This window comes from Loigolactobacillus binensis (genome assembly GCF_005405165.1).
Lineage (GTDB): Bacteria > Bacillota > Bacilli > Lactobacillales > Lactobacillaceae > Loigolactobacillus > Loigolactobacillus binensis.
The window spans coordinates 56,094-96,621 of record NZ_BJDN01000008.1 but is presented as its reverse complement, the minus strand read 5'-3'; the positions used below and the strand labels follow the sequence as shown (position 1 = coordinate 96,621).

Below are 40,528 nucleotides of genomic sequence, written 5' to 3'. Positions count from 1 at the left end.
GTTAGGAGATAATCTCAAGACCCTTACTGTTGACCATGGGAAAGAATTCGCCAACTACAATTTGATTGAAGAACAGGCCGGTGTTCCGCTGTACTTTGCGCACGCTTATTCGCCACATGAACGAGGCAGTAATGAAAATCGCAACCGAGTACTACGCCGCTTCATTCCCAAAGGTCAACCGATTGATGAGATTACCGATGATGAATTGATTCAAATTAACTGGTATTTGAATTCCCGACCACTCAAATGTTTAAATTGGCGAACACCGATTGAGATCTTTTTGCGTAATCTGCGTTACTAAATTTGTTCAAGTTATTTCTTGCAATCTGCCAAAGTAAAAAAAGGTTGCATCCCTAGTTTGTAACCGGTAAAATTGGTTTTCGTAAATTAAGAGAGAATTGAGGGAAATTTCGTGAGTATTTTAATTGCGCTGATCCCAGCCGTTTGTTGGGGCAGTATCGGTTTAGTAAGTGGTAAGCTTGGTGGTACTGCACATCAACAGACACTAGGGATGACCATCGGGGCGTTAGTTTTTGCGTTGGGAGCCTACTTTGCTTACCATCCTGTATTAAATGTAAAGGTATTCCTTGTCGGGATCGCTTCTGGTTTATTGTGGAGCGTTGGTCAAGGTCAACAATTCCAGTCTATGCAAGTAATGGGGGTTTCCCGAACGGTACCGATGTCCACTGGGATGCAACTTGTTGGTAATACGTTAGCGGGCGCATTGCTATTTCACGAGTGGCAAACTGGTCGGGAGGTCAGTCTTGGTGTTTTAGCACTAATTATTTTGATCGTTGGGGCAACTTTGACGTCCCGTAATGATCCGGCTAGTCGGGTGGTTAAGGAAGAGAGTTCAGAATTAAGTCGTGGCTTACGGATCCTATTGATTTCGACCATCGGTTATGTTGGTTATACGATCGTTGTTGATTGGGGTCAAGTTAACGCAATTGCGGTGATCTTACCACAAGCTATTGGGATGTTGATCGGTGCGATCATTATGGCAATGGGTAAAGATGTTCGCAATGTTGCAACAATTAAAAATATCATTACTGGCTTACTTTGGGGTGCTGGAAATATTTTTATGTTCCTTTCGATTCCCAAAGTCGGCTTAGCGGTTTCTTATTCATTGTCACAAACAGGGATTATTATCTCTACACTAGGTAGTATTTTCTTGCTTGGAGAAAAGAAAACCAAGCGTGAAATGATCTATGTAGTGGTTGGCTGCCTGTTCGTTATTGGTGGCGGGATCTTACTTGGTTATATGAAAGCTTAATAAAGCATAGAAAAACTGTTGGCAAAAACGCTAGCAGTTTTTTTATTGTCCACTTTTTAAAGCCCTTTCAGCCCATAAACTTGCTTGCAATTTATTGGCAAAGCGGCTAAAGTTATTTCTGGTAGTTACTATATTAAGGGAGGCTATTTTTAATGGCACATATTACATTCGATGATTCCGCCGTTAGTCAGTTTGTCCATGATAACGAATTAAACGAAATTCAACCAATGGTCACTGCAGCACATAAACAATTGGTTGAGGGCACTGGTGTGGGATCAGAAATGCTCGACTGGGTAAGCTTACCACATGATTACGATAAGGCTGAATTTGCTCGGATCAAAGCCGCAGCTAAAAAAATTCAAAACGATTCTGAAGTATTTGTCGCTATCGGTATTGGCGGCTCATATTTAGGTGCACGTGCGGCGATTGATTTCTTGAGCAGCACATTTTACAATATGGCACCAGATCGCAAAGCCCCACAAGTATTCTTTGCTGGCAACTCGATCAGTTCCACTTACCTCCATGATTTGTTGGCCTTGATCGGTGACCGTGATTTCTCGATCAACGTTATTTCTAAGTCCGGTACAACAACGGAACCTTCAATTGCTTTTCGGGTCTTTAAAGAAAAGTTGGTTGCTAAATATGGTGAGGCTGGTGCTAAAGGTCGGATCTATGCCACAACTGATAAAGCTAACGGCGCTTTGAAGCAAGAGGCCGACGCCGAAGGGTATGAAAGCTTCATTATCCCTGATGGTACCGGTGGCCGTTTCACTGTTTTGACACCAGTTGGTTTATTGCCAATCGCGGTTGCCGGCGGCAATATTGACCAAATGCTGCAAGGTGCTGCTGCAGCTGAAGATGCTTATGGCGATGCTGATGTCACTAAAAATGATGCTTACAAGTATGCTGCTTTACGTAATATTTTGTACCGTAAAGGTTACACAACTGAATTATTAGAAAACTACGAACCAACCTTGCAATATTTCTCCGAATGGTGGAAGCAATTGATGGGTGAATCTGAAGGTAAGGATCAAAAGGGAATCTACCCATCTTCAGCTAATTTCACGACTGATTTGCATTCATTGGGTCAGTATATTCAAGAAGGTCGGCGTAACTTGATGGAAACAGTTGTCAAAGTTGACAAACCAAACCACGACTTAACTGTTCCCGTCGAAGATGGTGATCTAGATGGTTTAGCTTATTTACAAGGCAAGTCCATTGATTTTGTTAACACTAAAGCTTACCAAGGGGTTGTTTTAGCGCATAATGATGGCGGTGTACCGGTAATGAGTGTCCACATTCCAGAACAAGATGCCTTTACTTTAGGCTACTTGATCTACTTCTTCGAACGTGCGGTTGCTATCTCTGGTTATTTGAATGGTATTAATCCATTTAACCAACCTGGGGTTGAAGCTTACAAGAAGAACATGTTCGCATTATTAGGCAAACCCGGCTTTGAAAAGTTAGGCAAAGAATTAAACGAACGCCTGTAATATAGGGTTTGTAGCACTTTTTATAATAAATTAAAAAGCTCCTGAAATCGTAATGATTAGCTCGTGACTTAGACGAGCCTTGAATTTACGATTTCAGGGGCTTTTGTTTACTTTTCAATCCAATTATTATACTGATCAATACAGTACTTTTTGTCTGTCGGCATTCACGTTAGTCTTAATAAATTCTGTGGCGAGCGTTGGATTTAGCTTAATATACCCGATTTTTATAGCCCTTTTAAAGTGAAATGGTTCTTTAGCCTTATTCGGTGAAGCTTATTTTATTGATGCGATTTTTTAATAATGTGTCGCAATAGTTCGGCGTAAATTCAGGTTAAATTAAGCCTGATTTAAGTTCAACGCCATAAGCTAATACCAATTACCATCGCATTCATCAACATATGGCTAAGGATCGAAGTCTGAATTCGGCCCGTTTTTTGATAAAGGTAACAGAAAACTAAACCGATAGCAGTATAAACTAATAAATGACCGTCACTGTGAGCCATGGCAAACATAACACTGGCAATCAGTGCCGCGCCAACTTGACCGGTAAAAGGAACTAGTGAACCAAAAATTGTCCGCCGAAAGACAAGCTCTTCCATGATCGGGGCCGCGATCACTGTTGCCAAAATATAGAAGGGATAACTTTTGATGATCGTTAAAATTGTGGTGGTGTTAGCCGAACTAGGAATTGAATGAAATAAAAATAGATCAATTAAATTGGCCACAAATTGGGCGATTAAAGCAGCAACAACACCTAATAGGCCTAAGCCGATGATTTGGCGACTGGCAACTTTTTTTTGCTCCAAAGCGGGCCGTTCGCGGGTACGCCAATAAAAATAAGTCAGTACTAGTGCACCAATAATATAATCAACGGTTTGAATCCAATAGATTTGGCTGCCAAGATGAAAAAACAAATTTAATAACGCCGGAAATAAAAAAATAATCAGGTAGGTGCTTAAGGTGGCAACAACGTTTTTTTTCAGAGACATAATGTACTCCTTTGCATAAAGTATCTTGTTATTAGATTAGCGTTTTTCGGAATAAAAGAAAAGGTAAGTGTATTTTTTTGGACATAAAACTTGCATTCCGAAACGAACATGGTATTATGAATATTGTGATTAGCACTTAGATGCTAAGAGTGCTAAAAATTGATTATTGTAAAACGGAGGGATTACACGTGTTAAAACCATTAGGCGATCGTGTCATTGTTGCAGTTGCAGATGAAGAAGAAAAAACCGTTGGTGGTATTGTTTTAGCTTCTAACGCTAAAGAAAAACCAACAACCGGTAAAGTTGTTGCCGCAGGCCCAGGTCTAGCTAATCATCACGGCGATGTTCAACCATTAACCGTTAAAGTTGATGATACAGTTATGTTTGATAAATATGCGGGAACCAACGTTAGCTATGAAGGCAACGATTATCTTGTTTTACATGAAAAAGATTTAATTGCTATTGTCGATTAATTTAGAGCTATTGTTCTAGATTAGCGTAAACGTGTTAAAAAAGACAGATTATTGCGTATAGCTACGCTTAGCAACGATCCACTGCGTGTATCTTATGACTAAGCTAGGCTATACTCCATAATCTGAACGTCTTTTTTAACACTCTTCCTAAAAAAATCAATTATGAGGTGAAATAATAAAATGGCTAAAGAATTAAAATTCTCTGAAGACGCACGTTCAGCAATGCTTCGTGGTGTAGACAAGTTGGCAGATACGGTTAAAACGACTTTAGGCCCTAAAGGTCGGAACGTTGTTTTGGAAAAATCATATGGTTCACCAACGATCACTAACGACGGGGTCACAATTGCAAAAGATATCGAATTAGAAGACCATTTCGAAAATATGGGGGCTAAATTAGTTTCTGAAGTAGCTTCAAAAACTAACGATAATGCTGGTGATGGGACGACCACTGCCACTGTTTTGACCCAAGCAATTGTGCGCGAAGGTATGAAGAACGTGACTGCCGGTGCTAACCCAGTTGGTATCCGTGATGGGATCGAAAAGGCAACTACGGCCGCGGTTGACGAATTACACAAGATCTCCCATAAAGTTGACGGCAAAAATGATATTGCTCAAATCGCCGCTGTTTCTTCATCTAACCAAGAAGTTGGCAAGTTGATTGCTGACGCTATGGAAAAGGTTGGTAATGATGGTGTTATTACCATTGAAGAATCAAAAGGGATCGATACTTCTTTAGATGTTGTTGAAGGGATGCAATTCGATCGCGGTTATTTGTCACAATATATGGTTACTGACAATGACAAAATGGAAGCTGACTTGGACAACCCTTATATTTTAGTAACGGATAAAAAGATCTCTAACATTCAAGAAATCTTGCCATTACTACAAAAGATCGTTGAACAAGGTAAGGCTTTGTTGATCATTGCTGATGATGTTGATGGTGAAGCTTTGCCAACTCTTGTTTTGAACAAGATCCGGGGCACATTCAACGTCGTTGCTGTTAAGGCACCTGGTTTTGGTGATCGGCGTAAGGCACAATTGGAAGATATTGCTGCTTTAACTGGTGCAACCGTGATCACTTCTGATCTTGGCTTAGAATTGAAAGATACAGATATCGAACAATTAGGCCAAGCAGGTAAGGTTACCATTACTAAGGATAATACAACTTTAGTTGAAGGTGCTGGTAACAAAGACACAATTGCCCAACGAGTTGCAGAAATCAAAGCCCAAATTGCGGACACAACTTCTGATTTTGATCGTGAAAAATTACAAGAACGCTTGGCTAAATTAGCTGGTGGCGTTGCGGTTGTCCGGGTTGGTGCTGCTACTGAAACCGAACTAAAAGAACAGAAGTATCGGATTGAAGACGCCTTGAACGCAACCCGTGCTGCGGTTGAAGAAGGTTATGTCGCTGGTGGTGGGACTGCTTTAGTTAACGTTATCAAAGCAGTTGCTAAGCTTGAAGAAGAAGGCGACGTTCAGACTGGGATCAACATCGTTTTACGTGCATTAGAAGAACCTGTTCGTCAGATTGCTGAAAATGCTGGTGTTGAAGGTTCTGTTATTGTTGAACACTTGAAGTCATTAGACCCAGAAATCGGTTATAATGCTGCTACTGGTAAGTGGGAAAACATGATCGACGCTGGGATCATTGATCCAACTAAGGTCACACGCTCAGCATTACAAAATGCGGCGTCTGTTTCTTCCTTGTTATTAACAACTGAAGCAGTTGTTGCTGACAAACCAGAACCAAAGGGTAGTGATGCTGGTGCCGGTGCAGCTGGTGCTGGTGGTATGGCCCCTGGTATGGGCGGTATGATGTAGGCTAACTGAATCAACTTTAAAGAACGCTCATTAAGTTGAGCGTTTTTTTTACATATTTTATCCTTTAAAAAATAAAACGATTTTTTTGACATATTTTAGAATTAGGTAGAATCATCTACGGAAATGGCGTAGAATGACTTCTGTCGTAATTAAAAAAGAAATAAAATGATTTGGAGTCGTGAACGCTGAATTGTGGGTCAATTCGGCGTAAACGTGTTGAAAAAGCTTGCCCTAGGCATCGTTTACCTTTTTACACGTTCACGAAAAGGAGTATTTTATCATGCAACATTTAAAACGTTTCTTTATTGGAAAACCACTTAAATCCTCTGATGAAGGTGGTCAACAATTAGGTAAACTAAAGGCGTTAGCGTTATTATCTTCGGATGCGCTGTCATCTGTCGCTTATGGACCAGAACAGATCATCACCGCATTGGTCGCTTTTTCTGCGGTGGCCATGTGGTACTCATTGCCAATTGCGGCCTTTGTTTTGATCCTACTCTTATCGCTGATTTTGTCTTATCGACAGATCATTCACGCCTATCCACAAGGCGGTGGTGCTTACGTTGTCTCCAGCGAAAACTTGGGCATGTATCCAGGGCTCATTGCCGGGGGATCACTATTAGTCGATTATATGTTAACTGTGGCCGTTTCTGTATCATCTGGGACTGAGGCCATTACTTCAGCAATTCCGGCACTTTATGGTCATCAGGTTGGAATCGCAATTTTGATCGTCGTTTTGATCACAGCCGTTAATTTGCGGGGAATGCGGGATTCGGCATCATTTTTAATGGTACCAGTTTATCTTTTCGTGATCATACTTACGATCATGATCATTACCGGTTTTGTAGAAATTGCTATGGGCGCACGCGCCTTTCATGCGACTTCCTTGGTGGGTGCAGCAGTACCTGGTGTGACGATCGGTTTAATTTTACGTGCCTTTTCTTCCGGCTCTTCTTCATTGACTGGGGTTGAGGCCATCAGTAATGCCGTTCCGTTTTTTAAAAAGCCTAAAGCTAAAAACGCTGCGGAAACTTTGGCAATTGTAGGTTTACTTTTAGGCTTCTTCTTTGCCGGAATAACGTTTTTAAGTTGGTATTTTGGCATATTACCACACCAAAAAGTTACGATTTTGGCCCAATTAGGACAACATATTTTTGGTAAAGGGACAGTTTATTATATCCTTCAATTCTCGACGGCCTTGATTTTGGCTTTAGCTGCTAATACAGGATTTTCGGCGTTTCCGATCTTGGCCTATAATTTGGCTAAAGATAAGTTTATGCCACATATGTATATGGACCGTGGCGACCGTTTAGGCTATTCTAACGGGATCTTGACCCTTGCCTTAGGCTCGATTGTTTTGATTTTTATATTTAATGGGAGTACGGAACGTTTGATTCCGTTGTACGCAACAGGTGTTTTTGTACCGTTTACGTTGTCACAAAGTGGGATGATCCGTAAATGGTGGCACGAACGTTCCAAAGGCTGGATCGGCCGTAGTATTGCCAATTTTACCGGTGCTTTGATTTCATTTGCAATTTTTATATTCCTGTTAATGTATCATATGGGCGGCGTTTGGCCATACTTTATTATCATGCCGATCATGATCTTTGTGTTCTACAAGATTCATGATCACTATAAAAAAGTGGCGGCGCAATTACGTTTGATCGAACAAGTTAATTTTCATGATTATGATGGTAGCACTGTGATCGTCTTGGTCAGTAACGTTACTCAGGTTACTGCCGGTGCGTTGAACTATGCACGCTCGATTGGGGATTATGTGATTGCAATGCACGTTTCTATGGATGAAAATCCCGGTAAAGAACGCGAAACAGAATCAGAATTCAAGGCTGATTTTCCAGATATTCGTTTCGTTGATATTCATTCATCTTATCGTTCAATTGCGCGGCCAGTTTTGCGCTTTGCGGATATTATTGCTAAAAACGCCAAGGAACGTAATTACACAACTACGATTTTGGTGCCGCAATTTGTACCTAAGAAGCCGTGGCAAAATATTTTGCATAATCAGACTAGTTTCCGTTTACGGGCTGCTTTGGCTAGTCGTGAAAATATTATTTTGGCAACATACAGTTATCATCTGAAGAAATAACCAGTGAGGTTGGTGTGGCTTAGTCACAACAACCTTTTTTTGGTCGATCAAGCGAAAAATGGTACAATATAGCTAACTTTCTGGAAAAGAGGAGACACATGCGGATTTTATTTGTTGGGGACGTTATGGGTTCACGCGGTCGCGATATGCTGGCAACTTATTTACCCCAGTTAAAGGGGCGTTATCGGCCACAAGTGACTATTGTTAATGGCGAAAATGCGGCTGGTGGTCGGGGTATTACTGGTAAGATCTATAAGGAGTTCTTACAAGCTGGTGCTGATGTGATCACGATGGGCAATCATGTTTGGGATAATCGCGATATTTATGATTTTATTGATACTGCTAAAAAATTGGTGCGGCCGGCTAATTTTCCGGTTAAAACGACGCCAGGTCATGGTTATGTTTATGTTCAGGTCAACCAGTTGAAGCTAGCGGTGATCAATTTACAGGGAAATGCGCTAATGGCACAGTCGTTGGATAATCCTTTTTATAAAGCAGATGAATTATTAGCCGAAATTCATCGCCAAACCGATTTAGTCTTTATCGATTTTCACGCCGAAACTACTGCGGAAAAAGAAGCTTTGGCCTGGTATTTAGACGGCCAGGTTTCTGCAGTTGTTGGGACCCATACCCACGTGCAAACCAATGATGCTCGGGTTCTACCACAGGGGACGGCCTATTTGACTGATGCGGGGATGACCGGGGCCTATGACGCGATTTTAGGAGTCAAGCCAGAAAAAAGTATTGAACGCTTTTTAACCCAATTACCAACCCGTTATGAAGTTAAAGAAGATGGACGTGGTGTGCTTGGTGGCTGTTTTGTTGACCTAGATGAAACAACTGGTCGGGCACGCAAAATTGAGCCCGTTAAAATCAACGCAGACAACCCCTTTGATTTTGATGCTTGAGGTGAGTAGATGGCAACAAAAGCTAAGTTAGATGCAAACAGTCAAGCGGCATTGGCTAAGCTATGTCAATTACTGCAAAATGATGAAACGGTGCAACACTACCAAGTCATTGCGCGACAAGTGAAGCATAATCAATCGTTAAAGCAATTACAACAGAATCTGGAACAGGCGCAAAAGTCGATCGTCAATGATCAACATTACCATAAGCCTAAAGCTACAGTACAAGCTGAGCAACAGGCGGATCGGTTAAAAGCGACTTTAGATCAACAGCCGTTAACGGTTGCCTATCGCGATGCTTTATTTGACGCTAATGCTACCTTGGAAATGGTCACTGGTGAACTTCAACGACAGATTGATCAGTTGGTGCCAAAACGGTAGACCGATGTTTGTGAAGTAGAAAGGAAGAAGTTAACGTGCCACAAAAGACTAAAGAAACACCGATGATGGCCCAATATAACGCAATCAAGAAGAATTATCCTGATGCGTTTTTATTTTACCGGATCGGTGATTTTTATGAGTTGTTTTATGACGATGCAATCAAAGGCGCACAATTATTAGAATTAACTTTGACGGCACGCAATAAAAGTGCCACGGATCCGATTCCAATGTGCGGCGTACCCCATCATGCGGCCCAAAACTATATTGATATTTTAGTTGATAAAGGCTATAAAGTCGCAATTTGTGAGCAAGTTGAAGATCCCCGAACAGCAGTCGGTATGGTCAAGCGTGAAGTGATCCAGTTGGTGACACCAGGGACGATCATGGAGCAAAAAGCGGCAACGGCTAAAAGCAATAATTACTTGACTGCTTTGGTAGAAGTTAAAAAGGGACAATACGGGTTTGCCTACACCGATTTATCGACTGGTGAATTAAAGGTCAGTCGCTTGACCGGTACCGATGCGGTGATCAATGAAGTGATGAGCCTACGGACTAAAGAATTAGTTGCTAATCATGATGTTGCACCACAAATTTTAACTAATTTGACTAAATTAGGCGTGTTGATTTCGTATCAGGATCAGGTTGATGCACGAGCGGAGTTATCTTTTGTTACGCAAGGATTAGCTGATTTGACTGAAGTTAAAGTGGTTGAACAGTTATTAATGTATTTAACAGTGACGCAGAAGCGTAGTTTAGCTCATTTACAAGTTGCGGAAGAGTATGAGCCTTCTGAATTTCTAAAAATGGATCATTACGCAAAAAATAACTTGGAATTAACCACTTCGATCCGTACTGGCCAACGTAGTGGTACTTTATTATGGCTGTTGGATTCGACTAAAACAGCTATGGGTGGGCGTTTGTTGAAACAATGGCTAGATCGACCGTTGATCAATGGCGCACAGATCAAGCAACGGCAAGACAAAGTAGCCAGCCTAATGGATCATTTCTTTGAGCGTTCCAGTTTGCAAGATGAATTGACTAAAGTGTATGATCTGGAACGTTTAGCCGGGCGGGTTGCTTTTGGCAATGTCAATGGTCGTGATTTGATCCAGTTGAAGACTTCATTGTTACAGATTCCGAAATTAAAGGCGATCTTAACTGACATTAATGACGGCACATTTGATGATGTGATCGATCATCTTGATCCGGTGAGCGATGTAGCTGATTTGATCACTCAGGCGGTCAATGACGAGCCACCTTTATCGATCAAAGATGGGAATGTGATCAAACCGCATTATAATCAGCAACTAGACGATTATCGGGATGCAATGACAAACGGTAAGCAATGGATCGCGGAGTTACAGGCCAAGGAGCGTACGGCCACTGGTATCCATACCTTAAAAATTGGCTTTAATCGCGTATTTGGTTATTACATTGAAGTCACTAAAGCTAATTTAGCCGCTTTACCTGAAGATCGTTACGAGCGCAAGCAAACTTTAACCAATGCTGAGCGGTTCAGTACGCCGGAATTAAAGGAAAAAGAAACCTTGATCTTGGAAGCACAGGAGAAATCAACGGCCTTGGAATACGATTTATTTACCGCTGTGCGTGAGCAAGTGAAGCAACAGATCCATCGGTTGCAACGGCTCGCCAAAGGTGTTGCTGCACTAGATGTGCTTCAAAGCTTTGCTGTAGTTAGCGAAACTTATCATTATGTGCGGCCGACTTTGACTAAAAATCATGATTTGGAAATTGTTGCAGGCCGTCATCCAGTTGTTGAAAAAGTGTTAGGCGAGCAGAAGTATATTCCCAATGATGTGCAGATGAACAAGGACAATACCATTTTATTGATCACTGGACCGAATATGTCCGGGAAAAGTACTTATATGCGGCAATTGGCCTTAACCGTGATCATGGCACAGATCGGCTGTTTTATTCCTGCGACTAAAGCCACCTTGCCGATTTTTGATCAAATTTTTACTCGAATCGGCGCGGCGGATGATTTGATTTCCGGTCAAAGTACGTTTATGGTCGAAATGATGGAATCTAACACCGCCTTAGCGCACGCAACGGAGAATAGCTTGATTCTATTTGATGAGATTGGTCGCGGAACAGCAACCTATGACGGCATGGCTTTAGCCCAAGCAATCATCGAGTATCTTCATGATCATGTTCACGCTAAAACATTGTTCTCGACCCATTATCATGAGTTAACCGCTTTAGACACCGATTTACCGCATTTACGTAATGTGCATGTCGGGGCAGTGGAAGAAAACGGGACGTTAGTTTTTTTGCATAAAATGATGACCGGTGCCGCCGACAAGTCTTACGGAATTCATGTGGCAAAACTAGCAGGATTGCCGGATAGTTTGCTTTCACGAGCAACGACGATTTTAGCTGGTCTTGAGACCCAAAGTAAGGCAGCAACAGTTGCAGCACCAACTACTGCTGAAGTAACGGCTGCAAGTACGGCAGCACCCGTAGAACAAGTTGCCGAAACACCAGTACCTAGTGAAACGGATGAGCAATTGGCCTTATTTGATTACCAAGAAAGCAATGTTTCTAAGTCTGAACTGAAAGTGTTAGATGAACTTAAAGAATTGAATTTGATGAGCATGACGCCGATGGAGGTCATGAATACACTGTACAAGTGGCAAAAGCGGTTATAAACGACCTTAACTGTGAAGTAGAAAGGAGTTAACTCGATGGCGAAGATCCATGAATTAGCTGAAGTATTGGCCAATCAGATCGCTGCTGGTGAAGTGATTGAGCGGCCGGCTTCAGTCGTTAAAGAATTAGTTGAAAACGCATTAGATGCGCACAGTACCCAAATTGATATTATGGTTGCGGAAGCCGGTTTAAAAGAAATTCAAGTGATTGATAATGGGGACGGCATCGCTGCTGAGGATGTGTTGAATGCCTTTAAGCGCCACGCGACAAGTAAGATCCATGACCGTGCGGACTTATTCAAAGTGCGCTCACTTGGTTTTCGTGGTGAAGCCTTACCTAGTATTGCGTCTGTTGCCGATATGATCCTAGAAACTTCTACCGGCAATGAGGTTGGGCGGCGGGTTCACTTTCGCGGTGGTAAGTTGGTTGAAGAAAAAGCCAGCGCTGTTCGTCAAGGAACGACGGTCACTGTCAGTGATCTGTTTTTTAATACACCAGCACGACTGAAATATATTAAATCACCGAACACAGAACTGGCGAATATTGGGGATATCGTCAATCGGCTGGCCCTAAGTCATCCCGAAGTGGCCTTCTCTTTAAGTCATAGTGGTAATATGCTAGTGCGCACCGCTGGCAACGGCCAATTGCAGCAAACGATCGCCGGCATTTATGGTGTTAATAATGCTAAAAAAATGTTGGCGCTCACTGCCGAAGACCTTGATTTTCGCTTACATGGCTTTATTTCTTTACCGGAATTGACCCGTTCATCACGGCGTTACATTACGGTGCTGATCAATGGCCGCTACATCAAAAATTTCCAGTTAAATAAGGCAATCATTGCCGGCTATGGTTCTAAGTTAATGGTTGGCCGTTTTCCGTTGATCGTTTTAGCCATTGAGATGGATCCGTTACTAGTTGATGTCAACGTTCATCCGGCCAAGCAAGAGGTGCGCTTAAGTAAGGAAGATGAGCTTGGCGAGTTGATTCGCAAAACAATTTACGCGCGGATCGCCAGTGAAAATTTGATTCCCGATGCCAACGAGAATTTAAATTCACGATCAACACCTAAAGCAGATCAACTGCAAATAGCGTTAAATGCGGCAAGCACCAAATGGCCGCAAACATACTCGGCGACAACTGAGGCCAGTACAGCAGCTGAACCAGAATCAACAGCCCAAATTGCTGAACAGTTAGCCAGTGAGCCAGCAATTGCCACCACCGAAACAGTCACTAATTTTGCTGATTCGGCTGATTTAGCAGCGTGGGATACGAAGTACCAAAACGAACAGGTCGGTCCGGCGCTAGGAACAACGGCAGCGGTGACGCCGTTGGAACAGCCAGCGCCACCAGTTCAACGTTTTCCTCATTTAGACTATATTGGGCAAATGCACGGCACTTATTTGCTAGCTCAGGGTGAAGATGGGTTTTATATTGTTGATCAGCACGCGGCTCAGGAGCGGGTCAATTATGAATATTATCGCAAAGAGATCGGCAAGGTCAGCACAGATCAACAAAGCCTGTTAGTGCCACTGGTACTGGATTACCCCGCTAGTGACGCCATTCGATTGCGCGATCACGCGGAATTACTGCAACAACTGGGTTTGAATTTAGAAGCCTTTGGGCAAAATAGTTTCGTGGTGCGCAGCCATCCAACTTGGTTTAAAGCTGGTCAGGAAGAAGATACGATTCGTGAAATGATCGATTATATTTTAAACGATCAAAAAATCACCGTCGCTAAATTCCGCGAGCAGACGGCGATTATGATGAGCTGTAAACGGGCGATCAAAGCAAATCATCATTTGGATGATCAGCAGGCTAAGGCTTTATTGCAGCGTTTGCCGGAATGCGAGAATCCATTTAACTGCCCCCATGGTCGGCCGGTGCTGGTTCATTTCAGTGGTAAAGACTTGGAGAAAATGTTCCGGCGGATTCAGGAAAGTCATACAAGTTTACGGGGGGAAATGGCATGAGTTTGATCCTTGCATCTAGTTCACCGCGGCGACAGGAATTATTGCAGCAAATCACCACTGATTTTGTGAGTATTCCGGCACAAGTTTCCGAGCACATCACTGAACCGTTAACGCCGGCACAACACGTTCAAACATTAGCGGCACGTAAAGGGAATGCAGTCTTTGCGCAGCAGCCTACAGCAACGGTTTTAAGTGCAGATACGGTGGTCAGTTTTCGTGAGCAGATTTTTGGTAAACCTAAGTCACTGGCAGCGGCGCGGACAACCCTAAATTTACTGCAGGATCAGACCCATCAAGTTTATACGGCTGTCTGGTTGAAACGGCCCCAGCAACCTGTTTTGCAGCAAGTCGTGCGTACCGATGTGACTTTTTTACCACTGACACCGCATCAAATTGAGCGCTACTTATCGACCGGTGAGTACCGCGATAAAGCCGGTGCCTATGGTATTCAAGGCTATGGCGGCTTGTTGATCAAAGCGATTGCCGGTGATTATTATAATGTGATGGGCTTACCGCTTAGTGTTGTTAGTCAGTTCTTAGCTGGCGATGAGCTATTTTTGAATTGATCTTTATTTAACTGATCAAGTAAGTTTGAACTGGTTGTTATCGGTTTGAGCTTATTTTTCTGCGCGTAGATTCTTGGGAGTGGTATAATCTATTTTTGTTGAGCTGGTTGTGCGCAGTATTTTTTCTGCAACTGGTGCTGGCCAAGTATGGTACAATACGAACAGATGTACTCATTTGAAATGATTTGGAGTCGTGAAAGAGATGTATGAATACTTAGTCGGTCTGGTGACCTACGTTAGTCCGTTTTATATTGTGCTAGAAGTGGCTGGAGTTGGCTACAAATTGCAACTAGCTAATCCGTTTCGTTTACAGGTGTCCACGACGAAGCCACAGAAGGTCTATGTTTTTCAAGCGATTCGGGATAACGATATGACTTTGTTTGGTTTTACTAGCCTAGCTGAAAAGCAACTATTCGAAAAATTATTAAAGGTTTCCGGAATCGGACCGAAGTCTGCATTGGCGATTTTAGCAAATAACGACCACGCTGGGTTGATCAACGCTATTCAAGGCGATGATATCGGCTATTTAACTAAGTTTCCTGGTGTCGGTAAGAAAACGGCCCAGCAAATTGCGTTGGATCTCAAGGGTAAGCTCGGTGATCTCGCAACGACGGGGACGTTGGCTGGTCAACAACAAATCGAATTACCAGCTGATGAAGGCAATGATTATTTGACTGAAAGCTTGGCCGCTTTGCAAGCTTTAGGCTATAAAGCAACTGAGATCAAGCGGATCAGACCGGCATTAAAAGAATTCACTGCGGATAGTACGGATGCTTATTTAAGTGAAGCGTTACGTTTATTAATGAAACGTTAGCAGTTATATCTAAATTTAGCGAAATTTGATTGAGAAATCTTATGGATGGGAGGCGTATCAATGGCAGATGATCGTGTAATTTCACCCGAAACGGCAGATGCAGGTGAAGCCGGAATGGAAAAATCATTGCGACCACAGTATCTGCGTCAATATATCGGTCAAGATAAAGTTAAAAGCGAGTTACAAGTTTATATTACTGCTGCACAAAAGCGTGAAGAATCCTTGGATCACGTGTTACTTTACGGACCACCTGGCTTAGGTAAGACCACGTTAGCGATGGTGATCGCCAATGAATTACAAGTTAATATTCGGACAACTAGTGGCCCTGCAATTGAACGTCCCGGTGATTTGGTGGCGATTTTAAACGAATTGCAGCCGGGCGATGTCTTGTTCATCGATGAAATTCATCGTTTACCTAAAATCGTTGAAGAAATGCTTTACTCAGCAATGGAGGACTTTTTTGTCGATATTGTGATCGGGCAAGGACCAACGGCACATCCTGTACATTTTCCGTTGCCACCGTTTACCTTGATTGGGGCGACAACGCGGGCAGGCTTATTGTCGGCACCATTACGTGATCGTTTTGGTATTGTGGCGCACATGGCCTATTACAATGAACAGGATCTAACCGATATCGTTGAGCGCTCGGCCGCAATTTTTGATACCACCATCGTCACTGAAGGGGCGCACGAAATTGCCCGACGTTCCCGGGGGACGCCACGAGTGGCCAACCGGTTATTGAAACGGATCCGTGATTTTGCCCAAGTCGCTGAACAATCGGCCATCGATTTACCGATCGTTGAAAAGGCGTTGCGTTTATTGCAAGTGGACGGCCGGGGCTTAGATTATGTCGATCAAAAGTTGCTGCGGGCAATGATCGATTATTATAACGGTGGCCCAGTTGGTTTAAGCACGATCGCCGCCAATGTCGGTGAAGAAACCGATACGATCGAAGAAATGTACGAACCTTACTTATTACAAATTGGTTTTCTTAAGCGCACTCCACGCGGCCGTGTCGTAACGCCGCAAGCATATGCGCATTTAGGGATACCATTTGCTAAAAAATAAAAAATCAATTGGTGTGTTTAGCTAATTGGGTCTACCTTAATAGTGAAGTAGAACCATGTTTCTTGCGGTATGGTTTTTGCCACAAGAATGGTTATCGTCCGTAACATCAAAGACCAATTAGCGCACTAGGCTAATTAGTCCACCTTAATTGTGAAGTAGAAAGGAACCTGACCAAAAATGGGATTGTCTTTATCAGATTTTGACTATGATTTACCACATGAATTAATTGCACAAACACCGCTAAAAGAGCGGGATGCTTCGCGAATGTTAGTTTTGGATCATAAAACTGGCGCATTGCAAGATAAGCATTTCTACGATATTTTAGATGAATTACACGCCGGTGATGCGGTCGTTATGAATAATACGCGTGTGATGCCAGCGCGTTTATATGGGGTTAAGCCTGACACTGGTGGCCATGAAGAAGTTTTACTATTAAATAATACCGAAGGCGACAAATGGGAGACCTTGATGAAGCCGGCACGGCGGGCCAAAGTTGGGACTGAGGTTGTTTTTGGTGATGGTCAATTAAAGGCGACTGTTACTGAAGAATTAGAACATGGCGGTCGGATGATCGAATTCCATTATGATGGTATCTTTATGGAGATCTTGGAGCAGTTAGGCGAGACCCCGTTACCACCTTACATCAAAGAAAAATTAGACGATCCAGAAATGTACCAAACGGTTTACGCTAAGGAAAATGGTTCGGCGGCGGCACCAACGGCCGGTTTGCACTGGACCAAGGAGTTATTGGCTAAGGCTGAAGCCAAGGGTGTAAAATTAATTTATTTGACTTTACACGTTGGTTTGGGTACTTTCCGGCCAGTCGACGAAGATGATATTGATGATCATAAGATGCATAGTGAATTTTATCGGCTGACACCAGAAGCGGCTGAGGAGTTGAATGAAGTTCGTAAAAACGGTGGGCGAATCATTGCTACTGGAACAACTTCAATTCGGACATTGGAAACAATTGGCACTAAATTTAATGGTGAGATCAAGCCTGACAGTGGTTGGACGGATATTTTCATTAAGCCGGGTTATAAGTGGCAAGTCGTTGATGCTTTCATCACGAATTTCCATTTACCTAAGTCAACCTTAGTGATGTTAGTCGCTGCCTTTACTGGGCGGGACAATATTTTAAATGCCTATCAACATGCAATTGATGAGCGTTATCGCTTCTTTAGTTTCGGCGATGCGATGTTTATTAAATAAGACCAAAAAAGCGATGAGTAGCTGCTCGTCGCTTTTTTAGTGTTGTGTGGACTCACGTAAAATTTTTGTTAAACGTAATTAAATGACGCAGGGTGTCACAAATAGTGTTAAGCAAGTTACTACTTAAATCTATTGAACATCAAGTAAGCGAAAATATCACAAACTAATGAAGAAATACTTGAACAATCATTTATTTGCAAGTAGCGAATAGCTTTTATAAGCATTAACGTTGAACTTATATGAGTTGCACGCCACACTAGTATTCTGCCGAAATAATAATTGCTCATAAAAAATGGTGAATAATGGCGGAGAAGCTAATTATAGTGCTGGTGATCACTATAATTTAGAAGTTTATTTACTTGCCGATTAGAATGGGGTAAAAATACAGCCGGCTTATGAAGCAAATTTCGAGACGACCAGAACTATCGGTTAGTCAGTTAAATTGAAATTTGTATGCGCTTAAATTTCAATTATTGGCAATAGAATCACTTGAAAATGAATTTTACTTTAAAAAAAGTCAAAAAATATAAAAAAAATAGTGGAAAGTTAGTTAAAATTTAATCTGTTTTTAAGTTAGAATAGATAATAGGATTAAATAAAAATAAACACTGCAGATTTGAATGGTAAATTATTAGCAAAAATGCTAATAATCGTGATGTTATGGTCACTACAACTTGAGCCTGACACTTTATGATTTAATGCCAGTAATAAAATTTGTGATGGCGAGTGATCAATGAATTAATGATGGGGGCAGGTGGCGTTTCAATGAGAAAACGTAGCTTAGTAAATGCAACAAGTGAGACTAAACAGCACTATAAAATGTATAAGGCAGGAAAAAATTGGCTATTCGCCGGTATTACGTTGGCAACGTTCAGTGCAGTTTTGTTAAGTAGTAATGTAACCGCTAATGCGGCAACGGATACGACCGCAACAGTTAGTGCTGATAGTGATACCGCCAGTGTTACTTCCAGTACTAGCCAACTGACTGATCAGGCGGTCACATTAAAGGCCAACAGCACAAGTACGGCCGCCAGTGCTTCGTCGGCCAGTACAAGCGTAGCGGCTAGTACGGCCAGTACGAGTACTGGCACTGCTACTAATGCTAGCCAAGCAAGTAGTACTGCCGCGGTCGGTGCAAGTACGGCTAATAGTGGTACCAACGCCAATAGCACGACTGCAGCTAGTTCAACTGCGACGACCAGTGTGGCCACTAATACAAGCGCGCCAGCCAGTGCAATTAATAGTAGTACAAGTTCTGCTACAAACGTTACCGCTGCTACGACTACTAGTAGTTTAGCTGCGGCGACTAGTGCCACCACTACCACTAATACGAGTGCGCCAGCCAGTACGGCTAATAGTAGTACAAGTTCTGTTACGAACATGGCCGCTGGTACGACTGTTAGTAGTTCAACTGCAGCAACTAGTGCAGCCACTAATGCTGTTAATGATACAACCGCGGCTGATAATAGTAACACGACCAATGTCAATGCAGCAGCAACTAGTGGCAAGCTTACTACTGAACTAAATACATCACCAACGGTCACTGCGACGGCTACTGATCCTGCCGTAACGTCTGCGGCTACTAATAACGCAACTACAGTACGACCACAGATGCGTGCAACGGCCGATGCAACAATGGCGGCGGCCACTGCCTCGACAGTCACACTGACTTCTTCAACGCCAACAGTTGGTTACGGTATAACTGGCAATGAAATGACGATTACTGCTAACATGACTGCCAACGCTGGCGATGTAATCAAAATCACGGTACCAACTGATGCGTCTTCCTTAATTTTGAAAAATGTTCCATTATTACCAAATGAGCTTGGGACAACCACGAAAACTCAGAATGCAGATGGTTCATATACTATTACCGATACGATGAATAATAGTGGTATCTATACACAAGTGATCACATTAGGTCTGGTTCAAAATTCGCAAACTCCGGTAATTCAAGCGGATGAGCTTAATTCAAAGATATTGACTATCAGTGCGACCATCAATGGAGTGGTTGCAACAACAGCGACGATTACGCAGAATATTTCACCAGCAGTGAATATGACTGCCGTGACGCGAACCAATCCAGTGGGAACTGCGGTTAATGGTTCCGTACCCGTTGCTGATGTCGTTCCAGATACAAATTATGTTTACACCTTTAAAGTTAACAATTCGGTTGGCCTGCAAAACGATGCAGCAACGCCAAGAGTTAATTCGGCCTTAAATGCTGGGGGTACAACGATCACGATTCCTGTTCCTGCCGGATTTACCTTGGACAGTGCAGCTACGAATCAAATGAGTAATCTGGCTGCTGGAACCACGATCACACAGGCTGGAGCTGGGGCAGATATTGTAATCACGGTCGCTGCCGGTACCGGGCAAATTGACACGACCAAGGTAGATGGCTATTATTTGGTCGGTAGTTATGCTGTGACCCAAACGGCTGCAACACAGACCTTGACTGCCGCCGGTCCAGCTACTTTTGTGCAAAACTTGGCAAATGGTACGCAGTTAACTGGTACGGGCGGCACTTGGAGTGAAGTGTTACTGGGGACTGGTGATGATATTCCAGCAGCTGAATCACTCTATACTAGTAGTAATGGTAACAGTACTGCTATTGACGCTACGAAAAAGGTATTATTACTGGATTCGGATCCGACCAATGATCCACAATACATCAATAACTATCGCTTTGATAATCAGTCAGCGTTGGCGGTGACTGATGCTCAAATCAGCTTAGATATTCCCGATGGTATTGACGCAACTGGTTTAGTGTTGCCTCCGGAAAGTGAAACAACTGCGTCCTACTTACCAGGTACGACCAGTTATGGTTATGTACTGACCTTGGCCGACGGAACGACTGAAACCGGAACGGCTGCTGCTGGAACAACAATAACTGCTACTAGTGCAGCAGCAATTCGCAAAATTGTCTTAACTCCTAATTATTTAGCTGCTGGGGCGGATACGATTAGCTATGCTATGCACCTAATCGGAACATTGTCAGCAACTTATGATGATGGTAGTGCCGTTACTGTCGGTGATCAACTGGAATTTGGGACGAAGATTTCATTTCCTAGCAGTAGCAGTGACACAGATTACGGATCAGCGTTCACCGAAACCGTTGTTGCGCCAACAGGAATGGCAATCGCATATGCATACCAGGGGTCCCAGGATCCAGGAAAAGATTCTGGGTATATCGCACTTCAAATGAATGGTAACTCTGGACAGACGACAGACAGGCTTTATAACGCTACTTTGTATTTTGTTTTGCCCAAAGCAGTGTCGATCGAAGCAATTAATATTCCAGCAAGTGATTTAGCCGCAGGTGCTAAAGTGACAACTTATACGACTGCTGATGGCCGTACTGGGGTCAAAATAGATTATAGCGGGACCGGACTGTACATTGATACTTCAGAAGGAACTAATACTTGGGGAATTAATGTGATTAATAAGGCTGATGCGTTGCCAGGTAATTATGACTATGAGTTCTATATCACATCGCCGGATGTCGTTATTAAGAACACGACTAAGGTTACTGATGCTTCGTTGACCGATGGGGACACTAATGCAGTTTTGATGTCTGAAGGTATCAAAACGTGGAAAATTACCACGGCTGCCGGTACCTACGCAACGGCAGCGGCCAAAGGCAATCAAGATGTAGACATAGTTCCAACGGGTACCGCCGATAAAAATGGTGATTCCGAATTAGATTTTTATACTTCATTGGTCAATACGGCTGGCGCTGCTGTGACAGACACGGCGATTGCCGTCAATTTACCAGAAGTTGGCGATGATCAAGGCTCAACCTACACCTATCAGTTGACTGGACCGATCACGGTGCCAAGCAACTTCACCACTGCGACTGGCACAGGCGATCCGTTAAACGCTACTGTGCTATATAGCACCAGTGTGTATACACCGACAACTGGTGAGACTGCACCTAATACTACAGGCTATGTGACCGCGGATCAGGTAACTGATTGGTCAACAATCCGTTCAGTGATCATTGAGGTTGGCGATATTGCGTCAGTTAATACTACTGGAGCAATCAAGCTAAGCGGTACTGTAGCGAACTTTATTGCTCAAGGTAATCGGATTGGTTATTTACAGACTTATTATTTTGCTGATAGTTCAACAGCCAGCATAAATACAAAAGCTACTTCAATTGCAATTACCGGTACATCAACGGTAGGCGCGCAATATCATTATGTAGACGCTAACGGTGATGATCAAGTGATCAATTTAGCAGATTTAACTCAAACGTTGACCGATAATCAGTCAACGTTAACGACAAAGGCCACACCAAAATATAATGCAACTACTGGATTAGCGGATAGTTTACCGACCACGTTGGCTGGGCTAAGCACAACTGACAAAGCATTGATCCCAGACGGGTACCATTTAGTCACTGATGCTGATGGTAATTTGAAGATGACGGTGATTAATTCTACTGCTAATTACGATAGCGATGATCCTAATTTGCCGGCGGAGTTAAATAAAGTATCGCAGTACTACTTTGATGGTGATACTGTGCAGTATGAATTAATCAAGGATACACCGGTAGATGCCTCGGTTACCTACGTCGATGATACCACCGGTGTGACGGTTAAAACGGACAAAGTTGCAGCTGGTTTAGTTGGTGAGACGGGAACCTATATTGCAGATTTGACTGGCGTGCCAGCAGGTTACATTTACGCTAATGGTCAGTCGACCAATTTGGCCTATACGTTAACTGCAGATGACAGCGACGATTTAGTTGTCCATTTAACTCACCAAATCGTTTATGGGACTATCACCAGTACACGAACAATTAATTATGTGGTTAACGGTGGCACTGCCATCGCGCCAACTCAACAGGTACAGACTGCTTATTGGAAGACGGTAACTGATAAAGTGACTGGTGCTAGCTATGCGACAGCGCAGAGCATGTATGGTGAAGTGGTAACGCCGATTTTAGATGATTATCATGCCGATCAAGCAATAATCAGTGCTCAAGTTCTGGGTAGCGTACCGACCGCACAGGTGGCAGACTATGATGAAAATCTAACGGTCATTTATGAGACTGGTGAAGTACCAGATAATGCAAAGGCCGGGACATTGACTGTGAAGTACGTTGATGAAAACGGCAATGTGTTGAAACCAGCGCAAACGTTAGACGGTTATGTGGGTAATAGTTATAGTGTGACGGCAGCTGATTTAACGGCCAAGGGCTATACGCTAGATACGACGAAGTCCCAGAATAACTACACTGGCAGTCTGACAACTGACCCACAGACGATCACTTTTGTTTATCAAGGTGGTCAAACACCAGCAGATAACACATCAGCCGGTAAGCTGACTGTGAACTACGTCGATGAGAACGGCAATGTGCTGAAACCGGCGCAAACGTTAAGTGGTGTTGTGGGCAATGGGTATAACGTGACAGCAGCCGATTTAACGGCCCAAGGTTACACGTTGGATACAACAAAGTCCCAGAATAACTACACTGGCAGTCTGACAACTGACCCGCAGACGATTACCTTTGTCTATCAAGGTGGCCAAACACCAGCTGACAATGAAAAAGCAGGCGCCTTGACCGTAAACTATGTCGATGAAAACGGCAATGTGTTGAAACCAGCGCAAACGTTAAGTGGTGTTGTAGGTAATGGGTATAACGTGACGGCAGCCGATTTAACGGCGCAAGGTTACACGTTGGATACAACAAAGTCCCAGAATAACTACACTGGCAGTCTAACAACTGACCCACAGACGATCACTTTTGTTTATCAAGGTGGCCAAACACCAGCTGACAATGAAAAAGCAGGCGCCTTGACCGTAAACTATGTCGATGAAAACGGCAATGTGTTGAAACCAGCGCAAACGTTAAGTGGTGTTGTAGGTAATGGGTATAACGTGACGGCAGCTGATTTAACGGCCAAAGGCTATACGCTGGATACAACAAAGTCCCAGAATAACTACACTGGCAGTTTGACGGCTGCTCCGCAAACGATCACCTTTGTTTACCATGGCGGCCAAACACCATCGGATAATCAACAAGGTAGTGTGATCGTCCGGTATGTTGACGAGAACGGACAAACAATTATTAATAATTTAGTCAAAATTGGCCATATCGGCAATGGCTATCAAATTACGCCACAAACTATCAAGGGCTATACCTATGTTGGTTTGGCAGCGGATTCTGCAGCCTTGACTGGTCGGATTAACACTACTGCGACGATCATCACATTGGTTTACCGCGCTAATGTAGTTACAACACCCGGTAATGGTGGGGAAACAACGAATGTGCCAAATGGTAATAGCGACCAAACAACAACGAATGTGCCAACTGGCAATGGCGACCAGACAACGCTAAATGTGGCGACTGGTAATAGTGATCGTACGGTACCCGTTGCACCGGAACAATTGAGTAATAACGTGACACGTACAGCTGATCAACCGATGCAGGTGACACAAGCGGTAGCAAAGCCAACAGTATCCAACAAACGGTCTGCCGGCAAGGTTAATAATGCGCTGAAAGTAGGCGCAGTGAAATTACCGCAAACTGGCGCGGCTAGTGGTACCACAACTTCAACTATCGGTCTAGCTTTATTAACTTTGCTAACACCATTGATGGCATGGAAAAAGAAACACGAAGATTAGTTTGACTCTCTATCAAATCCTGTTGATAGTTTATAAAGTGGTAACTATTAACGAGAAAAAATATAGAACCATTAGTTTTTGATCAAGCAGATTACCCGTATTGGGTAGCTGCTTGTTTTTTTACGTTTTTAAGAGTGTCAGCGTTCTGAAAAGTTTGCGACATTAAGCAGTGTCAGAATTATCTATTTGGTGGCAGCTACTATAAGGTCAATGTTGGCGCTAAAATCTACAGCGTAAGTATTCTGCCAACTGGTCATTAAAAGTAGAAAAACTTCCAAATAGCGACAGCCTTTGAAACTAAGATCGATTAATCTATAAGATCGAAACCGAAAACGTCGAATTGAAGTAAAACAACATTATTTATAACAAATATCAAGCAAATATTGAGGTTAATGAAAAAAGCATAATAAATGGACTGTTTGCTTGGTATCGGTGGGGTAAGTTATTGAATTTTTCAGTAATTTTATGGTTGACTTGCGCTTTTTACCGAGCGTGTTAAAATATGACAGTTATCTTCTGAATCACGAACAAAACATAAATACAATGTAAGGAGTACTTTATGGAACCTGCAATTAAGTACCATCTGATCAAAAAAGAAAAGCACACAGGTGCACGTTTAGGCGAGATCATTACGCCGCACGGAACGTTTCCCACACCAATGTTTATGCCAGTAGGGACTAACGCCAGCGTCAAAACCATGGCCCCAGAAGAGTTAGATAAAATGGGTGCCAATATAATTCTTGCTAATACCTATCATATGTGGTTGCGCCCTGGTGAAGAAATCGTAAAAGAAGCTGGCGGTCTGCACAAGTTTATGAACTGGAATAAGGGAGTTTTGACTGATTCTGGTGGATTCCAAGTCTTTTCACTAGCCAAAATGCGCGATATCACTGAAGAAGGTGTCCATTTTAAGAATCATTTAAATGGGGCTAAAATGTTTTTATCACCGGAAAAAGCGATGCAGATCGAAAACGATCTAGGCCCAGATATTATGATGAGCTTGGACGAATGTCCGCCGTTTTTCGAAAGTTATGATTATGTGAAAAAATCAGTGGCCCGTACTAGTCGTTGGGCAGAACGTGGCTTAAAGGCGCATCGCAATCCTGCTACACAAGGCCTATTTGGTATTGTTCAAGGTGCCGGCTTTAAAGATTTACGCGAACAAAGCGCGCGGGATTTAGTTGGTTTAGATTTTCCAGGCTATTCGATCGGTGGTTTATCTGTAGGTGAGTCGAAGGCAGAAATGAATCATGTGCTCGATTTTACCACACCATTATTGCCGGAAAATAAGCCTCGTTACTTGATGGGTGTCGGTTCCGCTGATGCTTTGATCGATGGAGCAATCCGGGGAATTGACATGTTCGATTGTGTCTTACCTACCCGGATTGCGCGTAATGGTACTGTGATGACTAGTCATGGCCGTTTAGTGGTCAAAAATGCTAAATACGCTCATGATTTTGGCCCGTTAGACGATAATTGTGACTGTTATGCTTGTCGCAATTACAGTCGGGCTTATATTCGACATTTGATCAAGGCCAATGAAATTTTTGGGATTCACTTGACTAGTTATCATAACCTATATTTCTTGCTACATTTGATGCAACAAGTACGCCAAGCTATTATGGATGATAACTTATTAGAATTTCGGGAAGCCTTTTTTGAAAGTTATGGTTTTAATCAAAAAAATGCCCGTAATTTCTAGTTTTTGCTGGAAGTCTGTAGATAAGTCTGGTACGCTTGTAAGGTAGTTTATAATAATGATTGAGGTGTCTATATTAATGAGTGATTTAGTACTTGCTGCTGCAAGCGGTAGTGGTTTAACTTCGATTTTAATGATTGTTGTTTTGTTTGGTCTCATGTACTTCATGATGATTCGGCCCCAACGTAAAGCACAAGAAAAGAAAAAAGAAATGATGGGCGGCATGCAGCCTGGTGATACGATCGTAACTATTGGTGGTTTGCACGGTGTGATCAATCGAATCGATCAGCAGGCCCAAACCGTTGAACTAGATATTGAAGGCGTTTATCTAACTTTTGATTTGCGTGCCATTGGTCGTGTTGTTAAAAAAGGCGCGACTGCACCCACAACGACACAAGATGATGCAGGTACTGATAGTAGTTCAGGTGTTGAATCTGCGGAAGAGGCTAATCATATCACGGATAGTGAGGCCGCAGATAGCGCCAATGACGATAAAACAGGAAAATAAGCAATTAGGAAATACTACCGAGTTGGTTTTGGTAGTATTTTTTTTGTATGCTTTTATAAGTCAGAAATTTAATCTTTTGTTCGGCTTAAAATGTTAGCGCTTTCATGATATGCTTACGGTGTAGTTCGAAATGCGCATTTCAAAATTTTTTTAAGCTTTGTCGATTGATTATTAAAAAGTTCACAAAAAAGTTTTTTGGAAAAGCTTTATATTTTCAAGAAAAGTCATATTGGCAGTATATGAAAGCGGTTAAAATAAAATTTTTTATTTGTGAAAAAAGTACTTTACAAATTTTTAATTTAGCGTTACTATATGTTTGTGAAATAAATAACAATAAATTAAACCTTGGAAATGGAGAAATGCGATATGCTTAAACAGACAAAAACCGATGACAATGCCGCTGACAAAAGCGTCTCTGTTGAAACTGTAATTGATGGACTGGTTAAGAAGTCTCAAAAATCTTTAGCTACTATGTCCACTCTTACACAAGAGCAAGTTGATAAAATTTGTGAAGCAATGGCGATCGCCGCATTGGATCATCATATGGAATTAGCTAAAATGGCCGTTGCGGAAACTCACCGTGGCGTCGTTGAAGATAAAGCAATTAAAAATATTTATGCTAGTGAGTATGTTTGGAATAGTATTCGTCATGACAAAACAGTTGGGATCATCGATGATGATGACGAAGAACAACTGATTAAAATTGCAGAACCATTAGGGGTTATTTGCGGGGTTACACCAGTTACTAACCCAACTTCAACGGTTGTTTTCAAATCATTGATTTCATTAAAGGGTCGGAACACGATTATCTTTGGTTTTCATCCCCAAGCTCAAAAAGCCTGTGTTCGGACTGCCCAAATCTTATTAGAGGCGGCAGTTAAGGCTGGAGCACCTGCTGATTGTATTCAATGGATTGCTGATCCAAGTATTGAAGCAACTGGTGCGTTGATGAAACATCCTAATATTGCAACTATCTTAGCTACTGGTGGTCCAGGCATGGTTAAGGCCGCTTATTCAAGTGGTAACCCGGCTTTAGGGGTTGGCCCTGGTAATGGCCCAACTTATATTGAAAAGACAGCTAACATTAAACAGGCAGTTAATGACATTGTTTTGTCAAAAACTTTTGATAATGGGATGATTTGTGCCGCTGAAAATAGTGGCATTGTCGATGAAGATGTTTATGCTGAAGTTAAGGCTGAATTTAAATATTGGAATTGTTACTTTGTTAAGAAAAATGAATTGAATGCTTTAGGCGATGCCATGTTTGATGCTAAACGCGGTGGGGTCAAAGGTCCAATTGCTGGTAAATCAGCTTATGAAATCGCTAAATTAGCTGGTATTGATGTACCTAAAGACACTAAATTATTGATTGCTGAAATTGATGGTGTTGGGCCTAAATACCCATTATCACGTGAAAAATTATCACCAGTTTTGTCACTGTACAAATCTAAAGGCCATGAAGATGCTTTTGCTCGGGCTAAGGAATTACTTGAATTTGGTGGCTTAGGACATACTGCAGCCATCCATACCCGTGATGATGAATTAGTTAAAAAATTTGGTATGGAAATGTTAGCTTGCCGGATTTTAGTTAATTCACCAACTGCGTTAGGTGGTTTAGGTAACATCTACAACAACTTACGGCCATCATTGACGTTAGGTACTGGTTCTTATGGTAAGAACTCAATTTCACACAACGTTTCTGATATGGATCTGATCAACATTAAAACTGTTGCGAAGCGCCGTAATACGATGCAATGGGTAAAATTGCCCCCAAAAGTTTACTTCGAACGCAACTCCGTACGCTACTTGGAAACTATGCAAGGGATTAAACGTGTCTTCTTAGTATGTGATCCAGGTATGGTTGAGTTCGGCTACTCAGATCGCGTACTTGATGTTCTGCGTAAACGGACTAATGAAGTTGAAGTTGAAGTCTTCTCTGAAGTTGAACCTAACCCTTCAATCGACACAGTTAACAAAGGTGTTGCGCGGATGGATGCCTTTAAACCAGATACCATCATTGCTTTAGGTGGTGGTTCTGCAATGGATGCTGGTAAATTTATGTGGTTGATGTTTGAACATCCTGAAACTTCATTCTTTGGTGCTAAACAGAAATTCTTGGATATTCGTAAGCGGACGTACAAAGTACCAGTACCAAACAAAGCTAAATATATTGCAATTCCAACTACTTCAGGGACTGGTTCCGAAGTAACACCTTATGCGGTTATCACCGATAATAAAACGCATATTAAGTATCCAATCACGGACTACGCAATGCAACCAGATATTGCCATTGTCGATTCACAATTCGTTGAAACCGTACCAAAGCGGACTACAGCTTGGACTGGCTTAGACGTTATTACCCATGCCACCGAAGCATACGTTTCCGTTATGGCTTCTGAATATACCCGTGGCTGGGCATTGCAAGCCTTGAAGATTGCTTTTAGTAATTTGAAAGCTTCTTATGAAGGGGATCGCGAAGCACGGCAAAAGATGCATAATGCGGCGACGATGGCTGGTATGTCCTTTGCCAGTGCCTATCTTGGGATCAACCACTCTATTGCTCATAAGACAGGTGGGGAATTCAATCTCCCTCACGGTTTAGCTATTGCTATCACTTATCCTCAGGTGGTTCGTTACAATGCAACGGTTCCGACTAAGATTGCTATGTGGCCACGGTATACTCACTTTACAGCCTTAGAAGACTATGCTGATATCGCACGTTATATCGGGTTGAAAGGCAATACTGACGAAGAGCTTAAAGAAGCTTTGGTTAAGGCCTTTATTGATTTAGCACATTCAGTCGATGTTACTTTGAGCTTAAAGGCAAACAAGGTTGAAAAAGATCATTTTGATCGTACTGTCGATGAATTAGCTGAATTATCTTATGAGGATCAATGTACACCAGCCAATCCAAAGGAACCATTAATTAGTGAATTAAAAGAAATTTTAATTCGTGAATGGGATGGCAAAGGTGTTGAAACTGAATAGTTAATTGAAAAAGTAGTCTTCGCGACTACTTTTTTTATACAAATTTTTCGGCTACTTGGCTTGCTGTTAATCCAGTGAATAGGTACAATTAGAAAGAGTTAAAAAATAACGGAAGTGGTGTCAGGCATGCAGAACGAAAAAGTAGCTTTATTTATTATCTTTGGCGGCTCCGGCGATTTAGCTCGGCGTAAATTATATCCGTCGTTATTTAGGCTTTATCAGAAGGGCTATTTAGACCAACATTTTGCGGTGATTGGCACTGCTCGACGGCCGTGGACAGATGATTATTATCATCAGGTCATCAGCGATTCTCTAAGCAGTATTCAAGCACCAACGGATCAAATTGCTGCTTTTACTGATCATTTTTATTATCAAGCCCATGATGTCACTAACTCTGAACATTATGTTGTCTTGGAGAACTTAGCCGAAAAGTTAGATCAAAAATATGATTTGCAAAATAACCGTATTTTTTATATGGCTATGTCCCCGAATTTCTTTGGTACCATTGCTAAACATTTGAAAACAGAAAACATACTAACCACTGCTGGTTTTAACCGTTTGATTATCGAGAAACCATTTGGTCACGACTACAACAGCGCAGAAGAACTAAATGAACAAATTCGGTCTTCTTTCACTGAAAATCAAATTTACCGTATTGATCATTACTTAGGCAAGGAAATGGTTCAGAATATTTCGGCAATTCGGTTTGGCAATAATATTATTGAATCCTTGTGGAATAATCGTTATATTGACAACATCCAGATAACTTTAAGCGAAGCCCTAGGTGTGGAAGAGCGGGCTGGGTATTATGAATCTGCTGGGGCGATGCGCGATATGGTGCAGAATCATATTTCCCAGATTGCGACCTTATTAGCGATGGAGCCGCCAGTGTCTTTTTCTGCAGCGGATATTCGGCGGGAAAAAATCAAAGTTCTGCGTAGTCTGCACATTGATACACCGGAGGAAGCACGGCGTAATTTTGTTCGTGGTCAATATGCTGCTGCGACAGTTGACGGTACGCGCTTGGAAAGTTATCGTGAGGCTACACAGGTCAACAGTGAATCTAATGTAGAAACTTTTGTTGCTGGTAAAATGGAATTTGAAAATTATCGTTGGGCCGGTGTGCCATTTTATGTGCGGACAGGTAAACGATTAGCTAAAAAGGAAACAAGAGTTGATGTTGTTTTTAAACAGTTACCAATGAATATTTTTGAAACGATCAGCGACGAAGATAAACTAAGCGATAATGTGTTGACCATCTATGTTGAACCAACGGAAGGTTTTGGTTTACGAGTCAATGCCAAACGCCTGGGGCAAGGTTTTGAAACGCGCCCAGTTGACCTTGATTTTCGGCACAGTGCAGCAGCCGCTGGGAATAACCCAGAAGCGTATGAACGTTTACTGTTGGACGCCCTAAATGGCGATTCAACTAATTTTACGCACTGGGATGAATTATCACAGACTTGGAAATTTGCTGATGTCGTAGAGAAAGTTTGGGCGGAGACTAAACCAACTGATTTTCCTAATTATCCAAGTGGTTCGATGGGGCCGGTGGCAGCGGATAAATTATTACAACGTGATGGCCGTTATTGGATCTATAATCCAATGCAAGCCACACCAGATAAATAGTGTTAGCAGATTCTAAGCTGGAGTAAATGCTCCAGCTTTTTTGTGGTCTGTAATAAATACTAGCCTAATAAGTAAACCTTGCAGTACAATAAAGAACTTAGTAAATACGAAAAGGGATGGAGGTTATCATTGTGGACACAAATTTAGGTATTTTACAAATTCCCTTAACTAATGATCTTACGCGTAAAATTATTCATGTCGATATGGATGCTTTTTATGCATCGATCGAAGAACGTGAACATCCTGAATTTATTGGCAAACCATTGATTATTGCCCGTGATCCCAGTGATAATGGCGGTAAAGGGGTGGTGACCACCGCGAATTACGCGGCCCGACAATTCGGTGTTCATTCCGCAATGGCCGCACAAAAGGCACTGGAGCTTTGTCCTAAGGCCATTTTTAAACGCCCAGATTTTGATCTTTACCGGCGAGTTTCGGGACAAGTTCACGCCATTTTTAAACAATATACGGATGTGATTGAATATGTGGCCTTGGACGAAGCTTATTTAGATGTAACGGCTAATAAAATTGATCTTGCTAGTTCAGTTTTATTAGCGCGGCAAATTCAGGCAGAAATCAAGCAAGTAACACGATTAACCAGTTCAACTGGCGTTTCCTATAATAAATTTTTAGCTAAAATGGCTTCTGATTACCGAAAACCAGCCGGGACAACTGTGATTATGCCAGAACAGGCATTAACCTTTTTACGTGATCTACCAATTGAAAAGTTTCATGGTGTCGGTAAAAAGACCGTGCCTAAACTGCATGAATTAGATATTTATACAGGTGCCGATCTACAAAAGCTTGATGAACTAGAACTGATCCAACGCTTTGGCAAAATGGGTGATCGGCTTTACCGCCATGTACACGGCGTTGATTTACGACCGGTTGAATATCAGCGTCAGCGTAAATCGGTGGGACGTGAGGAAACCTTTGGTCGGCCATTGCGAACCGATGACCAGGTCAGTGCGCAATTGCGTGGGTTGGCCCGTGGTGTAGCGGCCAACTTGGCTAAGGCGCAAAAGCATGGTAAAACGATTGTTTTGAAGGTGCGCAATAGTGACTTTGAAACGGTGACTAAGCGGCTGACCTTAAGTGATTACGTTGCCGCTGCCAGTACAATTTATTATTATGCACAACAATTGTGGGATGATTTTGGCGATTTAAATCAAGGTATCCGGTTACTGGGTATTACCATCACCACTTTAGATCCATTGTCATTTGAAGAAATTAGTTTGCCGCTGTTTAAGCCTTCACAACCGAAATAAGCTTCTTATAGGTGCTTTGTAATTCCGCTGGAAAACCGGTATACTTGAGTTCGATTATGGGCGCAGAAGGCCAACTTACGGAGGTAGCATGATGGCAGCGAAGCGAGAGCAGGGTGTACAGTACATCAAGGCGCTAAGGATTGGTTCGCGAATTTCAGTTCGCGGCTTGGCACGTCAGTTAGCGATCAGTGAAGGCACTGCTTATCAAGCCATTAAAGCAGCAGAAAATCGTGGGCTGGTTTCGACTATTGAGCGGGTAGGTACGGTCCGAATCGATCAAGTGCCACCAGCTCAGTTGGCCACCCTGACCTACCAAGCTTTGTTGCAAGTTATCAATGGGGTAGTGCTCGGCGGTAAGGCCGGGTTAAACAAAGTATTGCAGCGTTTTTTGATTGGCGCAATGACGGGTGAGCACATGGTTTCCTACATTACGCCAAATTCGTTGGTCATTGTTGGTAATCGGGAGGAAATTCAACGCTTAGCATTGACCCATGGAGCTGCAGTATTGATTACCGGCGGCTTAGGAACTACTTCTGAAATTATTGCCTTGGCTGAACAGAAGACCTTACCGGTTTTGATGACGCCATTTGATACCTATACCGTTGCGACGCTGATCAATCAGGCGCTAACTGATCAGACTATTAAGCACAAAATTGCTACCGTTACAGATGCTTATATTACTTTAGGCCAGACCAGTTATTTATTCAGTCGGCAAACGGTGGCTGATTATAAAAATTTAAATCGCAGCAGTAAGCATACTCGTTTTCCGGTGGTCACTCAAAATTTACAGTTAGTGGGTATGATCACTAATAAAGATATTCTGGACTATAGTGATCAAACTACATTAGATAAAATAATGACGGTCACACCGGCAACTGCTAATGAAACAACTAGTTTGGCTAGTGTTAGTCATATGATGGTTTATGATGGGTATGAGTTGCTTCCTGTTGTCGATAAACGCTTACACTTGGTAGGCGTGATCGGTCGGCAGGACGTCATGGCAACTTTAGATAATCATTATGTGGCCATTCAACATGACACTTTTTATGATCAAGTGATCGGGCGTTTACAAAAAACGGAAACGGCCGCATATCGGTTAGTGGTCACACCACAAATGGTAAATCAATTAGGAACGATTTCTTTTGGTGTATTAAGCGAATTGGTGGTTAATGCTTGCCAGCGCTTGTTAGTGACGATATTAGGCCGGCCGTCAACAATTGATCAAGTTGATCTACATTATTTACGTTTAATTCAAGTAGATACTGAATTAACGATTATGCCGGTAATTATGGAAAGTGGCCGCCACTCAGCTAAATTAGATGTAAATATTCAGCAACCTAGCGGATTAGTTGCTAAAGCCATCGTGATTTGCCAATTATTAGAAGGACAGCGAGGAGAATAGGTATGCAAAAATTAGACTTACAGCAACAAATTATTGGTCAGATCAAGGCCTTTAACACGATTATTATTCATCGTCATGAAAAAGCAGATCCAGACGCTTTAGGTTCTCAAGTTGGTTTAGCAGAAATTATTCGTGCTAGTTTTCCGGAGAAAAAGGTTTACGTAGTTGGTACTGATCCTGAAGGTCTTGACTGGCTAGCTAAAATGCAAGTGGTCAGTGATGCGACTTATCAGCAAGCCTTGGTGATCGTTACCGATACGGCAAATAGACCAAGAATTGACGACCAGCGTTTTGATCAAGGTCAAAAACTGATTAAAATTGACCATCATCCTAACGACGATGCTTATGGTGATATTCAATTAGTCGCTGCTGCGGCTTCCAGTACTTCTGAATTAATTTTTGATCTGCAGGCAAGTACGGCTGAATTACAATTGTCAACGGCTGCAGCACGTTTATTGTACGCTGGACTGGTCGGTGATACTGGTCGTTTCATGTTTGCCAACACTAGTCCGCATACCTTGAATGTTGCTGCTGAATTGATCAAGGCGGATTTTGATGCTAGCTTGATCAATCGCAATTTAGATACGTTAACACCAGAACAGGCACGGTTATCTGCTTATGTACTCGAGCATATGACGATTCTACCTAGTGGGGCTGCCTACGTTGTATTGTCAACCGCTACTTTGGCTGCTTTGAAGGTCAGTGTTGCTCAGGCGCATGCGGTGGTTTCGTTACCTGGTAAAATTGCGGCGGTTACAGTTTGGAGTGTGCTAGTGGAGCAAGCACCAGACAATTATCGTGTACACTTACGTTCTAAGGGCCCCATTATCAATGAGTTGGCTAAAGCCCATGATGGTGGCGGGCATCCTCTAGCAAGCGGTGCGCGGGCTTACAGTGATGCGGAAGTACAGACAATTATTCATGAACTTGATCAAATCGCCCAAAATAATAAATAGAAGAGGTAGTTATGAGCACATTTAAAGACTTCAAATTGAAGCCCTACATTTTACAGGCGTTAGCAGCGATTCATTTTTATCAACCAACGCCAGTTCAAGAAAAAATTATTCCTTTGATTGCAACGGGAAAGAGTGTGGTTGGTCAGTCACAAACTGGTAGTGGTAAAACCCATGCTTTCTTATTGCCGATTTTTAATCAATTACGAGAAAAGGATCATGAAGTGCAAGTCGTGATCACGGCACCTAGTCGGGAGTTAGCGGAGCAGATCTATCAAGCAGCCGAGCAGATCGCTCAATTTAGTCCTGACCCGATCCACATGCAAAATTATGTTGGTGGTACCGATAAACAACGGCAAATTGAAAAGTTACATCATCACCAACCCCAGATCGTGATCGGTACACCAGGTCGTATCCGTGACCTGATTGCGAATCAGGCATTGAAGAGTTTCACCGCCAAAACGTTTGTTGTTGATGAGGCTGATATGACGTTGGATATGGGTTTCTTAAACGATATTGATAAAATTGCGGCGACTTTCCCGGCTGATTTGCAAATGCTGGTTTTCTCCGCAACGATTCCGCAAAAATTGGAGCCATTTTTACGTAAGTACATGAATGCCCCACTTATTGAAGAAATTCCAACGGCTACAGTGATCAGTCCCACGATCAGTAACTGGTTGGTTTCCACGCAAGGTAAAGATAAAAATCAGTTGATTTATCAACTGGCTAAAAGTTGTAACCCGTATTTGGCCTTGATTTTTGCTAATACTAAAAAACGCGTGGATGAAATTGCGACTTATTTAGGCCAACAAGGGCTAAAAGTGGCCAAAATTTCTGGTAGTTTGTCACCACGTGATCGTAAAAAAACCATGCGTCAAATTCAAAACTTAGATTTTCAATATGTTGTCGCCACTGATCTAGCGGCACGCGGAATTGATATTGCCGGTATCTCTCACGTTATCAACACTGAATTACCAGCCGACCAGGAATTCTTTATTCACCGTGTTGGCCGTACGGGTCGTAACGGTCTTTCAGGGATCGCTATTACCTTGTACGAACCAGGCCAAGAAAAAGAAATTTCCGAACTGGAAAAATTAGGTATTAAGTTTGCCCCTAAACAATTCAAAAATGGTGAACTTGTCACGGGCTACGATCGTAATCGCCGTGCAAAACGAGAAAAAACAAAGCAGGCGCTTGAACCAACTATGGTTGGGCTGGTCAAAAAGCAGAAAAAACAGCATAAACCAGGTTACAAGAAACGAATTCGTGCGGCGATCCAAAAGGATGAACGGCAAAAACGGCGGATCAAGCAGCGCGAAGATATGCGGCAACAGCGACAAAAGAATCGCGAAGATCACCGTTAATAACGCATAGGGTCAGTTGACAGTTTTACGTCAGATGATTATAATAATTGCAGAAAATCAATCTAGACCGGATATGTCCTGATGGTAGCGTGTCTCCAGGAAGTTATGCCTTGACTGTGAGCATAGCGACATAACTATTAGTGATGCTCCCTGTCGTATTCGCTGACTCGGCGTTATCGAGTTTGAGAGGGAACGATGACATCGTTGCAATCAAGGTGGTACCGCGCTAAGGCGTCCTTGAAAAGCAACGGTGTTTTTATATGGTCTTTTATATCATGTATCCAAGAAAGAGGTTCTTATGAAAAAACTATCCAGTAGTCAAATTCGGCAGATGTACCTTGATTTCTTTAAATCAAAAGGCCATTCAATCGAGCCATCCGCATCTTTAGTTCCAGTCGATGATCCCAGCTTGTTATGGATCAATTCTGGCGTTGCGACAATGAAAAAGTACTTTGAGGGCCGTGTTGTACCTGAAAATCCGCGTTTGACTAGCTCTCAAAAAAGTATTCGAACTAATGATATTGAAAATGTTGGTAAAACGGCACGTCACCAAACGCTATTTGAAATGCTTGGTAATTTTTCCGTAGGGGATTATTTCAAAAAAGAAGCAATTCCGTGGGCTTGGGAATTTATGACAAGTTCTAAATGGATGGCGTTTGATCCGGCAAAGCTTTATATAACTGTTTATCCAGAAGACAAAGTGGCAAAGGAACTTTGGCTTAAAACTGGGGTGCAGGCCGATCATATTTTAGAAGATGAAGATAACTTTTGGGATATTGGTGAAGGTCCCAGTGGTCCCGATTCCGAAATTTTCTATGACCGGGGACAAAAGTTCAATAACGTGGCGGTAGATGATCCACAAAATTATCCTGGCGGCGAAAATGAACGCTATTTAGAGATCTGGAATATTGTTTTTTCTGAATTTAACCACAAACCGGATGGCACTTATGAGCCATTACCGCATAAAAATATTGATACTGGTATGGGGTTGGAACGGTTGGTTTCGGTTGTTCAAGAGACTAAAACCAATTTTGAAACTGATTTATTTATGCCACTTATTCAAGCAACTGAGAAAATGAGTGCCGGCAAACATTATGGTGTAAATAAAACCAGCGATGTTTCTTTCAAAGTGATTGCAGACCATGCACGGGCAGTTACTTTTGCGATCGGTGATGGGGCGCTTCCTTCTAATGAAGGGCGTGGTTATGTTTTACGACGTTTAATTCGGCGCGCGACGGTACATGGTAAAAAATTAGGCATCGATCAGGCCTTCTTGTACCAGTTGGTTCCAGTGGTGGGCCAAATTATGGAAAGTTATTATCCCGAAATATTAGCGCAAAAGGATTATATTGCTAAGATTATCAAGTCAGAAGAAGATCGTTTCAACAATACGCTGACCGACGGGTTGAAATTATTGGATAAGCAAATTAAATTGGCTAGACAGGCTGCTAAAAAAACGTTATCCGGTAAAACTGTCTTTATGTTATTCGATACATTTGGTTTTCCCTTTGACTTGACTAAAGAATATGCAGCGGATGAAGGTTTAGCAGTGGATGAGGCTGGCTTCAATGCCGAAATGCAACAACAAAAAGCACGTGCTCGGGCTGCCCGGAATCAAGACAACGGTATGGGTGTTCAAAGTGGTCTGTTGCTGGACGTTAAAGTTCCAAGTAAATTCATTGGCTGGGATCATTTAGAGAAGACTGCGGCTAAGCTTGAGTTAGTAGTGGTTGCCGATCAGTTAGTTGATCAGGTCCGCACAGGTGAGGCGCAATTGATCTTTGATGAAACGCCATTTTATGCGGAAATGGGGGGTCAAGTTGCCGACCATGGTTTGATTTTAGATGCTACTGGCAAATCTGTTGCTGAAGTGACTGATGTCCAACATGCCCCTAATGGACAGAATTTGCATACGGTCAACGTTTTGGCGCCTTTAGTCAAGGGGCAAACCTATCAACTAAAAGTTGATCCAGCTTTCCGTCAGGCGGTTTCGCGTAATCATACGGCGACTCATTTGTTGGATCAGGCCTTGCGGGATGTTCTAGGTGAACACGTTCATCAGGCTGGTTCATTAGTTGAACCTAATTATTTACGGTTTGACTTTACACATGCAGGACAAACTAGTCCAGAAGAACTAAAGCGGATCGAACAGATCGTTAATGCTAAAATTTGGGCAGCCTTACCGATCAGTTGGGTAGTTACTGACATTGAAACGGCGAAAAAAATGGGCGCGATCGCTATTTTTACTGAAAAGTATGGTAAAGAAGTGCGGGTCGTTTCCATTGGTGATTATTCCAAAGAATTTGACGGTGGCACTCACGCCAGTAACACAGCCGAATTAGGTCTATTTAAGTTTACAGGTGAAACTGGAATCGGTGCTGGTGTTCGGCGGGTCGAAGCAGTTACCGGTAAAGATGCCTTCGCTTATTTGGAACAACGGGAAACGTGGTTACAAGAAACAGCCGATTTGGTTAAAACTGCACAGTTACAAAATGTGGTGACTAAAGTTGAACAACTGCAGGATCAAGTTAAACAGGCTAATAAGCAAATCGAAAGCTTACAGGCTAAGGCTGCACAGCAACAAGCTGCTAATATTTTCCAAAATGTGCAGACCATTAATGACGTTACTCTAGTAGCCGAACAAGTGAAGGTGGCTGACATGAATCAACTACGCCAATTGGCTGATGATTGGAAACAGCAGACCGTTTCTGACGTTTTGGTTTTAGGTACGATCGTTGGGTCAAAAGTTAATTTAATTGCTGCTGTCACTAAAGCGGGTATTACTAAAGGTATCAAAGCAGGTGATCTGATCAAAGCAATTGCCCCTAAAGTTGGTGGCGGTGGTGGCGGTCGTCCTGATATGGCGCAGGCCGGTGGTAAAAATCCAGCTGGTTTAGCGGACGCCTTGCAAGCTGCACAAACCTTCCTGCAAGGAAAATAAAATTGTATCTCCACGGCTTTTCTAGTAGAATGTAGATTGAAGTCAAGACAGGTATTCTTGATAAAAACGATAAATAGTACTGGTATGAGAGATTTGTGAGAAGGGTGAGGTGTTTGAGGTGAGTTCATTAGATAAAACGGTTAGTTTCGATTTTGGGCGCGAACAGCCTAAAAACGTACATCAGACCTTAGAAACGGTTTATCAAGCATTAGAAGAAAAAGGATACAATCCAATTAATCAGATCGTGGGCTACTTATTATCTGGTGACCCAGCATACATCCCGCGTTATAATGATGCGCGTAACCTGATTCGCAAGCACGAACGTGACGAAATCATTGAAGAGTTAGTACGGAATTACTTGAAAAAGGATCGCCCATGAAGCGTTACCTAGGCTTAGATGTCGGTTCGAAAACAGTAGGTGTCGCGGTTAGCGACTTACTGGGTTGGACGGCTCAAGGCGTTGAGATCATTCGGATCAACGAAGCTGCCGAAGAATTTGGAATTAAGCGGGTCAAAGAATTAGTGACTGAATATAGTGTGACCGATTTTGTGGTTGGCTTACCGAAAAATATGGATAATTCTTTGGGTCCACGAGCAGAAGCTTCGCAAGCATATGGGCGTTTGCTGACAGCAACTTTTGGTTTGCCAGTTCAATTTATTGATGAGCGTTTAACTACCGTTGAAGCGGAGCGGATGCTGATCAGTCAAGCTAATACGTCACGTAAAAAGCGCAAGAAAGTAATTGATAAACTAGCAGCAGTAATGATTTTACAGAATTTTCTGGATCGTGAGGCCAATCGTTAAGGAACGGTAGATTGCCGACTATGAGGGATGCTTTACGGGCCAAGATTAACCTTAAGGAGATTGACATGGCTGATAAACAAATGCCTCAAAATGAGGACGAACGACAAATTACTTTGGTAGATGAAAATGGTAACGAGGAATTATACGAGATCCTTTTTACGTTTGATTCTGAAGATTATGGCAAGTCCTACGTTTTATTATATCCAGCAGGTACTCCGGAAGACGAAGACGTGGATATCCAAGCTTTTTCGTACAAGACTAATGACAAAGGTGATCCCGCTGAAGGCGACCTTTATCCAATTGAATCCGATGCTGAATGGGATATGGTTGAAGAAGTACTCAATACCTTCTTAGCCGATGACGACCAGAATTAAGTTTTAACGAGGATCGATGCAAATGAAAATTTGTATCGATCCTTTTTGCTTAACAACAGGCAATGGGATTCTAACATTTTCTTAAAGCGCTGTTTATTTGTGTTTTTTCATGCTAAAATAAAATGCGTTGAATTACTTTAATGAAGTCAAGCCAATTAAAATTTAAAAAGGAGGGGCGTTAGATGGCAGAGCAGAAACGACGCTTTAAGGTTGTGAT

The 40,528-nt window shown here is 42.4% G+C and carries 29 protein-coding genes (1 of these 29 running past the window's edge); 28 read left to right on the top strand and 1 reads right to left on the bottom strand.

The genetic code is table 11. From position 1 onward, the window contains the following. From FFM78_RS05690 to FFM78_RS05680, 3 genes are all read left to right on the top strand, one after another. Positions 1-301 (top strand): IS30 family transposase (locus FFM78_RS05690; RefSeq protein WP_137637479.1); only part of this gene is annotated, 301 nt, incomplete at its 5' end. A gap of 111 nt (positions 302-412) precedes the next feature. After that, positions 413-1,273: a GRP family sugar transporter gene (locus tag FFM78_RS05685; RefSeq protein ID WP_137637478.1), complete on the top strand. Its 861-nt coding sequence runs from the start codon at positions 413-415 to the stop codon at positions 1,271-1,273. A gap of 152 nt (positions 1,274-1,425) precedes the next feature. After that, complete coding sequence (locus FFM78_RS05680) at positions 1,426-2,766, top strand: glucose-6-phosphate isomerase (protein WP_137637477.1); 1,341 nt, start codon at positions 1,426-1,428, stop codon at positions 2,764-2,766. 353 nt (positions 2,767-3,119) lie between these two features. On the opposite strand, the gene FFM78_RS05675 is transcribed toward FFM78_RS05680, so the two are convergent. Then, a complete protein-coding gene (locus FFM78_RS05675; RefSeq protein WP_137637476.1) occupies positions 3,120-3,755 on the bottom strand; it encodes a type II CAAX endopeptidase family protein in 636 nt (211 codons plus the stop codon). A 188-nt stretch (positions 3,756-3,943) separates the two neighbouring features. On the opposite strand from FFM78_RS05675, the gene groES reads away from it, so the two are divergent. The 25 genes from groES to FFM78_RS05550 all read left to right on the top strand — a co-directional run. Then, a complete protein-coding gene (groES, locus tag FFM78_RS05670; RefSeq protein ID WP_137637475.1) occupies positions 3,944-4,228 on the top strand; it encodes a co-chaperone GroES in 285 nt (94 codons plus the stop codon). 180 nt (positions 4,229-4,408) lie between these two features. Beyond that, positions 4,409-6,052 (top strand): chaperonin GroEL, encoded by a 1,644-nt coding sequence (gene groL, locus FFM78_RS05665; protein WP_137637474.1) that lies wholly within the window; start codon positions 4,409-4,411, stop codon positions 6,050-6,052. Positions 6,053-6,332: 280 nt separating this feature from the next. Next, complete coding sequence (gene kimA, locus FFM78_RS05660) at positions 6,333-8,159, top strand: potassium transporter KimA (RefSeq protein WP_137637473.1); 1,827 nt, start codon at positions 6,333-6,335, stop codon at positions 8,157-8,159. A gap of 98 nt (positions 8,160-8,257) precedes the next feature. Continuing rightward, positions 8,258-9,067: a TIGR00282 family metallophosphoesterase gene (locus FFM78_RS05655; RefSeq protein WP_137637472.1), complete on the top strand. Its 810-nt coding sequence runs from the start codon at positions 8,258-8,260 to the stop codon at positions 9,065-9,067. A gap of 9 nt (positions 9,068-9,076) precedes the next feature. Then, positions 9,077-9,445: a YlbF family regulator gene (locus FFM78_RS05650; RefSeq protein WP_137637471.1), complete on the top strand. Its 369-nt coding sequence runs from the start codon at positions 9,077-9,079 to the stop codon at positions 9,443-9,445. Positions 9,446-9,480: 35 nt separating this feature from the next. Then, positions 9,481-12,114, top strand: a complete 2,634-nt coding sequence (gene mutS / locus FFM78_RS05645; RefSeq protein ID WP_137637470.1) for a DNA mismatch repair protein MutS — start codon at positions 9,481-9,483, stop codon at positions 12,112-12,114. 36 nt (positions 12,115-12,150) lie between these two features. Then, positions 12,151-14,085, top strand: a complete 1,935-nt coding sequence (gene mutL, locus FFM78_RS05640; protein WP_137637469.1) for a DNA mismatch repair endonuclease MutL — start codon at positions 12,151-12,153, stop codon at positions 14,083-14,085. Next, a complete protein-coding gene (locus FFM78_RS05635; RefSeq protein ID WP_137637468.1) occupies positions 14,082-14,651 on the top strand; it encodes a Maf family protein in 570 nt (189 codons plus the stop codon). Before mutL ends, FFM78_RS05635 begins: the two co-directional genes overlap by 4 nt. 202 nt (positions 14,652-14,853) lie before the next feature. Next, positions 14,854-15,465, top strand: coding sequence for a Holliday junction branch migration protein RuvA (ruvA, locus tag FFM78_RS05630; protein WP_137637467.1), 612 nt, complete (start codon positions 14,854-14,856; stop codon positions 15,463-15,465). A gap of 60 nt (positions 15,466-15,525) precedes the next feature. Further along, positions 15,526-16,533, top strand: a complete 1,008-nt coding sequence (gene ruvB / locus FFM78_RS05625) for a Holliday junction branch migration DNA helicase RuvB (RefSeq protein ID WP_137637466.1) — start codon at positions 15,526-15,528, stop codon at positions 16,531-16,533. Positions 16,534-16,710: 177 nt separating this feature from the next. Next, positions 16,711-17,745, top strand: a complete 1,035-nt coding sequence (queA, locus tag FFM78_RS05620; protein WP_137637465.1) for a tRNA preQ1(34) S-adenosylmethionine ribosyltransferase-isomerase QueA — start codon at positions 16,711-16,713, stop codon at positions 17,743-17,745. A gap of 765 nt (positions 17,746-18,510) precedes the next feature. Beyond that, positions 18,511-24,381, top strand: coding sequence for a MucBP domain-containing protein (locus tag FFM78_RS05615; RefSeq protein WP_171001842.1), 5,871 nt, complete (start codon positions 18,511-18,513; stop codon positions 24,379-24,381). A 559-nt stretch (positions 24,382-24,940) separates the two neighbouring features. Further along, entirely contained in the window at positions 24,941-26,083 is a 1,143-nt protein-coding gene (tgt, locus tag FFM78_RS05610; RefSeq protein WP_137637463.1) for a tRNA guanosine(34) transglycosylase Tgt, read from the top strand. Positions 26,084-26,159: 76 nt separating this feature from the next. Then, entirely contained in the window at positions 26,160-26,588 is a 429-nt protein-coding gene (gene yajC, locus FFM78_RS05605; protein WP_137637462.1) for a preprotein translocase subunit YajC, read from the top strand. 366 nt (positions 26,589-26,954) lie between these two features. Then, on the top strand, positions 26,955-29,576 hold the full coding sequence (gene adhE, locus FFM78_RS05600; RefSeq protein ID WP_137637461.1) for a bifunctional acetaldehyde-CoA/alcohol dehydrogenase: 2,622 nt from the start codon (positions 26,955-26,957) through the stop codon (positions 29,574-29,576). A gap of 126 nt (positions 29,577-29,702) precedes the next feature. Continuing rightward, positions 29,703-31,205 (top strand): glucose-6-phosphate dehydrogenase, encoded by a 1,503-nt coding sequence (zwf, locus tag FFM78_RS05595; protein WP_137637460.1) that lies wholly within the window; start codon positions 29,703-29,705, stop codon positions 31,203-31,205. Between the two features lie 131 nt (positions 31,206-31,336). Next, complete coding sequence (gene dinB / locus FFM78_RS05590; RefSeq protein WP_306438921.1) at positions 31,337-32,473, top strand: DNA polymerase IV; 1,137 nt, start codon at positions 31,337-31,339, stop codon at positions 32,471-32,473. A gap of 91 nt (positions 32,474-32,564) precedes the next feature. After that, positions 32,565-33,875: a DRTGG domain-containing protein gene (locus FFM78_RS05585; RefSeq protein WP_137637458.1), complete on the top strand. Its 1,311-nt coding sequence runs from the start codon at positions 32,565-32,567 to the stop codon at positions 33,873-33,875. 2 nt (positions 33,876-33,877) lie between these two features. Then, positions 33,878-34,831: a DHH family phosphoesterase gene (locus FFM78_RS05580; protein ID WP_137637457.1), complete on the top strand. Its 954-nt coding sequence runs from the start codon at positions 33,878-33,880 to the stop codon at positions 34,829-34,831. 11 nt (positions 34,832-34,842) lie between these two features. Then, a complete protein-coding gene (locus tag FFM78_RS05575; protein WP_137637456.1) occupies positions 34,843-36,192 on the top strand; it encodes a DEAD/DEAH box helicase in 1,350 nt (449 codons plus the stop codon). A 298-nt stretch (positions 36,193-36,490) separates the two neighbouring features. Beyond that, on the top strand, positions 36,491-39,133 hold the full coding sequence (gene alaS / locus FFM78_RS05570; RefSeq protein ID WP_137637455.1) for an alanine--tRNA ligase: 2,643 nt from the start codon (positions 36,491-36,493) through the stop codon (positions 39,131-39,133). Positions 39,134-39,251: 118 nt separating this feature from the next. Continuing rightward, on the top strand, positions 39,252-39,512 hold the full coding sequence (locus FFM78_RS05565) for an IreB family regulatory phosphoprotein (RefSeq protein WP_137637454.1): 261 nt from the start codon (positions 39,252-39,254) through the stop codon (positions 39,510-39,512). Then, positions 39,509-39,937, top strand: a complete 429-nt coding sequence (gene ruvX, locus FFM78_RS05560; protein WP_137637453.1) for a Holliday junction resolvase RuvX — start codon at positions 39,509-39,511, stop codon at positions 39,935-39,937. Before FFM78_RS05565 ends, ruvX begins: the two co-directional genes overlap by 4 nt. A 65-nt stretch (positions 39,938-40,002) precedes the next feature. Next, positions 40,003-40,311 carry a DUF1292 domain-containing protein gene (locus FFM78_RS05555; RefSeq protein WP_137637452.1) on the top strand — a complete coding sequence of 103 codons (309 nt, stop codon included), beginning with the start codon at positions 40,003-40,005 and terminating at the stop codon, positions 40,309-40,311. 182 nt (positions 40,312-40,493) lie between these two features. Next, on the top strand, positions 40,494-40,528 hold the beginning of the coding sequence (locus FFM78_RS05550) for a cell division protein ZapA (protein ID WP_137637451.1). It continues 241 nt past the right edge of the window; only the first 35 of its 276 coding nucleotides appear in the window; it begins with the start codon at positions 40,494-40,496; its stop codon lies off the right edge, out of view.

Excerpts from the sequence above, each read along its gene's own strand:
- FFM78_RS05680 (WP_137637477.1), top strand. The coding sequence starts at position 1,426 with ATGGCACATATTACATTCGATGATTCCGCCGTTAGTCAGTTTGTCCAT.
- FFM78_RS05675 (WP_137637476.1), bottom strand. The coding sequence starts at position 3,755 with ATGTCTCTGAAAAAAAACGTTGTTGCCACCTTAAGCACCTACCTGATT.
- groL (WP_137637474.1), top strand. The coding sequence starts at position 4,409 with ATGGCTAAAGAATTAAAATTCTCTGAAGACGCACGTTCAGCAATGCTT.
- kimA (WP_137637473.1), top strand. The coding sequence starts at position 6,333 with ATGCAACATTTAAAACGTTTCTTTATTGGAAAACCACTTAAATCCTCT.
- FFM78_RS05655 (WP_137637472.1), top strand. The coding sequence starts at position 8,258 with ATGCGGATTTTATTTGTTGGGGACGTTATGGGTTCACGCGGTCGCGAT.
- FFM78_RS05650 (WP_137637471.1), top strand. The coding sequence starts at position 9,077 with ATGGCAACAAAAGCTAAGTTAGATGCAAACAGTCAAGCGGCATTGGCT.
- mutL (WP_137637469.1), top strand. The coding sequence starts at position 12,151 with ATGGCGAAGATCCATGAATTAGCTGAAGTATTGGCCAATCAGATCGCT.
- FFM78_RS05635 (WP_137637468.1), top strand. The coding sequence starts at position 14,082 with ATGAGTTTGATCCTTGCATCTAGTTCACCGCGGCGACAGGAATTATTG.
- ruvA (WP_137637467.1), top strand. The coding sequence starts at position 14,854 with ATGTATGAATACTTAGTCGGTCTGGTGACCTACGTTAGTCCGTTTTAT.
- ruvB (WP_137637466.1), top strand. The coding sequence starts at position 15,526 with ATGGCAGATGATCGTGTAATTTCACCCGAAACGGCAGATGCAGGTGAA.
- queA (WP_137637465.1), top strand. The coding sequence starts at position 16,711 with ATGGGATTGTCTTTATCAGATTTTGACTATGATTTACCACATGAATTA.
- FFM78_RS05615 (WP_171001842.1), top strand. The coding sequence starts at position 18,511 with ATGAGAAAACGTAGCTTAGTAAATGCAACAAGTGAGACTAAACAGCAC.
- tgt (WP_137637463.1), top strand. The coding sequence starts at position 24,941 with ATGGAACCTGCAATTAAGTACCATCTGATCAAAAAAGAAAAGCACACA.
- yajC (WP_137637462.1), top strand. The coding sequence starts at position 26,160 with ATGAGTGATTTAGTACTTGCTGCTGCAAGCGGTAGTGGTTTAACTTCG.
- adhE (WP_137637461.1), top strand. The coding sequence starts at position 26,955 with ATGCTTAAACAGACAAAAACCGATGACAATGCCGCTGACAAAAGCGTC.
- zwf (WP_137637460.1), top strand. The coding sequence starts at position 29,703 with ATGCAGAACGAAAAAGTAGCTTTATTTATTATCTTTGGCGGCTCCGGC.
- FFM78_RS05585 (WP_137637458.1), top strand. The coding sequence starts at position 32,565 with ATGGCAGCGAAGCGAGAGCAGGGTGTACAGTACATCAAGGCGCTAAGG.
- FFM78_RS05580 (WP_137637457.1), top strand. The coding sequence starts at position 33,878 with ATGCAAAAATTAGACTTACAGCAACAAATTATTGGTCAGATCAAGGCC.
- FFM78_RS05575 (WP_137637456.1), top strand. The coding sequence starts at position 34,843 with ATGAGCACATTTAAAGACTTCAAATTGAAGCCCTACATTTTACAGGCG.
- alaS (WP_137637455.1), top strand. The coding sequence starts at position 36,491 with ATGAAAAAACTATCCAGTAGTCAAATTCGGCAGATGTACCTTGATTTC.
- ruvX (WP_137637453.1), top strand. The coding sequence starts at position 39,509 with ATGAAGCGTTACCTAGGCTTAGATGTCGGTTCGAAAACAGTAGGTGTC.
- FFM78_RS05555 (WP_137637452.1), top strand. The coding sequence starts at position 40,003 with ATGGCTGATAAACAAATGCCTCAAAATGAGGACGAACGACAAATTACT.